The organism is Wolbachia endosymbiont (group B) of Protocalliphora azurea (assembly GCF_947251865.1).
Lineage (GTDB): Bacteria > Pseudomonadota > Alphaproteobacteria > Rickettsiales > Anaplasmataceae > Wolbachia.
Window position 1 is genome coordinate 115,343 of sequence record NZ_OX366394.1, and the last position, 57,671, is coordinate 173,013.

The 57,671-nt window shown below is 34.3% G+C and carries 57 protein-coding genes, 5 tRNA genes and 2 pseudogenes (2 of these 64 running past the window's edge); 20 read left to right on the plus strand and 44 right to left on the minus strand.

Features of this window, described 5'->3' with window-relative positions:
• The 14 genes and pseudogenes from leuS to OPR35_RS00570 all read right to left on the minus strand — a co-directional run.
• Positions 1-331, minus strand: partial view of a leucine--tRNA ligase gene (gene leuS / locus OPR35_RS00505; RefSeq protein WP_265024871.1) — the beginning only. 2,129 nt of this gene lie to the left of the window's left edge; the window shows 331 of its 2,460 coding nt (coding positions 1-331); the start codon lies at positions 329-331; its stop codon lies beyond the left edge, outside the window.
• Positions 332-335: 4 nt separating this feature from the next.
• Positions 336-926: a murein hydrolase activator EnvC family protein gene (locus tag OPR35_RS00510; RefSeq protein ID WP_007302156.1), complete on the minus strand. Its 591-nt coding sequence runs from the start codon at positions 924-926 to the stop codon at positions 336-338.
• A 52-nt stretch (positions 927-978) separates the two neighbouring features.
• Positions 979-1,305, minus strand: a complete 327-nt coding sequence (locus OPR35_RS00515; protein WP_012481900.1) for a MerR family transcriptional regulator — start codon at positions 1,303-1,305, stop codon at positions 979-981.
• Positions 1,302-1,601 carry an integration host factor subunit alpha gene (locus OPR35_RS00520; RefSeq protein WP_007302154.1) on the minus strand — a complete coding sequence of 100 codons (300 nt, stop codon included), beginning with the start codon at positions 1,599-1,601 and terminating at the stop codon, positions 1,302-1,304. Before OPR35_RS00520 ends, OPR35_RS00515 begins: the two co-directional genes overlap by 4 nt.
• 38 nt (positions 1,602-1,639) lie before the next feature.
• Positions 1,640-2,836, minus strand: a complete 1,197-nt coding sequence (locus OPR35_RS00525) for an MFS transporter (RefSeq protein ID WP_052264710.1) — start codon at positions 2,834-2,836, stop codon at positions 1,640-1,642.
• Between the two features lie 622 nt (positions 2,837-3,458).
• Positions 3,459-4,461, minus strand: a protein-coding gene (locus tag OPR35_RS00530; protein ID WP_230608967.1) for an IS630 family transposase whose coding sequence is annotated in 2 segments (ribosomal slippage) — positions 3,459-3,950 and positions 3,952-4,461 — 1,002 coding nt in all. Because the reading frame shifts where the segments join, the coding sequence is not laid out codon by codon here.
• Positions 4,462-5,035: 574 nt separating this feature from the next.
• Positions 5,036-6,970 carry an excinuclease ABC subunit UvrB gene (gene uvrB, locus OPR35_RS00535; protein WP_265024872.1) on the minus strand — a complete coding sequence of 645 codons (1,935 nt, stop codon included), beginning with the start codon at positions 6,968-6,970 and terminating at the stop codon, positions 5,036-5,038.
• 85 nt (positions 6,971-7,055) lie between these two features.
• Complete coding sequence (locus tag OPR35_RS00540) at positions 7,056-7,817, minus strand: cytochrome c1 (protein ID WP_265024873.1); 762 nt, start codon at positions 7,815-7,817, stop codon at positions 7,056-7,058.
• Complete coding sequence (locus OPR35_RS00545) at positions 7,817-9,043, minus strand: cytochrome b (RefSeq protein ID WP_010402967.1); 1,227 nt, start codon at positions 9,041-9,043, stop codon at positions 7,817-7,819. The genes OPR35_RS00540 and OPR35_RS00545 overlap by 1 nt, the downstream gene beginning before the upstream one ends.
• A 122-nt stretch (positions 9,044-9,165) precedes the next feature.
• Entirely contained in the window at positions 9,166-10,347 is a 1,182-nt protein-coding gene (locus OPR35_RS00550) for an ankyrin repeat domain-containing protein (RefSeq protein ID WP_213863805.1), read from the minus strand.
• Between the two features lie 257 nt (positions 10,348-10,604).
• Entirely contained in the window at positions 10,605-11,774 is a 1,170-nt protein-coding gene (locus OPR35_RS00555) for an ankyrin repeat domain-containing protein (protein ID WP_214303204.1), read from the minus strand.
• Positions 11,775-12,031: 257 nt separating this feature from the next.
• Positions 12,032-13,087 carry an ankyrin repeat domain-containing protein gene (locus OPR35_RS00560; RefSeq protein WP_007302147.1) on the minus strand — a complete coding sequence of 352 codons (1,056 nt, stop codon included), beginning with the start codon at positions 13,085-13,087 and terminating at the stop codon, positions 12,032-12,034.
• A 247-nt stretch (positions 13,088-13,334) separates the two neighbouring features.
• A pseudogene (locus OPR35_RS00565) lies at positions 13,335-14,418 on the minus strand (ankyrin repeat domain-containing protein).
• Between the two features lie 90 nt (positions 14,419-14,508).
• Positions 14,509-14,760, minus strand: a complete 252-nt coding sequence (locus OPR35_RS00570) for a J domain-containing protein (protein ID WP_230440382.1) — start codon at positions 14,758-14,760, stop codon at positions 14,509-14,511.
• Positions 14,761-14,929: 169 nt separating this feature from the next.
• On the opposite strand from OPR35_RS00570, the gene OPR35_RS00575 reads away from it, so the two are divergent.
• Together OPR35_RS00575 and hisS are read left to right on the plus strand one after the other, a co-directional pair.
• Positions 14,930-15,502, plus strand: coding sequence for a NifU family protein (locus OPR35_RS00575; RefSeq protein WP_006015115.1), 573 nt, complete (start codon positions 14,930-14,932; stop codon positions 15,500-15,502).
• Positions 15,499-16,722, plus strand: a complete 1,224-nt coding sequence (gene hisS, locus OPR35_RS00580) for a histidine--tRNA ligase (protein WP_007302144.1) — start codon at positions 15,499-15,501, stop codon at positions 16,720-16,722. The genes OPR35_RS00575 and hisS overlap by 4 nt, the downstream gene beginning before the upstream one ends.
• On the opposite strand, the gene surE is transcribed toward hisS, so the two are convergent.
• Positions 16,719-17,489 carry a 5'/3'-nucleotidase SurE gene (gene surE, locus OPR35_RS00585; protein WP_017532209.1) on the minus strand — a complete coding sequence of 257 codons (771 nt, stop codon included), beginning with the start codon at positions 17,487-17,489 and terminating at the stop codon, positions 16,719-16,721. The genes hisS and surE overlap by 4 nt on opposite strands.
• A 198-nt stretch (positions 17,490-17,687) precedes the next feature.
• The gene (locus OPR35_RS00590; RefSeq protein WP_017532208.1) at positions 17,688-19,127 is read right to left on the minus strand and encodes a hypothetical protein; all 1,440 of its coding nucleotides are present in this window, start codon (positions 19,125-19,127) and stop codon (positions 17,688-17,690) included.
• 138 nt (positions 19,128-19,265) lie between these two features.
• Here OPR35_RS00590 and OPR35_RS00595 point away from each other — a divergent pair, with 138 nt between their 5' ends.
• A complete protein-coding gene (locus OPR35_RS00595) occupies positions 19,266-20,540 on the plus strand; it encodes an APC family permease (protein WP_012481896.1) in 1,275 nt (424 codons plus the stop codon).
• A 70-nt stretch (positions 20,541-20,610) separates the two neighbouring features.
• Positions 20,611-21,897: an APC family permease gene (locus tag OPR35_RS00600; RefSeq protein WP_007302140.1), complete on the plus strand. Its 1,287-nt coding sequence runs from the start codon at positions 20,611-20,613 to the stop codon at positions 21,895-21,897.
• A 28-nt stretch (positions 21,898-21,925) separates the two neighbouring features.
• Here the strand turns inward: OPR35_RS00600 and OPR35_RS00605 are convergent, their stop codons facing one another.
• Positions 21,926-22,351, minus strand: coding sequence for a hypothetical protein (locus OPR35_RS00605; RefSeq protein WP_007302139.1), 426 nt, complete (start codon positions 22,349-22,351; stop codon positions 21,926-21,928).
• A gap of 138 nt (positions 22,352-22,489) precedes the next feature.
• On the opposite strand from OPR35_RS00605, the gene OPR35_RS00610 reads away from it, so the two are divergent.
• Positions 22,490-23,512, plus strand: coding sequence for an aspartate-semialdehyde dehydrogenase (locus tag OPR35_RS00610; protein WP_052264832.1), 1,023 nt, complete (start codon positions 22,490-22,492; stop codon positions 23,510-23,512).
• Position 23,513: 1 nt separating this feature from the next.
• Here OPR35_RS00610 and OPR35_RS00615 read toward each other — a convergent pair whose 3' ends face one another.
• Positions 23,514-24,590 carry a 5-(carboxyamino)imidazole ribonucleotide synthase gene (locus tag OPR35_RS00615; RefSeq protein ID WP_029237555.1) on the minus strand — a complete coding sequence of 359 codons (1,077 nt, stop codon included), beginning with the start codon at positions 24,588-24,590 and terminating at the stop codon, positions 23,514-23,516.
• A gap of 106 nt (positions 24,591-24,696) precedes the next feature.
• On the opposite strand from OPR35_RS00615, the gene apaG reads away from it, so the two are divergent.
• Positions 24,697-25,101: a Co2+/Mg2+ efflux protein ApaG gene (apaG, locus tag OPR35_RS00620; RefSeq protein WP_012481895.1), complete on the plus strand. Its 405-nt coding sequence runs from the start codon at positions 24,697-24,699 to the stop codon at positions 25,099-25,101.
• A 202-nt stretch (positions 25,102-25,303) separates the two neighbouring features.
• Here the strand turns inward: apaG and OPR35_RS00625 are convergent, their stop codons facing one another.
• A complete protein-coding gene (locus OPR35_RS00625; RefSeq protein ID WP_019078664.1) occupies positions 25,304-26,902 on the minus strand; it encodes an ABC transporter permease in 1,599 nt (532 codons plus the stop codon).
• 130 nt (positions 26,903-27,032) lie between these two features.
• Here OPR35_RS00625 and trhO point away from each other — a divergent pair, with 130 nt between their 5' ends.
• Positions 27,033-27,878: an oxygen-dependent tRNA uridine(34) hydroxylase TrhO gene (gene trhO, locus OPR35_RS00630; RefSeq protein ID WP_012481894.1), complete on the plus strand. Its 846-nt coding sequence runs from the start codon at positions 27,033-27,035 to the stop codon at positions 27,876-27,878.
• Here trhO and OPR35_RS00635 read toward each other — a convergent pair.
• Positions 27,875-28,255, minus strand: coding sequence for a hypothetical protein (locus OPR35_RS00635; protein ID WP_019236728.1), 381 nt, complete (start codon positions 28,253-28,255; stop codon positions 27,875-27,877). The genes trhO and OPR35_RS00635 overlap by 4 nt on opposite strands.
• 138 nt (positions 28,256-28,393) lie before the next feature.
• Between OPR35_RS00635 and OPR35_RS00640 the strand changes: the two genes are divergently transcribed.
• Both OPR35_RS00640 and OPR35_RS00645 read left to right on the plus strand, forming a co-directional pair.
• A complete protein-coding gene (locus OPR35_RS00640; RefSeq protein WP_019236727.1) occupies positions 28,394-28,552 on the plus strand; it encodes a type II toxin-antitoxin system RelE family toxin in 159 nt (52 codons plus the stop codon).
• Positions 28,553-28,853: 301 nt separating this feature from the next.
• Positions 28,854-29,856 (plus strand): IS630 family transposase gene (locus OPR35_RS00645; RefSeq protein WP_230608967.1). Its coding sequence is split into 2 segments (ribosomal slippage): positions 28,854-29,363 and positions 29,365-29,856, totalling 1,002 coding nucleotides; the frame shifts between segments, so codons are not numbered across the junction.
• A gap of 86 nt (positions 29,857-29,942) precedes the next feature.
• On the opposite strand, the gene OPR35_RS00650 is transcribed toward OPR35_RS00645, so the two are convergent.
• The 7 genes from OPR35_RS00650 to OPR35_RS00680 form a co-directional block, all read right to left on the minus strand.
• Positions 29,943-30,245 (minus strand): type II toxin-antitoxin system RelE family toxin, encoded by a 303-nt coding sequence (locus tag OPR35_RS00650; protein ID WP_230440381.1) that lies wholly within the window; start codon positions 30,243-30,245, stop codon positions 29,943-29,945.
• Entirely contained in the window at positions 30,208-30,417 is a 210-nt protein-coding gene (locus OPR35_RS00655) for a DUF6290 family protein (protein ID WP_007302130.1), read from the minus strand. Before OPR35_RS00655 ends, OPR35_RS00650 begins: the two co-directional genes overlap by 38 nt.
• Before the next feature lie 354 nt (positions 30,418-30,771).
• A tRNA-Ser gene (locus tag OPR35_RS00660) sits at positions 30,772-30,858 on the minus strand.
• 31 nt (positions 30,859-30,889) lie between these two features.
• The gene (locus OPR35_RS00665) at positions 30,890-31,678 is read right to left on the minus strand and encodes a DUF2163 domain-containing protein (RefSeq protein ID WP_265024874.1); all 789 of its coding nucleotides are present in this window, start codon (positions 31,676-31,678) and stop codon (positions 30,890-30,892) included.
• A gap of 37 nt (positions 31,679-31,715) precedes the next feature.
• Positions 31,716-31,958 carry a type II toxin-antitoxin system RelE/ParE family toxin gene (locus tag OPR35_RS00670; protein WP_230608979.1) on the minus strand — a complete coding sequence of 81 codons (243 nt, stop codon included), beginning with the start codon at positions 31,956-31,958 and terminating at the stop codon, positions 31,716-31,718.
• 32 nt (positions 31,959-31,990) lie between these two features.
• Positions 31,991-32,215, minus strand: a complete 225-nt coding sequence (locus OPR35_RS00675) for a ParD-like family protein (RefSeq protein ID WP_226079579.1) — start codon at positions 32,213-32,215, stop codon at positions 31,991-31,993.
• A gap of 119 nt (positions 32,216-32,334) precedes the next feature.
• Positions 32,335-34,377 carry a WD0745 family porin gene (locus OPR35_RS00680; RefSeq protein ID WP_265024875.1) on the minus strand — a complete coding sequence of 681 codons (2,043 nt, stop codon included), beginning with the start codon at positions 34,375-34,377 and terminating at the stop codon, positions 32,335-32,337.
• A 331-nt stretch (positions 34,378-34,708) separates the two neighbouring features.
• Here OPR35_RS00680 and OPR35_RS00685 point away from each other — a divergent pair, with 331 nt between their 5' ends.
• Positions 34,709-36,022 carry a lipase family protein gene (locus tag OPR35_RS00685; protein WP_265024876.1) on the plus strand — a complete coding sequence of 438 codons (1,314 nt, stop codon included), beginning with the start codon at positions 34,709-34,711 and terminating at the stop codon, positions 36,020-36,022.
• A gap of 42 nt (positions 36,023-36,064) precedes the next feature.
• Here the strand turns inward: OPR35_RS00685 and OPR35_RS00690 are convergent, their stop codons facing one another.
• The 5 genes from OPR35_RS00690 to OPR35_RS00710 form a co-directional block, all read right to left on the minus strand.
• Entirely contained in the window at positions 36,065-36,892 is an 828-nt protein-coding gene (locus OPR35_RS00690; protein ID WP_019236725.1) for a 3'-5' exonuclease, read from the minus strand.
• Complete coding sequence (era, locus tag OPR35_RS00695) at positions 36,885-37,769, minus strand: GTPase Era (RefSeq protein WP_052264868.1); 885 nt, start codon at positions 37,767-37,769, stop codon at positions 36,885-36,887. Before era ends, OPR35_RS00690 begins: the two co-directional genes overlap by 8 nt.
• 44 nt (positions 37,770-37,813) lie before the next feature.
• Positions 37,814-38,278 carry a hypothetical protein gene (locus tag OPR35_RS00700; protein WP_265024877.1) on the minus strand — a complete coding sequence of 155 codons (465 nt, stop codon included), beginning with the start codon at positions 38,276-38,278 and terminating at the stop codon, positions 37,814-37,816.
• A 206-nt stretch (positions 38,279-38,484) separates the two neighbouring features.
• Positions 38,485-38,940, minus strand: a complete 456-nt coding sequence (locus OPR35_RS00705; protein WP_265024878.1) for a hypothetical protein — start codon at positions 38,938-38,940, stop codon at positions 38,485-38,487.
• Positions 38,941-39,043: 103 nt separating this feature from the next.
• Positions 39,044-39,116, minus strand: a tRNA-Gly gene (locus OPR35_RS00710).
• A gap of 150 nt (positions 39,117-39,266) precedes the next feature.
• Here OPR35_RS00710 and OPR35_RS00715 point away from each other — a divergent pair.
• The 4 genes from OPR35_RS00715 to OPR35_RS00730 all read left to right on the plus strand — a co-directional run bounded on the left by OPR35_RS00715 (position 39,267) and on the right by OPR35_RS00730 (position 41,225).
• The gene (locus OPR35_RS00715; protein ID WP_264684927.1) at positions 39,267-39,887 is read left to right on the plus strand and encodes a ribonuclease D; all 621 of its coding nucleotides are present in this window, start codon (positions 39,267-39,269) and stop codon (positions 39,885-39,887) included.
• Between the two features lie 79 nt (positions 39,888-39,966).
• Positions 39,967-40,293: a thioredoxin gene (gene trxA / locus OPR35_RS00720; RefSeq protein WP_007302120.1), complete on the plus strand. Its 327-nt coding sequence runs from the start codon at positions 39,967-39,969 to the stop codon at positions 40,291-40,293.
• 39 nt (positions 40,294-40,332) lie between these two features.
• Positions 40,333-40,409 (plus strand) — tRNA-Ile (locus OPR35_RS00725).
• Positions 40,410-40,970: 561 nt separating this feature from the next.
• A complete protein-coding gene (locus OPR35_RS00730; RefSeq protein WP_007302118.1) occupies positions 40,971-41,225 on the plus strand; it encodes a hypothetical protein in 255 nt (84 codons plus the stop codon).
• Between the two features lie 15 nt (positions 41,226-41,240).
• On the opposite strand, the gene OPR35_RS00735 is transcribed toward OPR35_RS00730, so the two are convergent.
• Positions 41,241-42,374 (minus strand): alpha/beta hydrolase family protein, encoded by a 1,134-nt coding sequence (locus OPR35_RS00735; RefSeq protein ID WP_264684928.1) that lies wholly within the window; start codon positions 42,372-42,374, stop codon positions 41,241-41,243.
• A 181-nt stretch (positions 42,375-42,555) separates the two neighbouring features.
• On the opposite strand from OPR35_RS00735, the gene OPR35_RS00740 reads away from it, so the two are divergent.
• Genes OPR35_RS00740 through OPR35_RS00755 form a run of 4 tightly spaced genes read left to right on the plus strand, consistent with a single transcriptional unit; the run spans position 42,556 to position 45,341 of the window.
• Positions 42,556-43,215: a CADD family putative folate metabolism protein gene (locus tag OPR35_RS00740; RefSeq protein WP_149168679.1), complete on the plus strand. Its 660-nt coding sequence runs from the start codon at positions 42,556-42,558 to the stop codon at positions 43,213-43,215.
• A 22-nt stretch (positions 43,216-43,237) separates the two neighbouring features.
• Positions 43,238-43,615 carry a dihydroneopterin aldolase gene (locus OPR35_RS00745; protein ID WP_007302114.1) on the plus strand — a complete coding sequence of 126 codons (378 nt, stop codon included), beginning with the start codon at positions 43,238-43,240 and terminating at the stop codon, positions 43,613-43,615.
• Complete coding sequence (gene folP / locus OPR35_RS00750) at positions 43,612-44,865, plus strand: dihydropteroate synthase (RefSeq protein ID WP_019236720.1); 1,254 nt, start codon at positions 43,612-43,614, stop codon at positions 44,863-44,865. The genes OPR35_RS00745 and folP overlap by 4 nt, the downstream gene beginning before the upstream one ends.
• On the plus strand, positions 44,862-45,341 hold the full coding sequence (locus tag OPR35_RS00755) for a dihydrofolate reductase (protein WP_019236719.1): 480 nt from the start codon (positions 44,862-44,864) through the stop codon (positions 45,339-45,341). Before folP ends, OPR35_RS00755 begins: the two co-directional genes overlap by 4 nt.
• Before the next feature lie 279 nt (positions 45,342-45,620).
• On the opposite strand, the pseudogene OPR35_RS07475 reads toward OPR35_RS00755, so the two are convergent.
• Both OPR35_RS07475 and OPR35_RS00770 read right to left on the minus strand, forming a co-directional pair.
• A pseudogene (locus OPR35_RS07475) lies at positions 45,621-46,524 on the minus strand (alpha/beta hydrolase family protein).
• A 525-nt stretch (positions 46,525-47,049) separates the two neighbouring features.
• On the minus strand, positions 47,050-48,306 hold the full coding sequence (locus tag OPR35_RS00770; RefSeq protein ID WP_052264778.1) for an iron-containing alcohol dehydrogenase: 1,257 nt from the start codon (positions 48,304-48,306) through the stop codon (positions 47,050-47,052).
• A gap of 42 nt (positions 48,307-48,348) precedes the next feature.
• On the opposite strand from OPR35_RS00770, the gene dapE reads away from it, so the two are divergent.
• Together dapE and OPR35_RS00780 are read left to right on the plus strand one after the other, a co-directional pair.
• Positions 48,349-49,545: a succinyl-diaminopimelate desuccinylase gene (gene dapE, locus OPR35_RS00775; protein ID WP_019236715.1), complete on the plus strand. Its 1,197-nt coding sequence runs from the start codon at positions 48,349-48,351 to the stop codon at positions 49,543-49,545.
• A 438-nt stretch (positions 49,546-49,983) separates the two neighbouring features.
• The gene (locus tag OPR35_RS00780) at positions 49,984-50,274 is read left to right on the plus strand and encodes a hypothetical protein (RefSeq protein ID WP_264376622.1); all 291 of its coding nucleotides are present in this window, start codon (positions 49,984-49,986) and stop codon (positions 50,272-50,274) included.
• Here the strand turns inward: OPR35_RS00780 and OPR35_RS00785 are convergent.
• The 9 genes from OPR35_RS00785 to dnaE form a co-directional block, all read right to left on the minus strand.
• Positions 50,271-50,633 (minus strand): hypothetical protein, encoded by a 363-nt coding sequence (locus OPR35_RS00785; RefSeq protein WP_236681805.1) that lies wholly within the window; start codon positions 50,631-50,633, stop codon positions 50,271-50,273. The genes OPR35_RS00780 and OPR35_RS00785 overlap by 4 nt on opposite strands.
• A gap of 204 nt (positions 50,634-50,837) precedes the next feature.
• A tRNA-Gln gene (locus OPR35_RS00790) sits at positions 50,838-50,909 on the minus strand.
• Complete coding sequence (gene cutA, locus OPR35_RS00795; RefSeq protein ID WP_082241857.1) at positions 50,900-51,235, minus strand: divalent-cation tolerance protein CutA; 336 nt, start codon at positions 51,233-51,235, stop codon at positions 50,900-50,902. Before cutA ends, OPR35_RS00790 begins: the two co-directional genes overlap by 10 nt.
• Before the next feature lie 639 nt (positions 51,236-51,874).
• Positions 51,875-51,946 (minus strand) — tRNA-Met (locus tag OPR35_RS00800).
• Positions 51,937-53,238, minus strand: a complete 1,302-nt coding sequence (purB, locus tag OPR35_RS00805) for an adenylosuccinate lyase (RefSeq protein ID WP_007302075.1) — start codon at positions 53,236-53,238, stop codon at positions 51,937-51,939. Before purB ends, OPR35_RS00800 begins: the two co-directional genes overlap by 10 nt.
• 130 nt (positions 53,239-53,368) lie before the next feature.
• Entirely contained in the window at positions 53,369-53,923 is a 555-nt protein-coding gene (rplI, locus tag OPR35_RS00810; RefSeq protein WP_007302077.1) for a 50S ribosomal protein L9, read from the minus strand.
• A gap of 3 nt (positions 53,924-53,926) precedes the next feature.
• Positions 53,927-54,205, minus strand: coding sequence for a 30S ribosomal protein S18 (rpsR, locus tag OPR35_RS00815; protein WP_015587948.1), 279 nt, complete (start codon positions 54,203-54,205; stop codon positions 53,927-53,929).
• The gene (gene rpsF / locus OPR35_RS00820; protein WP_052264806.1) at positions 54,205-54,978 is read right to left on the minus strand and encodes a 30S ribosomal protein S6; all 774 of its coding nucleotides are present in this window, start codon (positions 54,976-54,978) and stop codon (positions 54,205-54,207) included. The genes rpsR and rpsF overlap by 1 nt, the downstream gene beginning before the upstream one ends.
• 49 nt (positions 54,979-55,027) lie before the next feature.
• A protein-coding gene (gene dnaE, locus OPR35_RS00825) for a DNA polymerase III subunit alpha (protein WP_265024879.1) crosses the window boundary here: on the minus strand, positions 55,028-57,671 show its 3' portion. Its footprint extends 677 nt past the window's final position; only the last 2,644 of its 3,321 coding nucleotides appear in the window; the start codon falls outside the window, past its right edge; its stop codon occupies positions 55,028-55,030.

The following is a 57,671-nucleotide window of genomic DNA, read 5'->3' on the forward strand; positions in this document are numbered from 1 at the left end:
GACCTATAGATTTTAGCTGCGTGCGCATATTATCTATATTATCTTGTGTCCATGCTGCAGGGTTAATGTTATTGTCCCTTGCTGCATTTTCAGCTGGTAATCCAAACGCATCCCAGCCAATTGGGTGCAAAACCTCAAATCCACGAGCTCTCTTGTAACGTGCTATAACATCTCCTATTGCATAGTTACGCAGGTGCCCCATATGAATCTTACCAGATGGATATGGAAACATTTCCAACACGTAACATTTCTTCTTTTTACTATCTTTGCTTACAGAAAAATCCCACTTATTTTGGTAGAATTTTTCAACGTTTTTAAAATCATATTTCATAAATTCAATCACAGTTTATATGTACTAAAGGATCGACTGCTTGACCATTATGTCTTATTGTGAAACACATCTGCGGATCTTTATCTTGTGTGCTTGATTTACCTGCAGATCCAATTACTTGACCTTGTTTTACTTTATCACCAATTTCAACTTGTATGTTTTTTAAATAGGAGTACATAGTCATGTAATTATCTTTATGTTCCACTATAATTAAATTTCCGTACCACCTCAGGCCTTTGCCTACGTATATTACTTTGCCAGGTGCAGAAGCAATAACCTTTGTTCCACTTTGAGCAGTAATTTTTATGCCATCTTGACATATTTTATCAGAAGAGGTAACTGCACCTTTAACCGGTATTACAAATTTACACATGCTTTGTGCATTATTGTTATATACCTTATCTACAAAGGCTTTTCTACTTTCTTTTCGCAGCGAAGAATCAACATTTTCTTTAATCAAATGATACTCCCTTGTGTACTCTAGGTCTCTTTTCCCATAAAATTCTTCGCCTTTAAGTAGTACAGGTGCAGGTTTTTGCAGGCCACAGCTTATCAGTATTGCTGATAATATAAAGAACAAGGCTATACGACACATACACTTATCTCTAGATATATCAACTTTCACAAAACTTTATAGTGTTTTTCGTCTATTTATTACTTTCTTCATTTATTTTATCAGTCAAATAGTCTCTTAAATCGGTAAGTTCTTTCAACAAATTTCTTGAATAATGATCAATTCTTACATCGTTACCAAATTCCTTTTGTACTCCTTTTATTGTATATCCTTTGTCATATAGCATATATTTTATTTTCTTTATTGCCTCTATACACTTATGATCATATAGTCTTCTTCCCTTCCGTTTTATGGGTTTAATTTGATGGAATTGACTTTCCCAGAATCTTAAAACATGCTGCTCCAAATGTAGTTCTTCAGCTACTTCTCCAATTGTGTAAAATAATTTTTCCTTATTCATCGGTTGTTTATTAATTTCTTCATCATTTTTGAAGGTCTAAAAGAAATTGATTTTCTCGCTTTAATTACTACCCTTTCCGATGTCTTTGGTATATTTCCTGGTCTTTCTTTCTTGTTTTTAACCAAAAATGTTCCAAATGAAGATATTTTTACTATTCCATCCTTTGCTAAGCTCGTTTTTATCTCATCCAATATGTCATCTATTATTGCAATAGAGTCTTCTTTCGATAATCCAATTTCCTGGTTTATACATTCAGCTATTGTTGCCTTAGTTACTGTTGTGTCTTTTGTTGTCATAATTTATTACAGTATGTTAATATAATATAACAATCGACTCAAGATTCAGCTACTTTATTTTTATAGTATGTTTCTTTTGTAGCATAATTAAAAATACTAGCAAATGTTAACATTGCAAATATTGTGAAAAGCGCCATTTGATGATCTGAAAAAAGTGCTAAAATTGACACTAAAATTCCACTCATAACAAACATAAATCCATTGATAATGGATGATGATGTGCTAATATACTTCTGCTCAACAATCTCACTACCAACAGTAAAATTAAGCATATGTCCTCCTGCAAAAAAACCAAACATTAACATACAAAAGTATATAATATGAACTGTTAAATTACCGCATAGTAAAATAATAGCTGAAATACTTTGCAATGTGGCAAAAGCAGAGATTACGTGCCTTCTATTTTTAAATAGATTTGAGATTAGATCTGCAATTGGAGCACCAACTGCAAGACCAAGCCACAATATTGCAGTTGCCACACCTAACTCCATTGTATTGAGTTCTAAGTTGCTTAGTAACCTTGGTGCCCACAGCATATTAAGCGCTAAAAATGTTCCAAAAGTAATAGCACCCACTATTGAGGTTATCCAGATATCTCTTAATTTTAGCACTGTTAGTACAGAACATATTACTGTTTTTATAGAGCTCTTTATTGTGTATTCCCCCAAATTTTTTTTTGAAAGTCCTTTCGGATAAAAAAACATAAGTACGAATATTGATACGCCAAATAATATTACGCATACAATAAGATTTTTCCAATCTGCACCTTCGGCAAGCAAGCTAGAGAAGCACATTTGAATCATCAAAGCAGAAAGACTTGAAATTGTCTGCACTAGTGAGAACATCAGTCCAAATTGAGTAAGGGGAAAATATGTGCTACTTACATGAGCAGCGCCAACAAAACCAAACGATGCTCCAATTGCGATCAAAAATTGAGATAAAATTAAATGGGCAAAATTGTCACTCTTGATAAGGACAAAAAAACCAAAGAGCATGATTGACAACGAGAAAAAATAAATTTTTTTGCTGGAAAAAACATTAAACATTGCCCCACTAAAAAATTGTGAGATAGCAAAAGTCCAAGTATATGCTGAATTAGCTAGTGCAACTTGCGCAATCGTGAGCCCAAGTTCTTTTTCAAGATTCACACTTATAAAGGTGTAGATTATCTGCATATTGCTGAATATAACAATTAAGTTGCTGATCAGCCAAATGAACCAAGCTCTACTTTCCATAAGATTTTATAAGTAATCCATTAATAACAAGCCTCTTTTAGTCTCTGATTAATGTTAAAACAGTTGCAATTATAGATTATATAAAAGCTATGAAACAACAAATTTGTTGTGAGATTTTAATTGTTAGAATCTGTATATGATCTCAAAAAAAGAATAGATTTTTGCTTTTTATCCCCTGTTATAAAGGAGTATACAGCGTAGGGTGAAAGGCCTGGGTAAAGATGATATAATTCCAACAAGAGAGATACCCTTCAGATCATCTTCCATTGAATGTAATGGTTGATGTCACAGTTGAACAGCACAAGCAAAGACAATTAGAGTTATAAAATCTTGTTTAATACACATTAAAGTGGACCTATGTTTTGCCACTCAGAACCTGTCTTGAAAGGGAAAAAAGAAAAGAATAAGATGCAAAAAATAGGAAGGTGAGTTGTATCTAAGTGATATAAGTGACAAGGCCAAATGTTGCACAAGGGGCGATAACAATTATTAATGCAATAAAATATATAATGAGGGAGTTTAATATAGTTATGCAAGAGGCCTAATTTAAAATATTAACGTAAAAAATTGCTTCCATATATTTTAAATCTGATTATAATCACAGTTATACCAAATTCCATTACTAATCGAACAAATAAGAAACATTACAAACTCGTTTAATAGTAGTGCTGGAAATACTGACAATAAAATTACACAGAACATCTGCAAGTAAGCCTATGGTATCGTAGACTCTGTTACGTAAAGTATTGTATTTGATATATTGCCACAACCTCTCAACAGGATTCAGTTCCGGTGAATAAGGAGGCAAGTATATAATGGTAATGTTTTCCTGAAATTTCAAACTTTTTGATCTATGCCAACTTGCACAATCCATTACAAGAAAGGCTTTTTTCGTGCCTAAATCTTTCGACATCTGCTCCAGAAATATATTCATACAATCAGTGTTTACATATGGAGCAAGTAGGCTGATTTTCTTACCACTTCTTGGATTTACCGCACTGTAGATATAGAAATTTTGTCTACCAATTTTCATTTTAACCTGCGTTCTGACCCCTTTTTTAAACCATCCGTGTCCGATTTTTGAATGAGTTCCAAATCGTGATTCATCAAAAAAACACCTCTTTTTCAGGGTGGGAATTGACTATTTTATTGAAGTATTTTTTAAACTCTTCTTGCTTGTTTTTATCTTGTTTATGGTGCATTGGCCTCGGTGTTATATAAGAAAATTTCATCCTTTGTATCTCACGGTGCACTGTTGATTTGCTAATGTTTAGGCCAAATTCCTCTGAGATTTTTATCTGCACTTCCTTAATAGTAATATTTGGATTTCTTTCTACCCATATTTCAATTTGCTCACGTTGATTTTTCTTTAATTTGCTTTTTCTTCGCCGCTGAGACGGGGCAAATAATCTTTCTACTCTACCAAATTTTAGATGCTTTATCCATTCAGTCAAAGCAGTCCTTGAAATTTTACATATTCTTGCCACAGCGCTTATACTACTTTCTTTTCCTGCTATCACCGCTTGTAACTTTTTTGAAACATATGCGTTATTTCTGACCTTTTTTAACATTTCTTTCGCCAAATTTACAACTTTTTCGTCTAATAGTTTTGACCTTAATGCCATTTATACCTCTCTATTTTATCTACTTTATTATCACTTCTTTCCCATTATTGTCTATCTGTTCTTTGCATAGTGGGAATTGGTATTAGAGATATTTTAAGAGCTCAAAATCTATCTTTGTCTGCAGACTTTTCTATTAAATAATCAAACTAAGTAAAAAATGTAGCGTATCTTCTTCAGCGCATACACATATGCTTAATCTCTGTCGTATGTGCGCTGCACTTTTTTCTAATCTTTTTTACACAGGGGGATTTTATGTCCAGAATTCCAGATACTTGACCTTTACTTTAGCTAAAAAACAATAGGCGCCTATGGCTAATTAAAATAAAAATTTTTCTAATATATAGAAGAATTACAAAATCACTGTTTACTGAAACCGGGCCAAGGAAGCTGCTAATGTCACAGAATTTTAGGTAAACGTTGTTTGCTTGACGTATGAGTGTGCTCTCCTTACTTCAAGAACTCTTTAATATTTAACCACTTAAGTCCTTTCAAGATATGTTCTTAGATAATAGTTTTTCAAATCCTTGGTAAATCAAAGTCAGCTTAACTATTAATTATTTATCTTTTTTTCTAGTTATGTAACGGGTCTGTTATTAAATTTTTCAATAATACCTTTTATTTTCGCCGCCTCTTCAAACTCTAAATTTTCAGCATGCTTCAACATTTGCTTTTTCAAACTATTTAGATCATCCTTGCTAAAATTCTCAACTACCACTTTTTCCTGTAAAGTATTTGATATAGGCTTTATTATAGTTTTTGGTACAATATTATGCAGTGTATTATGCTCTGTCTGTTTCTTTCTTCTCCTTTCAGTTTCTTTCAGTGCACGATCCATAGAATTAGTAATTTTGTCTGCATATAAAATTACTCTGCCTTCAACATTTCGTGCAGCACGACCTATCGTTTGAATGAGCGAAGTCTCTGATCGTAAAAACCCTTCTTTGTCAGCATCTAAAATTGCAACCAATCCACACTCGGGAATATCAAGACCTTCCCGCAACAAGTTAACGCCAACAAGAACATCTATTTCTTTAGATCTTAATTTGCATATAATTTCAATTCTTTCCAGTGCACCAATATCTGAATGTAGGTAAGTTACTTTCATACTGAGCTCACTCATATGCTCAGCTAGCTTTTCAGCCATTTTTTTTGTCAATGTGGTAATTAGAATACAAAATCCTTTTTTTATTGTTACTTGCGCCTCGTGAATCACATCATCAACCTGACTCTCTGTTGGTTTTATGGTGCAGATGGGATCTGTCAGTCCTGTTGGGCGGATAACTTGCTCTATAAATGCGTGATTAGTCTTTTCTAATTCATATTTTCCTGGAGTAGCCGAAACGTAAATAGTCTGTGGCCGTATTGCCTCCCACTCTTCCAATTTTAATGGACGGTTATCAAAAGCAGAAGGTAGCCTAAAACCATAATCTATCAATTTCTTTTTACGTGCTTCATTACCGCTATACATTGCACCTATCTGGGGAACGGTTACATGGCTTTCATCAACAAATAAAATTACATCTTTAGGTAAATACTCAAACAATGTAGGCGGTGGATCTCCGGCTTTCATTCCGTAAAGATAACGCGAATAATTTTCAATACCTTTACACACTCCCGTTGCCATCATCATTTCAATATCAAAATTAGTACGCTGCTCAAGGCGTTTTGCTTCAACAATTTTGTTCTGTGAATAGTAATAATCCAGGCGTTCATGTAGTTCTTTTTTAATCAATTGAACTGCTTGCAAAAGAGTCTCACGTGATGTAGTGTAATAGCTATTTGGAAAAATGGTGACTGTATCTATGCATCTGATAATATTGCCGTTCATGGCATCAATCTCAGAAATTTCCTCTATTTCATCACCAAACAATGATAAACGCCAAGCTTTATTTTCATAATAGGCAGGAAATATATCAATAATATCGCCGCGCACTCTGAAATATCCTCGCTCAAATCTGACATCAGAACGTTTATATTGGAGATTAACTAAATTATTCAGAAAGTCATTAACATGAATCTTATCTCCAGCACTTAAAGTCAAGGTCATGCTGAGATAGCTCTCAGGCGAACCAAGACCATATATACAAGAAACACTCGCAACTACAATCGTGTCCCTACGCTCCAAAAGAGAGCATATAGCAGAATAGCGTAGCATATCAATTCTTTCATTTATTAAAGAGTCTTTTTCAATATAAGTGTCTGTTTGTGGTGAATAAGCCTCAGGCTGATAATAATCATAATAAGAAATGAAGTATCCAACAGCATTGTGAGGAAAAAATCCTCTCATCTCCTCGTAAAGCTGCGCCGCTAAAGTTTTATTATGTGCCATAATTAACGCAGGCCTGTTTGTTCTTGCAATAACATTTGCCATAGTAAAAGTTTTTCCAGAGCCAGTTACTCCAAGTAAAACCTGATCTCTTTTATTACTATTTAACCCTGCAACTAAGTTGTCTATTGCCTGTGGTTGATCTCCAGCTGGCTGAAAATGTGTAACTATTTGAAATTCCATACCTTTATATTTTCATAATGTATTTATTACTATACAATACATTTGCTAGTGTAAATAAGGTATGAAAGAATGAACATAAAAAACTCTATTTTTTCTTTTTATAGAGCCTGCTCCAAATCCTGTTGTTGGTTAATACAAAAAACACCGTCAAAATTATAAAATATGTCACTATTTTTAGCCCAAGTTTATGTCGGCGCTCCAGTTCTGGCTCTGCTGCCCATTGTAAGAAATTTACCACATCATATGCCATATTTTCAACTGTGGCTTGCCTTGTACCATCATATTCTACCATTCCTTCAGAAAGAGGTGGGGCCATAGCTAACCTACCTGTTGAAAAATATGGATTAAAATATAAACCATTCTCATCCTGCTCGCCGTTTTGATAGCCTATCAAAAGTGAATAGACGTAGTTTGCACCATCGTGCCTTGCTTTGACAATGAGTGATAAGTCTGGTGGAATTGCACCATTATTACTTGCTGCAGCTGCTTCTTTTGTATCAAAAGGTGCAATAAAATAATCCGAAGACACTCCCGGCCTATCAAACATTTCACCCAAATCATTTGGACCATCTTTCACTTGATAAGAGGCTGCAATTTGTTTTACGTCCTCTTCAGAAAAACCAACATCTTGCAAATTACGAAACGCTATTCTATTCATTGAATGGCAAGCAGCACAGACTTCCTTGTATACTTTATAGCCACGCTGAATTGACTCTCTATCGAAAGATCCGGTAATTCCATTAAAACTCCAGTCAATTTTCTTATTTGGTAAAGGTTTAAACTCCTCTGCAGATAGAGAATTAGCGAAAAATAATACACAAAACACAGCAACTTTAACCAATAGCATCACTTCATCTCCGGCACGGAATCGCTTATTGTTTTTGGTAATTTTTTTGGTTTCTCATACTTACTAAGTAAAGGTAAAATTATCACAAAATATGAAAAATAATAAAGAGTTGAAAGCCTACTTAAAGTAATGTAAGGCTCCTTAACTTCTTGTCCCCCAAGCCAGGCAAGAAATGCAAAATTTATTGCAAAAACCCAAAAAAATTTCTTAAATAATGGACGGTAGGAACCACTTTTAACCTTTGATTTATCAAGCCAAGGCAAAAGAAACCACACTAAAATAGATCCAAACATGGTAAGTACACCAATAAGTTTATTTGGAATTGAACGCAGCATCGCATAAAAAGGTAAGAAATACCACTCTGGCACTATATGTACTGGAGTTACCATAGGATCAGCCTCTATATAATTATCAGGATGCCCAAGATAATTAGGGGCATAAAAAACAAATGCAAATAAAATTATAAAAAATAAACCAAAAGTTATGCAGTCCTTTGCTATATAGTAAGGATAAAAAGGAATGGTATCCTTATCTGACCTGACTTCTATTCCACTTGGATTATTAGAGCCAAACCTATGCAGAGCAACAACATGCAACATAGCTAAAGCGATAATAATGAAAGGCATAAGATAATGCAGCGCAAAAAAACGATTAAGCGTTGGATTATCAACAGAGAAGCCTCCCCATAGCCATATAACTATTTTATCACCAATTAAAGGTATAGCCGAGAATAAATTAGTTATAACTGTTGCACCCCAAAAACTCATTTGTCCCCATGGAAGAACATATCCCATAAAGGCAGTTGCCATCATTGCAAAAAATATAAATATGCCAATAAACCATACCATTTCTCGCGGTCTCTTATAAGATCCGTAATATAATCCACGCATGATATGAACATAGACCACCATAAAGAAGAGCGACGCCCCAACAGCATGAGTATAACGTATCAGCCATCCATAACTTACGTCACGCATTATACGCTCCACACTATTAAATGCATGATCAACATGCGGAGTGTAGTGCATGGCAAGAAATATACCTGTTATTATTTGTAAAATCAGCGCTATACCAGCTAAAGAACCAAAATTCCAAGCATAATTTAAATTTTTTGGTACTTGATAAGAAGCAGTATGTTTTAGAAAAGAAAATATAGGCAGTCTGTACTCTATCCAACCTAATATACCTTTTTCTTCTATTATTTCTTTTTTGCTATCATCTTCCATAACTTAAAACTTTGTCATCTTAACTCATTGTATTGTAACAATTTAACGCTAATAAACAATAAAAAGTTTAAGTTTAAAGAGTAGATTTCACAAAAACAAGCACTCAAATTTGAGTGCTTGTTTTAAAGGGACTTTTGATGACATACACCTTTAGATATTGTTGAATTGCTTAATGAACTTCGAGGACATTGATAAAGTTTTTCACAATTACTAAGTGCCATCTTGACATTTCTTTCTATAGCACTAACCTTTCTTTCTTTAATTTGCTCCAATGTCAAAAGCGAATTATCCAGTGGCATTGAATATCTTTCCCCTGTGAATTTACTGATTGCTATAGCAGTTAGCAGAATTGCTCCATTACAATCAACTTGTGAAGAACCAATTGAGCTTCCAGTTGAATGTGCAATAGATTGCTGTGCAGGAGGTAAAGCAGGGGCACTCTGAAATAAGCTACTGAGTGCAGCAGTTGTTGAAGTTCCCATCCAACTAAATACACTATTAATAAAAGAAGAAGGTCTTACTGCACTACTTGGTGCAAGAGTAGTATCACCTGGGTTTACATTGGCACTCTCTGCTTCTGCAACAATCTCTTTTATCGTTTTACCGGGATAAAATAACTTAACATAATCTGATGGTGTCTCGTTCCTTATATCCTTAACATTATCAATATCAGCACCACTATCGTATAACAGCTTCATTATTTTTGGACGTTTTAAACTAATAGCCAAATATATAGGTGTGTGCCCCCGTCTGTTTTGAACATTGACGTCAGCATGATATTCAATAAGAAGCTCTACTATTTTTTGGTAATCTTTCTGAATGGCAATATGTAGACACGAATCTTGTGAAGAATCATTAAAATCAAATTTGCCATCTGGACTAGCACCATGTTTAAGTAGGACCTCTACTTTTTCCGAACTATTTTTATCTATAGCCCAGCCTATAAGAGTACGTTTTTCACCAGCATATGAAAAATAACCACTAATGCTAGCCTTTTTATCGATTAGAAGCTCTATCATTTTTTTGGTGCCCTTTGTAACAGCATAGTATATAGGAGGCACACGAAAAAAGTCCTCAATATTAACATCTGCACCATTCTCAATTAAAAACCTCATCATTTCTAAATCTTGTTTACTAACAGCAATCGATAAAGGTGAGTTACCATTTCTATCTTTAGAGTTAATAACATTAGTAGTATGTGTCTTTCCTTCTCTAATATACTCCTCAGCTTTTTGAAAATCACGTTCCTTTACTGCAGAACGTAACCCATCTCTCCATTTTTCAACTTCTGTTTTTGTAACCATAACCCTCCTAAAGGATAAAATTTTTGCCCTTATACCACATAATTTGGGAATATGCTAGTGAAATTTATATGTAAAATTAAAAAAAATTTACAACGTAAGAGATTGTTATTTGATCACGTGCTACATTTAGTTTTTGTACAAAACACCATAAGCCTCCTTAGTTTGCTTAAATTGCTTAGCAGCTTATTCTCAACATATAAGAGCTTTAACTTAAAGAGGATTATACGAAAATAAGCACTCAAGCTTGAGTGCTTATTTTAACTGATTAAAAGGGACTTTTGATGTATACCTTTAGATATCGTTAAATTGCTTAATGAACTTTCAGGACATTGATAAAGTTTTTTAAACTTACTAAGTGCTGTCTCGAAGTTTTTTTCTATAGTGTTAAGCTTTCTTTCTCTAATTTCTTCTATTGTGAGAAGTGAATTGTCCAGTGTCCTTGAATATTTTTTTCCTGTGAACTTACTCATTGCTGCAGCAGTTAGTAGAATTATTCCATTACAATCAACTTGTGAAGAACTAATTGGGCTACGATCTAAGTGGTCAACAGATTGCTGTGCAGGAAGTAAAGTAGGAGCACTGCTGAATAAGCCATTGAGTGTGGCAGTGGTTACCCAACTAAATATACTATTAATAGAAGAAGAAGGTTTTACTGCACCGCTTGTGATGCTGCTAGCTTCTTTAAAATCTGCTCTGGTAGGAGTGGAGGAAGAGTTCACTGTGCTACTTGCCAAGTTTTTGGTATTACTAACTTCCAATTCTATCTTAATTGCTTTGGTAGGGGATAATTGAAGACTCGCTGCACTACTTACAAAATCTGTGCTGTCGTTAGCGTCTTTAATACCTGCTTTTATAGAAGTTAATTTTGCTTCACAGTCAGCTTCAGTAGAACTGCTCAATACAGATTCTATTTTTTGAATTTCACTACTACTACATTCATCTTTTCTAGCATTTCCAACAACATCTAATGCTGTTTTGCCATACTGACTTTGAATACTAGCATCAGCACCCTTGCAGAGTAGGAGTTTTACCATATTTAAATGACAGTGGTCAGATGCTAAGTACAGAGGTGTAAAGCCTTTATAATTTGTAGCATTGATGTTAGCATCACGATCAAGTAAAAACTTTGCTATTTCTAGTTTATCATGTCTAGCAGCAATGTGCAAGGGAGTACTCAAATATCGATTACTAATAGTAGTATTAACATCAGCACCGCTGTTACATAAAAACTCTAATATCTTTAAATTACCCAAGAGAGTAGCATGATGTATAGGTTTCATATAGTATCTTTCATAATTCAAAACTTCATTTTTTATTTGTTCATACTCTATCTCTTTAATACATTCTTTAACTTTCTGAAAATCACCTCTGCTTATAGCAGAAACTAATTTTCTTCCTAAAATCTCAATTATTTTTTGTTTTTCCATCAAATACCTCCTAAAAGAGAATCTCCCGGGTTTATATCATGCAACTTAATATGTGCAAGCAAAATTTACAGAGAAAAATTTCAATAGTTAAAAATTAGGTCTTCAGCAACCTACCACGTTAACTTTTGTACAAAATATGCTGAGCTTCATTATTCAAATTTTTTTGCTCTTAATAAGAAGCAATCTGCTTTAGAAAAGGAAATAAGGGATAAGTTTTGTAAATAAGCACTCGAATTAGAGTGCTTAGTTTAACTGATTTAGAGGTGCTTTTGATGATGCACGCCTTTAGATATTGTGAAGTTGCTCAGTGAGCTTTCAGGATGCTGATGAAGCTTGTCACACTTGCTAAGTGCCATCTTGACATCTCTTTCTAGAGAATTAAGTTTTCTTTCTTTAACCTGTCTTATCGTTAAAAGTGAATCATCCAGTGGCATTGAATATCTTTTCCCTGTGAACTTACTTATTGCTACAGCAGTTAGCAGAATTATTCCATTACAATCAACTTGTGAAGAACCAATTGAGCTTCCAGTTGAATGTGCAATAGATTGCTGTGCAGGAGGTAAAGCAGGGGTACTTTGAAATAGGCTACTGAGTACAGCAGTAATTGAAGTTCTCACATAACTAAACATACTATTAATAAAAGAAGAAGGTTTTACTGCGCTGCTTAACGCATTTGTACTATTATCATGATAGCTAAAGTAATTCCTAGCTTCTATTACCTTAGGATTTGCTCTAGAAGCTAATGTCTGACAATTAACTTCTTTATCAGCACATTTTAATGTAGATATTATTTTTTGCCTTGTATTACTAGTACATATAGATTTTGGATCATCTCCAACAACATCTAGTGGTATTCTACCACCCGCATCTCTTATATAAATATTAGCATCATGCTTGATAAGAAGTTCCACCATTGCCACTTGGCAATGGAAAGACGCTAAGTGCAAAGGCACCTTACCCGTTATATCTTGCAAATTGATCTTAGCATAACGACTAAGTAGAAGCTGTCCTGCATCTTCTCTGCCATATTCAGCAGCAACGTGCAATGCAACTCTCAAGCTTTCACTACTAGCAGCATTAACATTGGCGCCGTTATTAACCAAAAACCTCAATATCTTTAAGCTATTTTCTTTCACAGCAAAACTTATAGGTTTCATACCGTATTTTTCACCAATAAAAATCTGCTTTCTTAGGTTCATGTACACTGCACTTCTGATACATATGTTAGCTTTTAGAAGACTATGCTCTTTTATGGCAATAAATAACTCATTTACAAAGTTCTCAGTTTTTATCCGTTTTTGCATCCCTTGCATCAAATATCTCCTAAAAGACAACGTTCCCGATTTTGTATCACACAATTTGATATATACAAGCAAAATTTACAGAGAAAAATTTCAATAGTTAAAAATTAGGTCTTCAGCAATCTATCACGTAACTTTTTTGCAAAATATTTTAAGCCCCTAATTCATAATTTTTATTACTTGATAATAAGCAATCTGCTTTAGAAGAGGAAATAAGGGATAAGTTTTGTAAATAAGCACTCGAATTAGAGAGCTTATTTTAACTGATTTGAAGGGACTTTTGATGCATACTTTTAGATATCGTTAAATTGCTTAATGAACTTTCAGGACATTGATAAAGTTTTTCACAACTACTAATTGCCGTCTCGAGTTTTTTTTTCTATAATATCAAGTTTTGTCAGAGGTGGATTGTCCAGTAGTCTTGAATACTTTTTCCCTGTGAACTTTTTGACCACTACATCAACTAGTAGAGCTGTTGCATTAAAATCAACTTGTGAAGAACCAATTGGGCTACCAGCTAAGTGATCAACAAATTGCTGTGCAGGAAGTAAAGTAGGAGCACTGCTGAATAAGCCATTGAGTGTGGCAGTGGTTACCCAACTAAATATACTATTAATAAAAGAAAAAGGTTTTACTGCACTGCTTGGTGCAGGATTTGGAGTATCACCAGCTTCCAATCCTATCTTAGTATTTGCCCTGGTGGAGGTTGAGAAAGGGTTTGCTATACTACTTGCTGCATCTGGAGTATCACCAGCTTCTAACTCTAATTTAGTATTTATTCTAGCAGAAAGTAATAGTTCTGTACAATTATTTTTATGAAATCTTAACACAGCTAAGAATATTTTTTCTATGTCACAGCCATCACTGCAAAGACTTTCATAACCAGGGATAACCTCAAATGCCGTTTTGCCATTTGCATTTTTAATATTAATAGTGTTATTATTGAGCAGAAGATTCGCGATATCTAATCGACAATAAAAAAAGGCTAAGTGTAAAGCTGTAAAACCTTGCATTACTTGGGAAGTGGTACTACTAGTACAATGATATATCATTTCTTTTATTTCTGCTTTTCTATTCATGGCAGTAACGTACGAGTAAGGAACAAGACATCCATCACTAACAGCATTAATATTAGCATTATTTTTAAGCAAAAACCGCACTATCTCTAAGCTACCTCTATAAACAGCAAGATGTATAGGTGCCATACCATCTTTTTTACCATTAATAATCTCTTTTTCTTTATTTATATATCTTGCCTTTTTAACATATCTTTTAACTTTATTAATATTAAGCTCATCTATAGCCGCAAATAAATTCTTTCTCAATCTCTCAAGTTTTTTCATCAAATACCTCCTAAAGAATAATGTTTCCGGTTTTATATCATGCAACTTAATATGTACAAGCAAAATTTACAGAGAAAACAATAGTTAAAATTAGGTCTTCATCAACCTATCACGTGCTGCGTTTAACTTTTGTGCAAAATATTCCGAGCCTCCCTTGTCTGGATGGACCAGTTTCATTAAATTTTGGTATGCCTTATTGATTTCATTTTGGCTTGCCTCGGAATTCAGCCCCAGTATTTTTAATGCTTCATCTTTGGACATATTATCACCAGTGTAATTTTTGGTGTAACTTTTACTGCTGTTAAATTCGTTCAAAAACTTACTTAATATAGAGTGCATCATAAAACTTATGTTATTTCTCTTTGCCAAAAAGAGAAAAAATACAACAACGCTAGGTAAAACAAACGTGATTATTGTGAATATCAAAAAAAGGAAGAAGATGAATGACATGTATATTTTTTTATCATTTTATGATTAAATAGTAACAATTATAATTGTCATGGTAAATAACATGTTTATCCAGATTGAAGAAACACCAAACCCAAACACGCTGAAATTTCTTCCTGGTTTTGAAATTCTGAGCGAAGGAGAAACAGCTGATTTTTCAAATGCAGATGAAATAAAGAACTCCAAACTAGCAGTAAATCTTTTTCAAATAGAACATGTTGTAAGAGTATTTTTTGGTCATGATTTTATTTCGGTAACAAAATCAGATAGAATGAATTGGGATATAGTAAAGGTGGAAATTTTAACTACAATTATGGATCACTTTACTTCTGGTGGAAAAGCATTTGATAAAGAAGGAGTAAGTGATAATAAAATGCTAGAGGAAGAATTCTTTAATGAAAATGATATAGAAATTGTAAATAGAATAAAAGAATTGATGGAAAGTTATATTAAACCTGCAGTTGCTCAAGATGGTGGTGATATCAAGTTCCGTGGCTATAAAGACGGAATAGTTTACGTTGAACTGCAAGGAGCTTGCTCTGGGTGCCCAAGTGCTGCAATTACCTTAAAACAAGGAGTGCAGAATATGCTAAGCTATCACATACCAGAAGTTTCAGGTATAGAGACTATGCTATGACTAATCAAACAGTTAGAGGAACAAAAGATCTCCTGTTTGATGAATGGTACAAGTTTAAACACATAGAGCAAACAGCAAGCAGAATCTCAAGTTTATACGGCTTTTTACCTGTTCAAACTCCGATATTTGAATACACAGAAGTCTTTACAAAGACTTTAGGTGATAGCTCAGATATTATCACTAAAGAGATGTATACTTTTATTGATAAAGGGGGAAAGAGCATAACTCTGCGTCCTGAGTTCACTGCAGCTATTGTTAGGTTACTCATTGAAAAAAAACTACAAGCGCCGATAAAATTATTTTCAATAGGGCCTGCATTTCGCTATGAAAGACCGCAAAAGGGAAGACAAAGGCAATTTCATCAGATAAATTTTGAGGTTTTTGGCATAGAAGATCCAAAAGCTGATATTGAATTGATATCACTCGCTCAGCACTTACTAACTGAATTTGGCATCAATAAAAATGTAAAGCTGGAAATCAACTCTCTGGGTGATAGTGAAACAATAACTCAGTATAGAGAAGCTTTGATATCGTATTTAAAAAAGTTTCAAAATGACCTATCAGAAGATAGTCAAAATAGATTGATTAAAAACCCACTCAGAATATTAGACTCTAAGGATAAGACAGATAAAGAAATAATCTCTGACGCACCAAAAATCAGTGATTATTATACAAAAGAATCTTCATATTTCTTTGACCAGGTGTTAAATGGACTGCAAGCTCTTGGCATACCTTACACTGTAAATAGCAAATTAGTTCGAGGTCTAGACTATTATTGTCACACAGTATTTGAATTTGTCACAGAAGATTTAGGTGCACAAGGAGCAGTTTTTGCCGGTGGAAGATACGATAATCTAGTATCTTCAGTAGGTGGAAAACACACTCCAGCAATAGGATTTGCAGGGGGGATTGAGCGTATAATGGAATTAATCAACTATGCTGAAAAAAAAGAGAGGCCTATTTATATAATTCCAATCGGTGGAGAAGCTGAAGAACATGCTCTAACACTTGCAAGTGAATTACGCAGAAATGGTTTATATGTGATTTACGAATATAGTGGAACTCTAAAAACCCGAATGAAAAAAGCAAATCAAGCAAATGCAAAAGTTGTATTAATCTTTGGTGATGAAGAGCTAAGCAGTAAAACTTTAAAAATTAAAAATATGGACACGGGTGAAGAAAAAATGATTGCTCGCGATAAAACCGTAGAAAATATCTAATCAGAAGCAATAGGAGTGTTAGCTATAGAAGAAAATTCCTCTGCACAAGAATTTTTCATAGCATTTAATATATCATAATCTGTAAAATCTAATTTTATCGGTGTAATAGTAATAAAACCTCCTTTTATTTTATCTACACTACCACTGCCTGAGTGTTCCCGAGACCAATTTAAGCTCAAAGAACCATTTAAGTTTTCAGTAAAAGTTAAATCACCATCAATGTTATATTCACCTTGTTCAGCAAATTCGACCCCTTTCACTTTTTTTGTAGCAGGAAAATTTATACTCATCACTATATCTTTAGGCCAACCAACTTTCATTAGCTTGGCAATAACCTTTGGTGCAAAAATCTTTGTATTGTTCCAGTCTATTTTATCATGATAAACTTGGCTCAGCGCAATAGAAGGTATAGATCTTGCAGCACCTTCCATTGCAGCACCGATTGTGCCTGAATAACAAATATCATCGCCGACATTTGATCCAATATTTACTCCAGATAATATTAAGTCTGGTTTTTTATTCATAATTTTATTTAACGCGATAATGACACAATCTGCGGGAGTACCAGACACACTAAACTCCCTTTCACTATGTTGACTTATTTTAATAAATTGCTTTACTGGATAGTCAAGAGACCTTGCAGCTCCACTCCTATCAGTATCTGGTGCTACTATCCATACTTCCGATGCAAAATTGTGTGCAATTTCTTTAAGTAATCTTATTCCTTCACTCTCAAAACCATCATCATTTGTTATCAATATTATCATATATAATACTCACCTATCAAAGTATACTGATGAGGTTTCTTTTCATAACCATAGCAAAGAACCTGCTACGAATCAATAAGGAAAAATTAGAGGGTGACCAGGTTGCCATCGTTTAGTTTGCTGTGAGTTAATCGTAAATACCAATTTTTAGCTTCACACCTAACTCACAATCAAAGTTTAGTAAACTCTAGAGGCGTGCTAAGCAGCAGAAAACCTTGCTATATTTCCCAAAAATGCTTTCACTCTTTCAAGGCAAGTGGATGGTTCTGCAGGTATTGCTACTTCATCTATCTTACCATATATTGCTGCATCTACGACTTCACCTGTTATTAATTCCCTTAGCTTTTGTTTTATCTGTCCTCTACGAATATGTTCTCCATAGTCATTATAAAACTTCACATATAACTCTTTAAATACAAATTCTTTTATAGCACTTCTCATATGAGAAATTCCATCCTTTACTTCATCATTTGCATTGCTCAAATCCACTTCAGAACCTAGCGAATATAAGTCATCAAAATTTTCTTTTAAAATTTTTATTTTAAAGTAGTGCTTATCTACAGATCTCTCAAGAAATCTTTTAGTAGCATTACCGGCCAATTCTCCTATTATCTGAGGCTCTAGTTGAGCTGCAAAATTATTTTCTGCTTCAAGGCCACTTAATGCATAAATGATACGATTAAGCATTCCAGGACCACATTGGCGATTACTTTCCTCAAAACGAACCAGCAATATGGATTTCAACAGCTCTACATCTGCATTTTGCTTTGTTGCTGCAATTAAAACTAGATTTATGGCCTGTGTTAATGTCAGTCCGGTTTTGGAATCTACCCACCTTACCCATTCTCCTTCTCTATAATTATCTACCTTCAAATAAGGCGCTATCAGTTCTTTCTGCTGATTTGTCAAACCGCCTATATAGTTTTTAAACTCTTCATCCAGCTCATTTGACGGAGTCCCATATTCTTCCTTTAATTTTTTGGCACACTCAATAACACTTTGCTCAAAACTTCTAGTATGAACATTCTGATTACCAGTACCTACATCACTTACATTAAACAAAAAGCTCATTTGCTTTACACTTAAACCCAGAGGCGAGAAGAGCTTTATTAATGGATACTTTATTAACTCAAGAAGCGCTACAGGGATCAATAATATAGTATTGATAAGCACTAAACATATTCTAAGACCGAGCGCTCTACTCTCTGATAACATTCTACTAAGTTCTGATATCTTTGATGCACAATACAAAAATGGTAATTGAATGTAGTATATTGAGTATATAGAAAAAAATAAAATCTTATCTTTTAACCCTACTGTTGGATCATTATATACTTCAGAAAAAATGTTATCATCACTATTTTCATTTTTGAAAGACTGATAGCTGCTTGTAATTTTTTCTGTAAAAATAGAACAGAGCTTATGCAGTCCGTAGCATGAAACGCCAACAGCTAAAAAAATTGCAAGTGTTCCAAAAAATGCTAATACTTCACTTGAAGTTTTGGCAAGAAGGAATGCATAAAGCGCATTAATAAAGATATCAAATAAATATTCAAATAAAAAAATTGCTCCAATAGCGGAAACAAACAATAAAATACCCCCACAAATAATCAAAAAATCTTTTAACCTTGGATTCATACCCCGCCTCTTAATAATCTATTAATATACTTTTTATTATATGCTTAAATTAAAAAAATGCAAATTTTGTAAAGACCAATTGAAATTTCTGAGCTTCAACTATATTGTTAATTATTCAGATAAAAATTAAACATTGTCGTGTCAAATAAAATAGGCTTTTTTGCTATTTTTGCCTTGGTGATTAGTAGCCAAATTGGCTCTGGAATTTTTATGCTCCCAATCAGCCTTGCACCATACGGCGCTTATAGCCTCATAAGCTGGGTTATATCAGGATTTGGTGCTATATCTCTTGCTTTAGTTTTTGCTTCACTCTGCGCAAAATTTCCAGAAACGGGTGGTCCTCATATTTATGTGAAACATGCCTTTGGCTCTACAGCAGCTTTTTTTGTTGGCTGGACATATTGGGTAAGCTCGTGGGTAAGCTCAACAGCTGTGACAATTGCAAGTATCGGTTATTTAGCCCCGCTTTTTCATAATGATATACAAGATATACGTTTGCTTTTAGAAATAACATTAATTTTAGCTATCATGCTAATAAACTTAAGAGGGGTAACTACTGCTGGGCATGTTGAGCTTCTTCTGACCATTGTTAAAATTATCGCACTTCTTGCAATACCCATAGCAGGATTATTTTTCTTTGATAGAAATAATTTTGTTGTAAGTGAGGAAGTATCAAACTTTACGATGTCTCAAGTCCTTGCGCGCTCTACACTCCTTACTCTATGGTGTTTTATTGGACTTGAATCAGCAACGGCACCTGCAGGATCTGTCAATAATCCCTCTAAAACAATACCAAGGGCTATAGTGCTTGGAACAGTCTGTGTTGCTGTGATATATTTCATCAATAGTCTTTCAATTATGGGATTGATAAGTGGTAATGAACTAGCTAGTTCAAAAGCACCATATGTTGATGCGATAAAAATTATGCTTCCAGGTAATTGGCATTTAATTGTTTCTGTTGTTGCCTTTATCGTTTCTGTAAGTAATTTAAATGCTTGGTTTTTAGCTGATGGACAGGTCACCTTAGGCCTTGCAAAAGACAAGTTAATGCCGCAATTTTTTGGCAAAAAAAATAAGCATGATGCTCCATTATGGGGAATAATACTCAGTACTTTGGGGGTGTTAGTTTTACTTATCCTAACGTCAAACAAAAGTTTTGCTGAGCAAGTAACTTCAATAATTGATATCTCTGTGGTGTCATTTTTGTTTATCTACTTAGCATGTAGCCTTGCTTTTCTCAAAGTTAATATACAAGACAAAAGCTACTGCAAATTTTTAATTGGAGGTGTGGCTGTATCTTTTTGCTGTTGGGTAATATACGAGACTTCTATAAAAACATTGTTAATATCAAGTCTATTCCCTTTAAGCGGAACACTTATTTATCTACTTTGGTATCATAAACTAAAAACTTAACTTAAATTTTTTATTTGCTAAAATTCTTAAGCTATACTACTGGCTTACATTAATAGAATTAAGAGGTATTGTGTCAAATAAAATAGGTTTTTGGGCTGTTTTTGCTTTAGTCATTAGTAGTCAGATCGGCTCTGGGGTTTTTATGCTTCCAATTAGCCTTGCTCCATATGGCGCTTATAGCCTTATAAGTTGGATGATATCAGGAGCTGGTGCTGTGTCTCTTGCGCTAGTTTTTGCTACGCTATGTGCAAAGTTTCCAGAAACAGGAGGTCCTCACGTTTATGTGAAACATACTTTTGGTTCTACCGCAGCGTTCTTTGTTGGTTGGACATATTGGGTAATCTCATGGGTTAGTACAACAGCTTTAATAGTTGTGGGTGTTGGCTATCTTACACCATTTTTCCATGAAGATATCAAAAGTATGCGTTTATTTTTAGAGCTGTTGTTATTTACAATCATTACATTAATAAATTTAAGGGGAATAGCTACTGCAGGGCACGTTGAGTTTCTGCTCACGGTTGTGAAGGTTGCTGTATTGCTTGCAATACCTGTAGCAGCGTTGTTTTTTTTCGATAGAAATAATTTTATCATAAGTGAAGAAATATTAAGTCTTACAACATCGCAAATTCTTGCCCGCTCTACACTCCTTACTTTATGGTGTTTTATTGGACTTGAATTGGCAACAGCACCTGCAGGGTCAGTTGATAATCCAGCTAAAACTATACCAAAAGCTGTGGTGCTTGGCACAGTTTGTGTTGCTGTTATATATTTTATCAACAATTTTGCAATTATGGGATTGATCAATGGCAACAATTTAGCAAGTTCAAGAGCACCATATGTTGATGCGATAAAAATTATGTTTTCTGGTAATTGGCATTTAATTGTTTCTATAGTTGCATTCATTTTTTGTGTTGGCAGTCTAAACGCTTGGGTTTTATCTAGTGGACAAGTTGCTTTTGGTCTTGCAGAAGATAGACTAATGCCAAAATTCTTTGCTAAAAGGAACAAGCATGGCTCTCCTTTTTGGGGAATAACAGTTAGTTCAATTGGAACTGCAATTTTACTAATTCTCACTTCAAACAACAATTTTGCCCAGCAGATTACGTCGATTATTGACTTTTCTGTAATTTCATTTTTGTTCGTTTATCTTGCGTGCTGTTTTGCCTTTCTAAAGGTTATTATACAGGAGAGGAGTTGTTATAAGCTTTTAATTGGTAGCATAGCAACAACCTTTTGTTGTTGGGTGATATTAGAAACCCCTGTAGGTACTCTGCTGATTTCGAGCCTGTTCACTGCAAGTGGCATACCCATTTATTTATTTTGGTACTGCAAAACTTCTGTGCAACAAATTCAGTAGTGAGAGATACACTTTAAATGGTTAATATTTATGGGCCAAGATTTTTTTTCTCTTTATCTACTTGTTCAATATTACCATTCTCAAGTTTGCTACCTACTTCTTCTGTGCGTTTATTATCTATGTAGATCTCATTTTTTGCTTTATTAGAAAGACCTATTTGCGATTGCAGTTTTTTATACTCTTCTTTTTCAGGCGTGAAAATTTTCACTAAAAATCTTCCTATTATTGGTATTGAACTTAAAAAATCTCTTAATCCAAAAGATTCTTGCTTCTTGTTTGAAAGATGCTGGTCTATCTTAGAAATTTTCACACCATACTTTTTATCATCAAAATTTATCGCTGGCTTGCTTTTTTTCGAAAGAACATTTTGAATCTCTAATCTATTGACTTTTTCAGGCTTTTGAAATGCAGATACTGCAGGTTTGACCTTAGTGTCATCATGTTTTTTACTCATTTCATTCTACCATGCAATATTATTAGTGTCTTATAATTATAACTAAATTATGGTTAATTGCAAGGTAAAAATATTAAAGTAATTGTAAATTTTATCAGTAAAAATATAATATAGCTTTAAAATCAGAGGTTTATTTATATGGGATGTAAGATTGCAGTTATTGGAGCAACAGGAAGAGTAGGATATGAGGTATTGACCATGCTTGCTGAGTTTCAAAAAGAGGGAAAATTTTCGATAGATTCTGTTGTTGCTTTTGCATCGAAAAAATCAAAGGGAAAAAAGGTAAGTTTCGGCGATGAAGAATTAACTGTCTTAGACCTTGAGAACTACGATTTTGTTGGAATTAATATAGCAATTTTCTGTGCTGGGTCTCATGTTTCCGAGAGATACGTACCGATTGCAACTGAAGCTGGATGTATTGTCGTAGATAATACCTCTCGTTTTAGGATGAAAGAAGGCGTGCCACTAGTTATTCCAGAGATCAACAAAGATAAAATTACGGAGTATAAAAACCATAACATAATATCTAATCCAAACTGTACTACAATACAAATGTTGCTGGCATTACATTTATTACACCAAAAAGCAAAAATAAAGAGAATCGTTGCTTCAACTTATCAATCAACTTCTGGTGTAGGTAAAGCAGCAATGGATGAGCTTTACAATCAGACAAAAAAAATCTTTATGAATGAAGCTAAAAAACCTGAAATATTTCCTAAGCAAATAGCATTTAATTGCATTCCTCATATAGGAGAGTTCATGGAAGATGGTTCTACAAAAGAGGAGTGGAAAATGCAAGAGGAGGCAAAAAAAATTTTAGAAGAGGATATAAAAGTAACTGCAACTTGTGTCCGAGTACCTGTTCTTGTTGGTCATGCTATAGCAGTAAATGTAGAATTTGATCAGCATATAACTGAAGAAGAAGCTCGTGAAATGCTCAGTGAAGACGATGGAGTTTTAGTGCAAGATAAGCGCGAAGATGGTGGATATATGACTCAGATTGATGTTGTGCAAGAGAATGCCGTATACATATCGCGTATTAGACAAGACGATACCGTTAAACACGGATTAAATATGTGGATAGTAGCTGATAATCTACGCAAAGGTGCAGCACTAAATATAGTGCAGATCTTGGAGATCTTGATCAAAGAGCATTTATAGCTCAATAGCTTAAATCTATATTGACATGTCCCATTTTACGCTTGTCCCTAACCTCTTTTTTCCCATATATGGTTAAACTAGCTTTTTCGTTGCTCAAATATTTGTGAGAATTATATATATCATTACCTATTATATTTTTTGTCATGCAAGGAAAGCGTAATACTACTTCCTGCATAGATAGCCCGCATATTATCCTAACTAGCTGCTCGAATTGACTAACGTTGCATGCATCCAAGCTCCAGTGGCAAGAATTGTGGGGTCTTGGGGCCAGTTCATTAACTAGTAATTCATGATTTTGAGTGATGAAAAATTCAATAGCTAGAATTCCTACTACATCAAGTGCAGTTGCTATTTTCTCTGCAGTTTTTTGTACCTCTTGGGCTAATTTATTATCTATTTTAGCTGGTGCTATTGAAGTATTAAGTATTCCGTCAACGTGGTGATTCTCTGCTATAGGAAAAAAAGCTACTTTACCGTTTTTATCTCTTGCAACGACTATTGAAACCTCTTTCAGTAAATCAACACTTGCTTCAAGAATGTACTCTTTATTCCAATCGAAGGAAGCAAATTGCTTCAGTTCAGAATCATTTTCAATCATATATTGTCCTTTTCCATCATAACCCATTTCTGTTGTTTTTAGCCTCACTGGATAGCTAAAAGTTTCACTACTTTCTAGTAGCTGATTATAATTTTGTATACTTTTGTAATCAGCAGTTTTTATGCTTAAATCTCTAATAAAATCTTTCTCTCTCAGCCTATTTTGCGAAATGTGTAACGCCTTTTTACCTGGATAAAAATCTGTATGCTGCGACACAATATCAATTGCACTACATGGAATATTTTCAGACTCAATAGTGACTAAATCCACACTCTGTGCAAAAGATTCAAGTGCCCTCTTATCACAGAAGTCTGCTATTGTTAAATCATCAGCAACAGAACAAGCTGGATCGTTTTTAGCACTGGCAAAAATATGCGTTTTGTGCCCAAGTTTTATTGCAGCGATAGCAGTCATTTTACCTAATTGCCCACTTCCTATTATTCCTATCACTTTTTTATCCAGTGGATCTGTTTTGTTCATCATGTAGATTAATATTTCCTAGTTAGAGTACGATAATATGCTTGGAAAATCTATGAAAAAAGTGTATAATTGAAGTGTGTTAAACTTTTATCATGAACACTTTACGATGACCATGAAATACACACTTATTACTAATTCTGTTGAAGTTACAGTTTTGCCAATTTACATTGAAGAGCAATCCATTCCTTATGAAAATTGTTACGTATGGATGTATAATGTTAAGATAAAAAACAAAAGCTCATCAACCATTCAATTATTAAGTCGCTATTGGCAAATAATAGATCATAAGGGGAAAATAAATGAAATTGCCGGAGTTGGTGTTATTGGAGAACAACCTGTAATAAAATCTGGAGAGGTATTCAAATATACAAGTGGAACATACTTAAATACACCATCAGGAATAATGCAGGGTAAATATGAATTTCTGAACGAAGAGAGCATAAAAACCTTTGATGTTATGGTACCACCCTTTTCCTTAGATAGTCCATACGTTAACACTAGACCTCATTGATCATCAAGATAGTGTATTTGTTTAAGTGCATCTGAAACCAGTGCTTCTTGTTTTGTCATTTGAGCTTCCATAATGTCATCCGAGTAGCTGATACTGAGATCCAACTAAGTTGATAAACACGAAAGCACTGACCATTTGCTTCTATAGTTGTCTTTTTTCGTCTATCTTATTTTGTTACTCTGCTGAACAGATGCAAAATAGTTTATTTTTGATTCTTATCATCAAGTGTGAATAAGATTATTGTAGAGGTTAAACCTATAATAACTATCATTAACGAAAATGGGGCAGCTTCTCTGTAACGCTCATCGCTGACAAGTTCATATACTCTAGTTGATATAGTTTCAAAATTAAATGGTCTGATAATTAGTGTTGCCGTGAGTTCTTTTACCGTATCCATAAACACGAGCAGAAATCCCGATAGTATACTTTTCTTGATAAGGGGAATATGAATATTCAGGCACGTGGAAATAGGCCCATGACCCATAGTATATGCAGTCCATTCAATTTCATTTGGTGTTTTTTTGAGTCCCGACTCTATCGCCTTGAAAGATATAGCAAAAAAACGAAATAAATATGAGTAAACTAATGCGCCAATAGTTCCTACCAAGCTAATTTCTACAATATATTGAGTAATGAAAGAAGATATTCTGCTTAAAAACATTATTATGCTAATTGCAATAATTGCATTTGGAATTGCATATCCAAGAGAAATTAGACGTGCTATATTGCTTATTAGCTTATTTTTACGTGCTGTATATCCAATAATTATTGCAATGCTGATCGAGATTAGCGCGGTAATAAATGATAAACTAATACTGTTTGTTATTATATTGTAAAATCTTGCTTCGTATATGAAAAAGCCTTTCTCTATGCTCCAATATATAAGTGGAATCATTGGTAAAATAAAGCCTATTAATATCGGCAATAAACACATAAGATAAGAAAAGATCAACGATATAGAACCGTTTATACTACGTTTATTGTGATAATCTGCATTAGTATTGATTGAAGAGTAAGATATTTCTCTTTTTTGTAGTTTTTTCTCGATAACTATTAGTGTTGCAACGAAAATCAGTTCTGCAACTGCCAAAACAGTAGTTGAATATTTGTCATGCAGTAAAAACCAAGTACGGTATATTCCCGTCGTGAAAGTATCGATAGCAAGAAACTGTGGTGTGCCGAAATCTGTAATTACTTCCATTAGTACCAAGGATAACCCAGCTATAATTGATGGACGTATGGAGGGTATGATGACAGAAAACAGACTCTGTAATGAGGAGAACCCAAGTGTTGATGCAATAGTGACTGAGTTACTAACGCTCTTTAGACTTGAGCGGACCAACATATAAACGTATGGATATAGACTAAATCCCATTACTAATATTCCACCACCTAGGGATTTGATCTCGGGAAACCAATAGTCACCTTTGCCCAATTGAAAAGTATCTCTTAACAAGCTCTGAATCGGACCTGAAAACTCTAGCGTATTTACATAAACAAACGATACTATATATCCAGGAATTGATATCGGAAAGAATAAGGCAATCTCAAAAATTCTACTTCCGGGAAACGAAAAAAATGTAGTAAGCCAAGCTGGAATTACTCCAAATATAAAGGATATTAACCCTACTCCTACCATCAAAATCAACGTATTGAGTATATATTCAGGAAAAAGTCTACTAATTACCCATCCAGAGTTTGCTGATTCTGTAAATAGAATCGATATTAACGATAGTATAGGGCAGACAAATAATACACTTACTAAAAACAAGAATATATTTTTAAATACTCTCAGAAACATTAACTTGAATCTATATTTGATATTAAAATGTTATATGCAAAAACTAAAGATATCCAGTAATTAACAGCCGTCCTATTGAATATCTTCATAATTTTATATATTATGTTTTAAATCGATAAACTAATTAATTATGAGTTTTGTCATTGCAACTTTCTATCATTTTGTAAAACTCTCTAATTATTATGACATGAAAGATGAAATAAAAGTTGCATGCGACAATGTCGAATTAAAGGGTACTATACTCCTTGCAGAAGAGGGTATTAATGCAACCGTATCTGGTGAAAGAAACGCGATTGATAAAATATTCGATTTTCTACGTTCTGATTATAGACTAAGGGACCTTACATGGAAAGAGAGTGCAGCAGAATATCAACCATTTAGTAAGATGAAAGTGAGATTAAAAAGAGAAATTGTGAATCTTGGTGTAAGTAATCTCGATACTTCCGTTAGAGGTCAGTACATTGATCCAGATTATTGGGATGATTTTATCTCTCAACCTGATGTTTTAGTGATAGACACACGAAATGATTACGAAGTAAAACTAGGCAAGTTTAAAAATGCAATCAATCCACATACTCAGCGTTTTCGAGATTTTCCTCAGTGGGCAGAGTCTTTCTCTGAGAGTAAAGATCTGAAAGTGGCTATGTACTGCACTGGTGGAATCAGATGCGAGAAATCTACAGCATATATGAAAAGCCTTGGATTTAACGATGTTTATCACCTTAAAGGCGGTATTCTTTCCTACCTTGAAAAAACTCACAACAAAAGTGGTAATTGGGAAGGCGAGTGTTTTGTTTTTGATGATAGAATTGCTGTTGATCACTCACTCGCCCCAAGTGATAAAATAAAATGCATATTCTGCTCAAGTAAAGTTTCAACTGATGAGCTGAAATCAGTTCCACGTGGCCAGGTAGTTTGCTCTGATTGTAAATCTTTAAGTATTGAAAGAAAGCTAGAATTCAATACGAACCTCTAAGAAAATCTGCTTATTGCACACTTACTAACCTCAATTTTATCAAGACATTTACCTACGACATAGCCCGCTCCAGCTCCAAGTAACGCACCAACTATAGCAAATGCAATCAACACTACACCAGAACCGCCAATAAGAGCTAAAGTTTCTTGCCATAAACAACATGCTGCAACTAGACCAGCAGCTAAACCAATTCCTGCACCTCTGCACCTAAGTTTCATGTTATTAACACTAGTATAATGACTTCCAAAACCAAATTCTTTGATATCTTTTCTTTTTTCTATAAAATTGATAAGCTCCTGTATTTCTTCGTTATTTGTGTTGCTACGCAAATCATATAAATTTATAACGCCATCCTTTACATATTTTTCAAAATTCATTTTATTTTTCCATACTATTAGAATATATTTTTATTACACTTAATGTCTTAATAGTTGGTAAATTCCCATATAAGAATAAGTAGATAATCTTACCACTATAGGTGGGACTAAAGCGCGATAAGATTAAATTCCTGAAAAATGTTGGTAAGAAGAGCTTTTCCAAAAACAATAAAGTTAAGAGTTGAAGAGATAGTAAAAGAGCGACTTACAGTTAATCCAATTGATTTTGGTGAATCGTTTTGTTACAAACTCAAAGGATACAGAAGACTGAGAACTGGCGATTATCGTATCATGTAAATGCTGCAAAGTATGAAGTGTTTCAATAAAACACAGAAAAGACATTTATGAATCCTAGATTAATATCCTTCCAGTATTAACTTACTGTAACCTTTCCGGTTGATCCACTGCGATTCTTTGCAACGTTTATCTCTAATCCGTTATTAGCATCGATTTTATAGTCTGTAGAATAGTAAAATTATAGGGGTATAGTCAAAAAATGAGTTATTTTTGAGCTGATACCAATTCCCACTATGCAAAGAACAGATAGACAATAATGGGAAAGAAGTGATAATAAAGTAGATAAAATAGAGAGGTATAAATGGCATTAAGGTCAAAACTATTAGACGAAAAAGTTGTAAATTTGGCGAAAGAAATGTTAAAAAAGGTCAGAAATAACGCATATGTTTCAAAAAAGTTACAAGCGGTGATAGCAGGAAAAGAAAGTAGTATAAGCGCTGTGGCAAGAATATGTAAAATTTCAAGGACTGCTTTGACTGAATGGATAAAGCATCTAAAATTTGGTAGAGTAGAAAGATTATTTGCCCCGTCTCAGCGGCGAAGAAAAAGCAAATTAAAGAAAAATCAACGTGAGCAAATTGAAATATGGGTAGAAAGAAATCCAAATATTACTATTAAGGAAGTGCAGATAAAAATCTCAGAGGAATTTGGCCTAAACATTAGCAAATCAACAGTGCACCGTGAGATACAAAGGATGAAATTTTCTTATATAACACCGAGGCCAATGCACCATAAACAAGATAAAAACAAGCAAGAAGAGTTTAAAAAATACTTCAATAAAATAGTCAATTCCCACCCTGAAAAAGAGGTGTTTTTTTGATGAATCACGATTTGGAACTCATTCAAAAATCGGACACGGATGGTTTAAAAAAGGGGTCAGAACGCAGGTTAAAATGAAAATTGGTAGACAAAATTTCTATATCTACAGTGCGGTAAATCCAAGAAGTGGTAAGAAAATCAGCCTACTTGCTCCATATGTAAACACTGATTGTATGAATATATTTCTGGAGCAGATGTCGAAAGATTTAGGCACGAAAAAAGCCTTTCTTGTAATGGATTGTGCAAGTTGGCATAGATCAAAAAGTTTGAAATTTCAGGAAAACATTACCATTATATACTTGCCTCCTTATTCACCGGAACTGAATCCTGTTGAGAGGTTGTGGCAATATATCAAATACAATACTTTACGTAACAGAGTCTACGATACCATAGGCTTACTTGCAGATGTTCTGTGTAATTTTATTGTCAGTATTTCCAGCACTACTATTAAACGAGTTTGTAATGTTTCTTATTTGTTCGATTAGTAATGGAATTTGGTATGAGCAAAGCCACCTAAGGTGAAGAGGAAAGAGGTCTGTATAATGAAATATACAATGCTTATAGGAAGGTTCTAACTTTTATAGATGTATTCTCTATGCTCTATTGCAGTAATTATTACTGTACGTTCTAATTTACTTATCCTATAAACCAAACGATAATCACCAGATCGTATTCTACGATGTCCTTTGAACTCACCGAGCAAGGGATCTCCTGCCTTCTCAGGAGAAAGTGTAAGACGCTCTTTTACGATTTCTTTTACCCTTGACCATATTGTCTTTGGAAGATTTTGAATGTCTTTGTGAACTACATTTTCCTCATAGCAGATTAAATACTTATCACCAGTTGATGTCTTCATGCCTGATGAATTTTGCATTTCGAGTGTCACGTTGAATAGCAAGTTTGGCTATTGCCATATCTTCTTCATTTTCAATTGCTTCTTGTATAAACTGCTCTGCTAGCTCTTGAGCTGATTGATTCTTTACTTTAGCTAAACGAGTAAGGTTTTTTAAAACTTTTTCACTAATGTTAATACTTGAATCAGCCATAAGTTTTACCGAAATCTACTGCATAATTATACAACATTTTCCTAAAATTTTCAATAAAGAATTGTATTGACGGATTATGGTAGATTGAGTATATACTAGTATTAGATTTTAGGGAGAAATGACACAGACGTATTGCAAGACATCATTAGGAATAAGGAAGGTATGCTGGCTACTGGATGTATTTCTATGATAACAACTACTCTTCATCATCAAAAATCAAGAAGGCTCTGCAACTTGATAACTCTATTCTTTTATTGACGTAGATGACTCTGAAAAATTGCGGAGCTGAAGTGCTATGGTTATTACGGTTTAAGAACAAAACGGAAAATCCTATGTTACACTAGAAATAATGTGCGGAAAAGGGGGGATTCGAACCCCCGACATATTTTCATATGTGCACGCTTTCCAAGCGTGTGCTTTAGACCGCTCAGCCACCTTTCCATACTTATTCATAATATTAAAAATTATGCTGCTAAACAACTGGTATATATGGTTCGCCACGGAAATTCACAGTATTGTTAAACTTGTTTTTGCACGTTAAAAACGCTTTATCACAACCTGCAAGTATCGAATATTTATCTCCGGTAGAAATTTGATATGGAGGAGAAGCAAATAATGTAACTACTTTATTTTTGTATTCTTTAACTACAACTTCAAATGTTGCTGAACTAAACACTCCGTGCTTATAATATCCATCGCTTTCGATTAAATTAGTGTCTTCAAATCTTCTTTCATCTATCACTTTAGTAATTGTGCTCATTCTACTAAACTTTTTAGCATCAGCTTTACATCTATCATCGCAAAATTGTGCCCTGCATACAGGAGAATATAGCTCTGTTATGCTTCTCTCAAGCTTTGTCGCAAGACCTCTAATTTCAGCGATAAACCTCCCACTATTTAATGTTACTTTACCAAAAGTTCCTGCATGCAAATTCATAATTCCCTGACTCAAATCTTTATAATTCACAAGAAATATTTCAATATTTGCAAAGTCATACCTTCCTGATAAAACATCTTTTTCTTTAATATCAGCACTATTTAATACTCCTTCAATTTCTAAATTATCAGTTCTCAAATCGCTATTTAATATTATACTGCTGGCTATAAAACCGCTTGAAGATTTATAGAATACATTATTGAGATTTAAATCTTCATCATAGTCAGTAAATCCCATTACTTCTCCACTTACAAGTGTTAATTTCCAGCAAGTAGCGATGGTAAGTAATTCTCCAGCTAAATGGTTTTTTAATTTGGTTTGCATAGTTGCCTCTTATAAATAATGGCATACCTGCATTTAGCTACACTTGTTTTTTCAAATCTCTATAAAAATTTTCGTGTGGAGCAAATGCAAGAAGTGTTAATATGTTATTTTGTTCGTTGTGAATATAGGCTAATAATGTCAGTTGATTAAAAATAGAGAATTTATACACGCGAACACCTGCAAGATCGCCTGACTTTAGCTCTCCAATATATGGGTTACCTTGAATTTGTTTGATGGCTTCTTCAAGTTTGGGTAGTTGATTATTGTGCAGCTTCTTCATTGACCGCTTAAAAGTGTTGGTGAGAAGAATCTTCAAAATTTTGTGGACTTATACTCCTCAACATTACCTGACTTGATATCCTCAATGCCTGAAAGGATTTCTTTGATGATGTTATAGCTGAGCTCAGGGTTATCTTCAACAATCTGACCAATCTTAGCCCAATGCTCGATTTGTTGCGGTACAGAACGATTTTGCAATATGGAATGAGACTGCACTATTTTCTCGAACTCCCCATCAAGATTTACTGTTATACTCATTAGATTATTACTTCCTAGTTTTAGCTATTATATCATATATTGGAAATTTTTTCAACATTTTGAAAGTGCATAGTGAAAACACACACCACATTCAAGCTGTGGTGTGTATTATTAAATAACTAGAAAGAAAACTTCACACCAGTGAGGAGAAGAACTCCTTTGTTAGAAGGTATCTTATCCTTATTTTTATCTTCCAGTGCACCTTTTTCATCAGTTGTAAAGTAGTGAAGAGCTGCATAAGGAACAAATTTGCTTTTATTGCAAGAAGATAGATCATACTGAACACCAAGTGCAACATCATGAAGCATATCTTTATCACTCATTCTGCTACCAAAGTATGTCACGCTTGTGTAGATGTTATCATATTGATAACCAGCACCTGCAGTCCAATACATGGTATTGTTATCATTAAATTGCTTTAAGCCATTTTTTCTAGCAATATCAGTAGTCTCTTTATATTCTTTTGAAGCAAGGTCGAGTTCCTTGATACTCTTAGGTTGACCAGATTTGCCTAAATATGCAAAAGAAGCAGCGAATTTTACACTTTGATCTTCATCAATCTTATAATCAGCGCTTGCACCCAAATTAATGCCTGCCAGATTATTGTATTCTATGAACTCGTTATAAAGGTGCTTATCTTTACTCGGTTGCTTTGAAAACCCATATTCACCAACTACGGAAGTTTTAACTTTTACATTATGTTTACTAAAGTCATATTCATATGATGCACCAGCGCTTATTATATGCTGGTAATCTGGTCCAACATGTCTTAACGTTTCCTCATTCTTTACCCCTGTTACCTTATTACTTGAATCTTTGAGGAAATCTGGAGCTATTTCTTTTACAACGGATAAACCACTATCGTAGCGAGGTGAGTAGCTAATACCAAATCTTGCACCCATATAATTTGGTGAGTAGTAAGCAGCTCTAAACGGCAATGTGGTCATAACCTCTTTGTTGTATTTTCCTGCCATACGGAAGGAGAGTTTTTCGCTCTCGCTCGAGAAGCTTTCAGTGTAAAGACGTGGTGTTACGTAAAATGGGAAGTTTGCAGCACTTCCTTCTAAGTTTACTTTTCTGAACCAGTCACTATCTGCAGCTCCATCAACAGTTGCAATTCTTGTTGCATCAAGTCTCATCAGAGACTCAGGACCAAACTGATAACCAAGTTTCAGATCACCATATTTTGAATTCAAAAACACATGTGCACTTCTACCTCTTGCAGCATTCACGCCTTGTGAAGCTCCTTTACCTTCAGTAACTGGAACATGGAATTGTACATCGGCACCATAACGAAGACCAATATCCTCATTTTTATTTTCAGCTCTTAAGTGCAATATTGCATCTGAAATCATGCCCATGTTTTCACTGTAATCACCAATATTCCCTATCCCTTTAGGAAATATTGGATTTGCTCCTTTTATACTATCTGGAGTATTGTTAAAATAATCTGTAGATTTACCTGGCATAACATTATAATGGTTATAGCCACTTAGCCCATGGTTACCATAACCTTGAGAATCAACAACGCCACCGAAAGTTATTCTTAAACCATCCCCTTGATTGGTATTGATAATATCAACCCCACCAACTGAAACAACAGGACTTGCCTTACCTTTTTCCTCTGTATTGCTGTTAACAACTTTTACATCCTTTTTTATATCTTTAGCTTCAATTTTAGCATTCTTAGTTTTAGAACCCTTAATTTTTGACTTTTCTACATTAGAATTTTTAGTGCTTAGAGCTTTCGCCTTTGAATCCTCTATAAGCTTTGCTTTTTTCTCTTTTGCTAGCCTAATTTCATCTTTTTTCTTTTGTTTTGCTACTAATTTTAACTCTTCTTTTTTCTTCTTTTGTTCAGCTGCTAATTTTAACTCCTCTTTTTTCTTCTGCTCAGCTGCTAATCTTAGTTCTTCTTTTTTCTTAAGCTCCTCGGCTTTTTTTCTTGGATCAGCATTACATATCCTGTCCATTTTTTCTTTTAGTTTCTTATTTGACGTCTTCATCACTTCCATCTTTCCAGAAGTTTTGATTGACTCGTTACTCTCTTGCTTTTTTACTTCCTTCATACTCTCGTCAGAAAAGTCAGCAGCAAAGCCACTGAAAGAACATAAAGTCAATAGAGAAGCTAGAGCAGTTCTAGTATAAATAGATTTTTTCATGAAGTGCCCCCAAAAAATTTTAAAATCATAACATAAATAGTATAAAGGTGTTGAAAATCCAACTTAAAGCAACCTTATAGCGAAAATAAAGGTAAAATGCAATACTTTAAAAGCAACTTTCTTAATACGCTCAACGTGTATATTAACCAAAATTTAGTACAGAGGTTTGCTTGTTAGTGTATTATAACTCTATACTTATTCTATGGAAGTAAAATTTACTCAAAGTAAAAGCATAAAAAGATTAAATTATTAATATAAATTGTTGACAATAATATTAATTTGTATTATAGTTGGTAGATTATTGTTTTATTTTTGATAGATTGGGGTACTTATGGATTTTAGTTTTTTACGCAATTGGTTTAGCACTACAGGTGCTGCTACAGGCTCAGAGCCAGGTAATACTGAACAGCCAGACTCTATTTCAGTAGATGATGGCAAATACGAGATGAAAGAATATGACGATGAATTTGAGATCATTGAAGATTATGAATTTATAAATCGTGCTGATCCAAATGAGCCATGTTCTTTACCTTCTGACTATAAAATAGATGAAAGTATTGTAAAAATTGCAGGATTTGATAGAGAGAAATTATTAGAAATGGGTAATTTCTGCAAGATAAGCTATGGCGATGATGATGGTAAATTAAGTAAAAAAAGATGTAACAACCTAGCTCAAAGAGTATACAAAACTGAATTTGAAATTGTAGAAGATTTTGAAATTGTTCCATCTACTGAAAAAATGTATAAAACTAGAGCTGAACTCATCAGCGAAGGTTATGAAATTATTCCATTTGGTAATAGCTTTGAAAAAGATGCTGGTCACGTTTTTATAAAAGGTAAAGAAATAACAATAGCCTACCATGGTACTCGTCTGAGCCAGAGTTTTAATGATGGAATTACTGATATAAATGTACTTTTTGCTACTTCGGAATTTTTACCTGAAGGTGGAAGAATTCATTGTGGTTTCTATAATTCATTTATGGATTCATGGCCTAATCTGTATGGCATTTTGAAATCTCATGCTGAAAAACAGGGATCAGAAATCAAGGATTTTAAAATTAATCTCACAGGTCACAGTATGGGAGGAGCTATTGCTAAGATAGCTGCTTTATGCCTCAATAAAACAGAAGGAGCTGAAGATGTTCATGTTGCAACTTTTGGTGATCCACGAGTTTTTGATCTTACTGCTAGTGAATTTTATAATGATGTTCTTCAAGAAAAAACCATTAGAGTAACTCAACATAGACAAGACCCAGTACCAGCGGTATCACCTGGTATTTGTGGTTATGCTCATGTAGGTGCACAATTGAGAATATCAGTACCTGAAGGATATTTTGTTCATCAAATGGATGGTTATCATGAAGCCATTAAAATAATGGATGAAAAAGATTTCCGATCGAACAATAACGTTTCTCTCTTTTATTACCCTTCGAGAATATTAAGTCGAATTAACTGTGCAGTTTTAGGTAATGCTCAATATTATGCTGCTAATTTAGGTAATTATATTCTTGGTGGACAAAATTTTTTCGAGAAAGTAAAAAAGGAATACCAAGATAAAAACTTAGAAAATTTTTCTAAGCTTGAACAAGCAGAAGTTAAGCAAAGGGCACATCAAAATGTCTTTTCTACTACAAGGAGTTTATAACTACTATACAGAGCAATCATTAGATTGCTCTGTAGCATCTATTCATTTAAATTCAATATAAAAATTTTCACCAGAAGTTATTTTCCATTCTTCTTTAAATTTCTTTAGGTGTTCTTTTTTTTCGCATTCTAAAAGCAGTTCTTCTATGCTCTTATTATAGCTTTCTGTAGTAATTCTTCCTTGATGATGCATAAACCTCAAATAAATCAAATAAGTGTTAATCACATCTGTTTCACAATAATCGCGAATCTCTTGTATTTTGCCACTATCATATAAGTCCATAACTTGTGAACCATCAACTCCAATCTTACCGGGAAGATTAAATGCTGCGCAAACTTCGTTCATCTTCATTCTTGCAGAAGCTCCAAAATCAGAGAGAGATTCAAGCAAATCACAATGCCAATCACTACTGTACCTCTGATTGTAACTATTCCACTTATCGCCAGCTTTGTGAAAATATTCTGCTTGAATGCCATGAACCATAGCACGGTACTTCAGTACCGGTATATCAAAAGTGCGTCCATTGAACGAAACTAGTCTTGGCTTTTTCTCTGATATGTAGTTAAAAAATCCCTTTACTAGCTCTTTTTCATTGGAGTTTACTGTGCCTCCAGATCTTATTTCTTGTAGTGTGAACATTTCATAACCGCTCTGGCGTGTTATATTACAAAGTAAAAAACTAATGACTACAACAAGGTGGAAGGGCTGACGCAGAAAAGAGTTTTGCCCGTTTGTTATTTCAAGATGATATTTTGTTAATGCGTTCCTCTTTTCTTCTACACTGCTATCATCACTAATATTTAGTAAATTCTTGCAGGAATTTACATCTGGTATAGTTTCAATATCAAATACCAACAAAGAATTAAGCATTACTTATATATTCCTCAGGGCGATCAGTCCAAGGTCGCACTTTTACGAACAAAAAGAGATGAACTTTACACTCAAATAACTTTTCCAATTCTGTACGTGCCTCGATATTAATTTTTTTTATGCTACTGCCGTCTTTTCCTAGCACTATTTTCTTATGATTATCTTTCAATACAAATATGATCTGTTTTATGACTAAACTCTTATCTTTTTTTTCCTCAAATTGTTCAGTTATAACAGCTGTAGAGTATGGCAATTCTTCACGTAGGTTCAAGAATAACTTTTCTCTCGTAATTTCCGCTGATAAAAAATCAGCTGAGGAATCAGTTATTTGATCTTTTTCATAAAACCAAGGGCCTATCGGTGCAATTTCAGACAAGTAACTAGTCAGATCAGAAAGTCCATCATTCTTCAGTGCCGAGATCGTAAAAATTTTTTCAAACTTATAAAGCAAATTTAGGTGCTCATGTGCCATCTTGAGCTCTGATTTCTTTACTAAATCAGTTTTATTGATAACCAAAATGCATCTGCCTTTTGTGCGCTCCAGTCGTGCAAATATCGTTTTTATTCTTTCTATATTTTTTAGGTAATTGTTTACATCAACAAGCAACAAAGTAATGTCACTATCCTTAACTGCTCCCCATGCAGATTTGACTAAAGCTTTTTCAAGATTTGTTTCTGCTGAAAACACTCCTGGAGAGTCAGTAAAAACAATTTGCGCATTGTTGCATATAGCAACACCCCTTACCTGCGTCCTTGTTGTCTGCACTTTAGGGGTGACAATTGCAATTTTCTTGCCTACGATGCTGTTAATTAGCGTTGACTTTCCAGCATTTGGCAAACCAGCTATCGTTACAAATAAGCATTTTTGTTCTTTCACAAAGGAAATTATAAAGAAAACTAAATGCTAACGTCAATTGATTATTATATAGCTTTCTCTTCCCCTTTTGAAGAAAAACGCTCAACTATAGGTGATATAATATACTCATTCACTTTTTTAGCTATTGGTTCAATAATACCAAATGCTACAAGGAACCCTGCAATTACTGCTATGGGTGCTATTATTGCACCTGCTAAAGCTGCCGATCCCATTCCAAGCATTATACTTGGAGAAATAGCAGTTGCAGCTGCAGCAAGACCAACTCCAATTGCAGCACTTGCAACAAAGAAACGAGCATGAGTGCAAGCATGAGCATAAGAGAATTGGGATTGTGAGAGTCTCTCACCTGTACAAATGGCAAAGTGTAAGAGTGCAGGAACCGCAGCAACAATTCCACCCATCACCAAAGGTGATAGAGTTGTAAAACTGAGCGCTAAGCCTGTAAGTGCTCCTATTGTTGCTCCTATGCCTAAAACTATTAAACAGACTATAACATCATCTTTTTTCATATACCCCCCCTAAATAATAAATTTCTAAAAAACTTTTAGCTACTTTGAGTATAGCTGAACTAGTTGAATAGGGGAAGGAAATTTTTTATGTTAAAATTAAAGAGCGGGAGAAGGGCCTCGACCTCAACCTTGGCAAGGTTGCACCTTACGAACTTCCACAAGCCACTTATAGGCAAAATAAAAAGCAAAAACCTCGCTTAATTCACTTAAACTCCCTGTTCTTTTGAAGAAAAACGCTCAACTATAGGTGATATAATATACTCATTCACTTTTTTAGCTATTGGTTCAATAATACCAAATGCTACAAGGAACCCTGCAATTACTGCTATGGGTGCTATTATTGCACCTGCTAAAGCTGCCGATCCCATTCCAAGCATTATACTTGGAGAAATAGCAGTTGCAGCTGCAGCAAGACCAACTCCAATTGCAGCACTTGCAACAAAGAAACGAGCATGAGTGCAAGCATGAGCATAAGAGAATTGGGATTGTGAGAGTCTCTCACCTGTACAAAGGGCAAAGTGTAAGAGTGCAGGAACCGCAGCAACAATCCCACCCATTACCAATGGTGATAGAGTTGTAAAACTGAGCGCTAAGCCTGTAAGTGCTCCTATTGATGTAGCTATACCTAAGCGAAATAACATTTCTTTAGTATCGTTGTCCATATAACCTCCTTAATTAATTTTCTAAAAAACTTTTCTAGTATAGCTAAATTTCTTAGATAGATCAATTAATTTTTTTATGATTAAATGTGATTAAAACTCAAAGAGCGGGAGAAGGGGTTCGAACCCTCGACCTCAACCTTGGCAAGGTTGCGCTCTACCAACTGAGCCACTCCCGCAATGAAAATTTACTTATTCTTATTATAGGTGCATATCATAATTTGTAAACCCATGCATATGAAAAATATGGGAGCCAATCTTCTATGATCTTTTCGTATACTTAAAACTCATTTTTGATTATTGTATGTGTCATAAAACATATTAAATTTATGAGAATATTTGTATATAAAGACGACCTGCCAGCCAGTGCAATACCGAATGATATAAAATCTATAGCTGTTGATACAGAGGCAATGGGGCTACTGCATAGCAGAGATAGATTATGCCTTGTTCAGCTCTCTTTCAATGATGGCAACGCTCACTTAGTTCAATTCAAAAACGATTATACAGCTCCAAATTTGAGAAAAATATTAGAGGATAAAAATATAACCAAAATATTTCACTTTGCGCGATTTGATGTGAGTATAATACATTACTACCTTCAAACTTGGTCACTGCCTTGCTATTGCACGAAAATAGCCTCACGTTTAGTTCGCACCTACACAGATAATCATAGCTTAAAAGAGTTGTGCTTAGAACTACTTGATATAAAATTAAATAAGCAACAACAATCTTCTGATTGGGGAAATGAAAATTTAACAGACAAGCAAAAAAGTTATGCTGCATCTGATGTTTTATATCTCCATAAAATAAAGGAAAAGCTAGATTTAATGCTAGAACGTGAAAATAGAAAAGAATTAGCCGAAAAGTGCTTTGAATTTCTTCCTACTCGTATTGAGCTAGATTCAATGGGTTGGGGGAGTGTAGATATCTTTAATCATCATATGTAATCACTTCACTTGAATCCAGAAAAATTTAGTTGATCAGCTGTTAATTGATACGCTATATTTATAAAAATTTAGGTATTTTATGAGTGATGATATTAAAGCGGTAAATGATCAAAATTTCGAATCTGAAGTTGCTAACCACAAAGGATTTGTGCTGGTAGATTTTTGGGCAGAATGGTGTGGACCATGCAAAAGTCTGATGCCACGTATCGAGCAATTGGCTGAGGATAGAAAAGGCAAGATCAAGATCTGCAAGTTCGACATAGATGGAGAAACTGAGGTGCCAAGTAAGTATGGAGTTCAATCTATACCTACTTTAATCATATTTCAAGATGGTAAGGAAATTGCACGCAAAATTGGCGCAATAAATGATTTACACAGTTGGGTTGATAGTGAAATAAGCGAGTAGACAAATTTCCTTTTGCGTGTATTATAGGTGTTGATAAAAGGGATTGTAGCTCAGTCGGTTAGAGCAGTTCGCTCATAACGAATTGGTCGTAGGTTCGAGTCCTACCAATCCCACCACTATTGATACAATTGCAAGGCCTACTCTCTTAGATAAGCTTTTTGCCTTATTAAAGTACTTGGTTGTTAGTGTTTGAAAACTCCATGATATTAGATTTCTTGCATAACTGGAATTCAAAAGTTCCAGCGCGGTTTTCTTATTGGATCTCAGCTGGGATGACGCCTGGTTATGAAAGAAATCTATTGTCAAAAAAAATTACTTCCGCGTATTTTGAATCTGATTATAATGACAATTAGAGATATTTTAAGAGCTCAAATTTGTCTGCAGACTTTCAATTAATCTTTCAATAAAAAGCGTGCTCTTCAGCTTATATCTGTCGTGTGTGCGCTGCATTTTTTTCTAATCTTTTTATACAGGAGGATTTTATGTCCAGAATTCCAGATATTTGACCTTTACCTTAGCTAATAACAGGCGCCTGTGGTTTTTATAAAGAAAGTGTAGGAAATAACCAAAAACTTTTTCCAGGCATAAATTTGCCATGTATACCTAAAAAGTAATTATATTAGCATAATGTTCATACTTATATGCTAATATTAATATTATTAAAATTGAAGAATATTATGGAACAACAAGCATCAAACAAAGAGAAAGGGATTGAATTTAGATATAATCAATGTAATCAGAAATGCCATTCCTACAAAACAAAACGGACAGACCAAGAATGCCTAGATAAATGCTATGAGAAGTACGTTTCTAAACTTTATCCACAAATTAGTGAGAAATTATTAGCTAGTGAAAACAATCTCTATGATGAAAGCGAAAAATTATTGCTTATAGCAAATGAAATACACAATCAAGATGCAATGTTTTTTTAATCACAAAAGAAACACTTATTTCAATATTTGAAGAGATGTTAGCTTTTTAGATATATTCTGACTTATTGAATAATTCTTTAAATTGGTAAAATACTGTTTCTTTTCCTCTATTTCTTTTTCACTATTCTTTCCACATATCGCTTCTGTTTTTATCTCTGGTTGTTTCTCTTGATTGAGAGAGCCCTTCTTTTCAAAATAATTATCTGTGAATTCTAAAAAGAGTGAAATTAACTCAGGAAGAGTGTATTTATGTTCACTTGATGAGCACAATTCTGTAATCGGAGAAAAGTGAATATCATCTGCCTTAATAGGTAGTAACGATAGAAACTTATTCCAGCATTTTCTCATTACTCCAACTTCAGGTTCAAGATTTTTTATTTTAGCTAAATTAGTATTCTCCATGAAAAACTCTTTGTATTGCTCAAAACCTTCAAAAGTTTCTTTTTTTTGGTAGTTTTTTTTCCTATGACTTTTTTCTATGTCAGAAATTTTAGTACCTATATTTGCCTGCTTACTAATAAAGCCATCGTTCTCTAGATTAAAACAAATTGTGTATGGAGTAATATCGTTTACTATTGTATGTGGCTTAAAGTGCCAACCAAAGCATTTGAGTATGAATTTTATTATAGGAGGAAATAGCCATTTAGGTTTTGATATGTGTAGTAATTTCACTACAAGTTTTTTGAATGAGCTAAAGGATTTATTGATAACGCATCTTAAATGAACATTGTCATCTTTTTTAAACTTTTTATAAACCTCTGCAGCTATTGGTCCTCCAGCACAGCTTCCATACAGTACTATATTGTCTGGGTGAATGCCTTGCTTTAGAAGATCTGAAATGACTGCAATTCCTGCATTTACTCGATTTTGACCGTTTAAAGAATGACCTTTGCTTTTTCCAGAACCAGGAAAATTAATAAGGTGAACATCCATACCTGCTTCAGCTGCCCAATTCCATTCACTTTTGTCTTCATCTGGCTCTTTTTCAAAAGTATATGTAAGCCCTGGAAAGTAAACTATATGCTTTTTCTTTCTGCTATCTGCACTGCTCTTCGAGTTTGACATCACTATCTTTTGAATTCGCATTCCATTTTGAACTTCTACGAACTCTTCCCTAATTTTTATTGTATTTTCTTCTGTTACTTTCATTTTGCGTTTTTCACTATATTGATTTAATAATACATGAAATTTTAGAAAAAATCAATTTTTACTAAAAAATTAACTTATAGCGTATCTATCTTTATATTTATTGGAATTAAGGTAGTAATGGGAAATGTCTCTTGACATTTGATAAACCTAAACGTAGCCTAAAACAATTTAGTGTTTATTTATGACATTTGTTCAATCACTTAATAATCAATTAGATAGTTTACACTTATTAAAACACCCATTTTACGAGTCATGGAATGAAGGTAGCTTAAGCCTGCAGGCTCTTCAAACCTATGCTAAGGAATATTATCACCATGTTGCTGCTTTCCCTCGTTATATCAGCGGTATACATTCTTTATGCCCCAATCTAAAGATGCGGCAAGTTTTACTTGGTAATTTAATAGAGGAAGAACAAGGCGATGAGAATCACCCAGAATTATGGCAGCGTTTTGCTGAAGGGCTCGGAGTAGCAAGGGTTGATCTTCTTGAAGATGCACAGGTTAAGGAGACGCAAGAATTAGTTGACGGTTACTTTGACATTGTAAAATCAGATTTTGCAGCAGGTCTTGGAGCTCTGTACGCTTATGAACGTCAAACTCCAGAGGTTTCTAAATCTAAAATTGAAGGTCTAAAAAAACACTATTCAATAAATGATGAGCGTCCTCTCAAATTTTTTACTGTTCATATGGAAGCTGATGAGTGGCATTCTGAAGAATGTGCAAACCTTATTGCAGATTTAAACGAAGAAGAACAAGAGAAAGTTATGCAAGGCGCTGAAAAAGGAGCAAAACTCTTATGGGGTTTTCTTGATGGCATGATGAATGTTGATGTTTGTCATTAATTATAAGTAGATACTAAATTCAGTGGTAGCATGTAATCTTCTTATATCTGATTTACGGCTTTGGGTTCATTTGGGATGTAGTGCAGAAGAGAAGTTTTCTCCCCAATTGGTGAGTATTGACGTTGATTTCACTTTTAAATCTCCTCCTTCAGGGCTTACAACTGATCAACTTAAAGATACTATCTGCTATTTGGAAGTAGTGCAAAATATTCAATCTCTTGTTCAGGGCAAGCAATTTAATTTAATCGAGCATTTAACTCATGATATATACAGGATGATTAACGACCTTTTTATGCAAAAAGAGCATTCTGTCAGGGTGACTACTCACAAAATCGCACCACCAGTTCCTGGTGTGCATGGGGGCGTTTTTTTTACTTACTGTAATGAATTGCAAGAATGATCTATATTTCTATTGGATCAAATATAGGGAATCGCCTTTCCCATTTACAAAGAGCTACTGAGTTACTAAAGAAGCGCTATTTAAAAGACTTAAAGTCTTCGATCATTCTAGAAACTAAGGCTATTTTACCAAATGGTGCTCCACCTGATTGGAACAAGCCATTTCTCAATATGATTGTCTATGGAAGTTGTTCTTCTTCTCCTGAGGAGCTACTAAAAGGCTTAAAACAAATCGAATGTGATATTGGTCGTCCACAAGTCTACGAAAAATGGGCACCTCGTGTTATTGATTTAGATATTTTGTTATGGGATGATCTAACGCTTGATACACCTGATCTTAAAATTCCTCACCCAGAATTGGTAAACAGGCCATTTTTGATCCACTTGATGGCAATGGTTAACAAAACATTTGCTTTCAATGTTCAAGACTGTTTTTCAAAGAGTTTTACGATTTCACCAAAGCTTATGGGTATTGTCAACATTACCCCTGATTCATTTTCAGATGGTGGTCTTTATTATGATGCGAATCGAGCAACCAAGCAGGCATTGCAGCTGGTATCAGATGGTGCAAGCATAGTTGATCTTGGAGCTCAATCAACAAGGCCTGGAGCTTCAATAAAGACGCCAGAGGAAGAGTATGAACGTCTAAAACCAGTACTTGATAATCTTAGCGACTATATGAAAAATGGTGATATTGAAGTCAGCATTGATAGTTTTTGGCCAGACGTTATTTTAAACGTTTTGAAGCACTACAATATTGCCTGGGTAAATGATCAGAAGGGAGATCTGAGTAGTAATACCTTAAAAGAAGTTGCTAGCAGTGGGTGTAGTGTCGTTATTATGCATTCACTTTCGATACCACCACATAAGGACAATATTATTCCACATGATATTGACCCAATTGATATCATAAATAATTGGGCAGAGGAGAGCATTAATAGGTTACTTGCCCTTGGTTTTGATGAAAGTTCAATAATTATTGATCCTGGTATTGGTTTTGGCAAATCTATGTATCAGAATATTCAGATTTTACGCAGTATAGAAACTTTACAAAATTTTGGCTGCAAGGTTTTAGTTGGCCATTCCAGAAAGTCATTTATTTCCTCTTTTTCCATAGAATCTCCCTCTAATAGAGATTTAGAAACAATTGCTATATCTGCTATACTGCAAAATAAGGTTGATTTCCTTAGAGTGCATAATGTACGCGACCACATGAGATTTTTTGTAGCCCAAGCTGTCTTAAAGGGATGAAGATTATTGGAATTATGGCTGTTGACCCTAATGGGGTAATTGGAATAAATAATGATTTGCCCTGGCGTTATCCAAGTGAGTTTAAACATTTTTGTCAAGTAACCGACAAGCAAGTTATTGTGATGGGAAGAAAGACATTTGAAACCGTGCCTCAGAGTATACTAAAGAATCGTACACCTATTGTTTTCTCCCGTAACAAGTGTTTTAATAGAGGCCCAAAATGTACTGTTGTCTCTTCCATGAAAGAATTTCTGTCAATTCAAAGTAGTTCTCAAGTCTTTGTGATTGGTGGGGCACAAATAGCACACCTTTTTTTAGAGCATAACCTAATCTCAGAATTTATTATGACTGAAATGCATAAAACTTATAAAGGTGATACGTATTTCAATTTAGCACTCCTTGATCAGTGGAATAAAACTATTCTCACTAAAACTAAAGACTATACTATATGCAATTGTGTCCGTTCAGCAGAGTAGTAAAATAAGGTAGGCGAGAAAAGACAACTATCAGTGCATGACACTGGCTCCTTTATGATGGTCAGTGCCCAGAAACTGGCATCCAGTTAAATTTATGGATCTCAGTGTTAGCTACTTAAATAACAGGGGAGAGCTACTAAATGACATCTTCAATTTCTGTACAGCTACATCGCAAGAAAGGAAGCACTGGCTTTCACATTAGCAAATTCCCTGAATAGATGAATACAATTTAATGCATAATGAAGTGTGACCTTAGCCAAAAAAAAAGCAGCAAAAAAGTTAACGCGTTCTAGACGTAACTTTACTAAGTACCATTTCTCTTAATTCTTCAGTCAGTGTGCCACTATCCAAAACACTGTTATGAGGATCATCTCCATATATAAACAGATCATCACGAATCTTAATCGGATTACCATTTAATAATTGATCACCTCTTATCGCATTTACCAATTGTGCAGGCAGTGGTATTAATGTGTCTCTTGCGTGATTAATAATTACTATTGGCGTTTTTTCATTTTGTGACTTTTGCAAATTATCTGCTATATCAAAGTCTAAAGCGAAGGCTTTTAGTATTCTTTTTAGTAGGAATAAAGGCAGTATACTCAAAATTTTCGTTTGAGGCATTGGAAAATGCTCTATTGCTGTATGAAAAGAACTAAAAGTGCTAGTGAAGACGATTCCTCCAAGTTTAACATCTCTATTCGCAAAATGCCTTGATACTTCCGATGCAACTGCTCCTCCAAAAGAATGACCGAAAAGTATAATATTTTCGGGTTTTACACCTTGATATATTAGTTGATCAATTTGCTCTATTGAAGACTTGAATAACTTTTGATCCTTATTTAGAAACGGAATCATGAGTAGGAATATAGATAAAAAAACACAAGCTGAAGCTGATAAGACTGCCAATCCAGCTGTTCTAGCTGTTATTGGATTAGTGAGCAGTATGACAGTAGGTGGCAATATTGATGCTAGTAAGCATACGAAGCTGGTTAAGGCATAAGTTACTATAATTTTGAAATGCAGCCGGGTATTTGTGTGCATGAGTGTGAAAATTAGGTATATCATGGTGGTGCATGAGCTCAGATTGCATATCTTTACAGAATGTAGTTGCATTTTTATAATTATCCCCTAACCCATGAAAGAATATAAGATGTATTTCTTTTTCTTTAGTGTTAGGCATTATTTTCACTATTAAATATTTTCAATTATATACTATTCTTATAATTTTGTTGAGCTTTTTCTATGTTAACTAGTGAACCGGCAATCTTAAAATGCTTGCAAGATCTACTTACATCAAGGTGCATGAGTTTTTTTTGTATCCGTTCATCAGAGTAGTAAAATAAGAAAAAGAGAAAAGACAACTAAATGAATTTCATCCGAGTAGCTGACACTGACATCTATATAAAGACAATCTAATGCACTCATTTAAAGTGAAGTTTTCTGGATCCCAGTGTCTAGGCACTGGGATGACAAGAAAAGAGTTGACTTGAATGACACCGAATAGGTACTGGGACAGAGGCTACTTGAATAATATTTCACCATGTCATTCCAGCACTTGATGCTGGAATCCAGAAGTTTTTTGAGCACAAAAGTCATGCTAAGTTTTTGTTGTTAAGAAAGGCTGGATAGCTACTTGAATGACACCATTTGTTACTGTGTTTTTGTCTATCTTATTTTGCTACCCTACTGAACGAATACACAAAATCTAACTTTTTTCTATACAACCAGCTAGGTCAAGAAAGGTGAATCTATCTCTTGTTGCAAATGTAAGATTGACTACCTTGCAATATTGCTCTTTGTTCCAATTAAGATGCTCCGGTAAGTACGGAATTGATAGATCTTCAAATACTTTCTGCAGGTGTTTTGCAGATAGTAAATTTTGCTTAATTAAACTAGAAATATTACTCCATTCTTTGTAAATAATCTCTTGAATTTTTTGCTGCATAATTTGCTTCTGCTTTAGAATTTTTATAAATTCGGTATTACCAAAGCACTGAGTTATATGTTTTACATCTAAAGTGATCGGTTTGGTAATCGGGTTTTGTATTGACAATATCTCCTCTTGCAAGTTAGCCATAGTAATCGTCGTAACAGCAATTTTTTCGCCATGTAACGAGGAGGAATAATCTTTTGTTACCGTCTCCATTGCATGAGCTATCATATGTTCTCCTTGGCTTGCAGAGTAGCTGCCTTTTGACATCACCATTCCAAGTCCTGAAATCAATAAGGCTTCCATAAGTAATAAAACTACTCTTTTATCTTTTTTAGCAAGTGCCAAGTGTTCTCTGAGCAAAATTTCCTCCAGATTGCGAACAAGTTTAAAGGGGAGTTCATTATATTCTGTGCCAAGTAATAGATGAGATAATAGCCAATCGGCTTGTACTGTTGAACGGCAGATGAAATCTGCAAATCCACTTAATGTGAGGCGTGGTGGTGCGTTGGCAATTATATCGTTATCAATGTATATTGCCTTTGGAAGATGTGCTCCGAACGATTTTTTATATCCATCAACTAATATTGAAGCGTTTGCAGAGCTATACCCATTCATGGAAGCGGCTGTTGGGAACGATATATAATCTTTTTTCTCGAGGTAGCTTGCATATTTGCAGATATCATTAACAGTGCCACTACCAAATGCAACCATTAAGTCACTATCTTTTGCTTTATTTCTAACTAGGTTTACAGTTTGGAGGGAAGCAGCGCTGTTCAGTCTATTTGGTGTCATCCAAGTAGCGTGACACTGCGATCCATCATAGTCACGCGCTGGAATGACAGTTGTGGCTGGAATAATTAAATGAGAAACTTTATTAAGTATGTTTTTGTTTAAAAGTTTTGCTGTATTTTCATCTGCAATCAGAAAAATGTCATTTCCATATTGTCTACATATTTCATAGATATTATCAGCAACTTCCCTAATAAGAACTTGTTCTGTGTGCTGTAATATTTGTTTTAAATATCGCATAGAATGTTTACAATACGGTAATGTTAGTATTTCAAGATTGATATGAAGATTGACCCTGTAGAACTAACTAAGAAATTAATTTCTTTTAAAAGTATAACACCAAAAGACGATGGGGCAATAGAGCATATAGCAGCCATTCTCAAGAAAAGTGGTTTTGAATGTGAGATTTTAGAGTTTGGTGATAAAGTTAAAAATCTTTATGCGAAATATATAAATGGAGTACCAAACTTGTGTTTTGCTGGACATGTTGATGTTGTACCACCAGGTGAGTTAAAAGATTGGATATCTGATCCATTTAAGCCAGAAGTTAGAAATGGAATGCTATACGGAAGAGGAGCAGCTGATATGAAAGGCGGAGTAGCTGCATTTATTGCTGCTATCGTAGATTCAGTTGCAGGTAAGTTTCGATTCAGTGGTTCAATCAGTGCATTGATTACCGGTGCTGAAGAAAGCACGGAAGAACATGGAACAAAGGCCGTTTTGGAATGGATGAAAAGTAAGCAAAAAAAGATAGATTTTTGTATAGTTGGAGAACCAACGAGTAGTGAGAAATTAGGTGATACCATAAAAATAGGTAGAAGAGGTTCTGCAACATTTAAATTGATTTGCCATGGTAAACAAGGGCACGTTGCCTACCCAGATCTAGCAGATAATCCAATATATAAAATGGTATCGATACTAAGTAAGATAAAAGATACCACTTTTGATACTGGTAATAAATACTTTCAGCCTTCACATTGCGAAATTACTACTATCGACGTTGGAAATAATACTAATAATCTAATACCTAGTTCAATAGCAGCAGGTTTTAATGTTCGATATAACAATACACAAACACCGGACGTTTTATATAAGATGATTGATGCAATATGCACCAATGTGACTAACGATTATAAACTGTCTATGCAGAGCAGCAGGGACGTTTTTCTCTCTACTCCTGATAGAAATACTGATATTATGCTTGATGCGATAAATAAAATTACCGGTATTGATGCTGTGCTGAGTACAAATGGTGGCACATCTGATGCTGCGTTTATTAAAGATATTTGTCCAGTAATTGAATTTGGTATGATCAACAAAACCGCACATCAGGTAAATGAATGCGTATCAATAGACGATATACATAAATTAACAGCTATATATAAGGAGTTTATAAAAAATTATTTTTACCCCACTAATAAAATATTAAACCAAATCAATGTAATTGGTAATACGCCTGATGGTCCATTATTAGCTTGAGGTGCAGTTGCATAGAGAAGAAACTTACTAGACACATTTTACCAACCCCTTATTATAATATTAAGGGTATTTTTGACTCAAAACTTGTCTTTGATCTGTGCGAGCTTAATAACAAAAATTCAGTAGAAAGCTTATTGGCGAAAATTATCTGTTCAGCAGAGTGACAAAATAAGATAGACAAAAAGGGTGTAAGAACAAATAGTGTCATGCAACACTGGCTTTTGTACACAAAACGTTGTAAAGCGCTTTTGTCAACCTGGATCCCAGCTCGGATAACAAGAAAAGAAGCACTGGTTTCACATAGATCTGAACAGATATAATTTCTTAAACATTTATAGCTCACATAAAACCCGGTCTGACTGTCATAAAGGCTACTCATTGCAGCAGACAACTTTCGCACTACTTCAAATTCTAATTTTCAACTTAAAGAGGTACGTAATGTCAAATAACTTCAATTTCAAAGAATTTTTTCACCATCACGAAGCAAATAGCACTTTAGATGATATACAAAGGTACTGCATACTGTGGCAATCAGTGATATCACAGGCAATGATTGATGCAGCAAGTAACTGTAAAAAAACAGAAAGCTTGTTAGAGAAACGTAAAGCAATTTCCTGGCTATCAGACTTCAGTCAAGATTTTGTTGAAACATGTATACTGGCTGATTGCGATCCATTATACGTAAAAAACAAAATACAGCCAATTCTAAAAAAGATAAAGCCCTTTTAATGAGGTTTACCCCTCTCACCAAGAAAAATATCATTTAATCTTTTTTCTATAGCTTCATCTATATCTTGGATTAATAGCTGCTTTATCATATTCACTTTCCGTTCTGCCTCTTGAAGATTATTGTTACCGTAACTGTTCTTATTACTATAACCATAACTACTGCCATTTGGTTTATTACTCATTTTTCTTCTTGTGCTGAGTATCTGAACTATCTTCTCCTTGAAAAAAGACTTCCAGCCTGTGCCAGAAAATAATTTGTAGAGAAAATGCGGAGTAAGAAACGCTACTAATATTCTAATAGAAACTCCATAACCCAAATCATCTCTATTTTCATAATACCATTTTAAATATTGATACAAATGGTAAAATGCATTTTTGAAAGAGCTAAACTCTACAGCATACCAAAAGCCACTGGTGAGAAACATGAGCATAATGCTCGATGTATAAAGATACAGAGTGAAAAGAAATAGCTTGACAACTATATCTTTCAAGCTGCCCAGTATATAATTAAATAACCTTAATTTATAAAAAAGTGATATCATTTCACGCACACTTTAATAAAGCTGGGGTGGAAGGATTCGAACCTTCGCGTGGCGGTATCAAAAACCGCTGCCTTACCACTTGGCTACACCCCAATATTGTTTATATCAATAACATTATTAACCCAATTAGTAAAAGATTTATTCGCTTTTCCTATGGGTATTATCACAACGGCTGGTTGATCATAAGAATGCATTGCCTCGATTTTTTCTACAATCTTATCAGTCTGATCATTCCTGCTCTTCATAATTGCCACTATTTCACAATTACTATTAATTTTACCTTCCCATAAATACAGAGAATTTACTTCGGGAAATATATTTACACATGCAATTAACTTCTCGTTTAACAATTCTTCAGAAATAGTCTTAGCCTCTTTCAGGTTTGAAAAAGTTATATAGACTAAAACTAAGTTGCTCATTAATCGCTACATAAATGCATTTTTACTATACTCTACTTAGATTTATTCATCAAGAGAAAATAGGAGAGACCTCTTCAGTGCTTGACACATAGAAATTGAAGATGTCATTTAGTAGCTCTCCCCTTGTCATCCCAGTAGTTCTCCTCTTGTCATGCAAGTAGCTATCCAGCCTTTCTTAACAACAAAAACTTAGCATGACTTTTGTGCTCAAAAAACTTCTGGATTCCAGCATCAAGTGCTGGAATGACATGGTGAAATATTATTCAAGTAGCCTCTGTCCCAGTGCCTATTCGGTGTCATTCAAGTCAACTCTTTTCTTGTCATCCCAGTGCCTAGACACTGGGATCCAGAAAACTTCACTTTAAATGAGTGCATTAGATTGTCTTTATATAGATGTCAGTGTCAGCTACTCGGATGAAATTCATTTAGTTGTCTTTTCTCATCTACCTTACCACTTTCTTGAACGGATACCATTAGCCATTCCCCTGAATAGATACAACAAATGTTGTATCTTTATCACTTCACATACATTATTCCATATACTATATGAACAACTGAAAAAAGACTTCAGTTAATTGACAATGAATCACGTTATTTTGTCAAATGCGCTGCTATCGCCAAACCATAGCTTAGCTTGAGTGGCTGAGGAGGGATTTGAACCCCCGACCAAGAGATTATGATCCTCCTGCTCTACCACTGAGCTACTCAGCCTCATTAAAAACCTTGCTATATATATGATCTACATGCTTCGTATAATACTTCAAATCAAACAAAGATTCAAGTTTTTTAGAGTTAATAACTTCAAGTAAGGATTTATCTTGTTTCAGTTCGGCCAGAAAATCACTATTGTTTTGTTTCACTTTCATTGCATTGCTCTGAACAATTTTATACGCCTCTTCCCTCGCCAAACCACTATTTACCAACTCGAGTAATACTCGTTGTGAAAAAACCAAGCCTTTTGAAGAATTTAAGTTCTTTTCAATATTTTCCTTATTGATCACCAATTTATCTATCAAATCTGTTAATCGTACTAAAGCAAAATCCATTGCTATACAAGCATCAGGAGCAATGCACCTTTCCACAGACGAGTGCGATATATCTCGTTCGTGCCATAATGCAACATTTTCTAATGCAGGAAAAACGTAGCTGCGTACTAAGCGTGAGAGCCCAGTCAAATTCTCACTTAAAATAGGATTACACTTATGCGGCATAGCAGAACTTCCCTTCTGTCCAGTGGAAAAATATTCAGAGATTTCGCCGACTTCAGTTCTTTGCAAATGACGAATCTCAATTGCAATATTTTCTATTGAGCTTGCAATTACTCCCAAAATTGAAAAGAACATGGCATGTCTATCACGAGGGATGACTTGAGACGATATGGTTTCAGGTATGAGTCCCATTTCTTTCGCTACATACTCTTCAACAAATGGATTAATATTTGTAAAATTACCTACTGCACCTGATATTTTACAAATTGAGATCTCTTTTTGCGCGCTAATTAATCTCTGATAATTGCGTTTAAATTCAGCATAAAATCTAGCAAATTTTAATCCAAGAGTTATTGGTTCTGCATGCATTCCATGACTGCGCCCAACACAAACAATATCTTTATAGTCCTCAGCTTTTTTTTTCAATACTATAAGTAAATTTTTTAGATTCTTGAGTAAAATATCACATGACTCTTTCAACTGCACTGCAAAGCATGTATCTAAAACATCAGAACTTGTCATTCCGTAATGGAGATAACGAACATCAACTCCCGCTTTTTCAGCAATATATGTCAAAAAGGCTATAACATCATGTTTTACAATGGATTCAATTTCGTTAATACGCTCAATATCAAATTCAATAGCACCAGAGAGCTTTTCAGCAACATCATTTGGAATAACTTTTAATTTTGCTTGAGCTTCACATGCTAATTTTTCTATTTTGAGCCATATGTTGAACTTATTTTTTTCTTCCCAAATAGAAGAGATTTCTTTGCGGCTATAGCGTGGAATCATTTTTGATTTATTCCAATAATGGTGTCATTCCAGTGTCATGCACTGGAATGACATGAGGGGAGCACTGGGATGATACCAGCCTAGCAATGGAAGACATTTCTTTACGACTATAACAAGGGATCATCTTTGATCAGCTATCATCAGCATCAGCAGCTTCTTTACTCGCATCTTGCTCTGCCTCTTGTTGCTCAGATTTCTGATTTTGCAACTTTGCTTGCCTTAATTCATGTGCATCTTTCTCAGATCTGACAACGTATATAGTAATTGGCACTATCACTTTACTATGTAATTCTATATTCACTTGATACTCGCCCAAATTTTTGATGCTTATTCCACCCAAAGATAAACTATGATGACTTATATCATATCCTTCTTGTAATAAAGTTTTTGCAATTTCACGTGTGGTTACAGAGCCAAAAATCTTTCCATCCTCTGAAGCTTGCTTTATTAATATAATAAATTTATCATGCAGTGATGATGCAAGCACTTTTGCTGCATTTAATTTTTTGGTATTTTCTTCTTCCAATAATAAACGCTGTTCCTCTAACTTTATTAAATTTTCCTTAGTGGCTTTCATCGCCTTTTTTTGTGGAAAAAGAAAATTACGTGCATAACCTGGCTTAACTTTGACAACTTCACCAAGCTTACCTAAAGTTGTTATATTTTCCTTTAAAATTATTAACATAAATTACCTAACTTTTTTAGTACAGTAAGGAGCAAGAGCTAAAAAGCGTGCTCTTATAATTGCTAAGCGCAACTTTCTTTGTTTTCTTGCGCACACACCTGTTAACCTTCTAGGTAATATTCTACCATAGTCAGAGGTGAATTTGGACAATAAATCTATATTCTTATAGTCTATGTCCTCATCTTTAGATGCAGCAAGAGGACAGACCTTAGGACGCCTAAAGCCAGTTCTGTTATTTACAGACACGTAAGAATTATTAAAACTATTTCGTCTTTTCATCATTATGCACTTTTCTCCTCAATTTGTTTATCCATCATGTAAGATTTACCTTTAAAAAACTCATTAACCCGTACAGACAAGTGGCGAATAATATTCTCATTCAGTTTTACTCTACGCTCAAATTCATCCATAATGCTTGAAGTAAAACTTATACACATCATACAGTAATGACCACTTTTCATCTTATTTATTGGGTATGCAAAATCCAATAGACCCCAATATTCATATTTTATCAATCCTGAAGCTTCAATATTTTTCAAAAGCACTTCCAGCGTTTTATTCAATTGATTTGAGTCTACTATTTTAAAACTTTTTAAAACCTCTTGAAGGGGCTTTATTAGATGTTGTGAAATATTTTCCTTAAAAGCATTTACTACATTATAGATAAATGCACTTTTAGTGTTAGCTCCTGGAAGGTCCATAAAATTTTGTTTTATTCCCGTATCACTTAGTTCATTTTTCAATTCTTTATCGATTCTTGACTTTATTTCTTTTAAATTTGAAAAATCTTCTTCCAATTCAACCCACAAAATTTTTGTCAGAGTTTCCAAAAAATCAGAGTAAACAATCAGACTTTTTTTAATGCTTTCGGTACTTGCCTCTAGCTCTTGTTTTATAACTGTGCTATGTTCTCTTTCTATGAGACCTTTAACCTCCTGAGAAATAACATCTGCTTTAATATTTTTCAACAAAATAGCCAATTCTTGGACCATTTCTTCTACTTCTTGCTGCAATAAGTTCGGTTGTGCTATAAAAGTAAATTCATAGAGATTCACTATATCTTCCTTTAATATCAATTAAACACTTTAATTATATAAAACTTTTTTATATAAGCAAGTTATTTGTATTAATTTCTACGTCTTCAATCCAACTTAAGTGAGATATTTCATAAATAGCTTTGGGGGTGATTGAATATGTACCTGGCAACAAGATGCTGACTTTATGTTTTTCGAGAAGAAACTTTAGCATTATTTTGGTTTTGCCTCCATTTTTCAACACTGCATTCAACTCCTCAGCAACTTTTTGCGAGTCTGAACATACAGCAGTTAAAACTAATCCTTTCATTAGAGAAGTAACCTTTTCTGTAAATTCAGATATGTCCTTTCCTGATAGTCTCGTTGTGTTTTCTGAAATTTCAAGATCAATTATCACAAATGCTCCAGGTGAAAATAGATTCCTTTTTTCTTCTATTATTTCATTATTGTAGAATGCTATTTCAGAAACATTGTGGGGATCAGAAAGTGTTAGTATAACAAATCTTCCACGTTCTGAGGTTCTCATACGCACATTTAATATTACACCAGCAGTTTTTATCGTTTTACTCTCTCCGATAAACCCAATATTTAATTTTTTCAAGAGAGTTCTAAACTTTTCAAGTGGATGATTAGTTAAGTAAAATCCCAATGAAAATAACTCATGCTCTAATTTTTCCTCTTCATTAAAATCTTCCACGTTCTCAAGTTTTGGCTTCAGAATATCAAGATTACCAAATAAAGCAGCTTGATTTGACTGCCTATTTTTATTTGCAAAGTAAATCAATGTGTCTATTGACTCGTATAACTGCTTTCTATTTTTGTGCACACTATCGAATGTTCCAGATTTAATTAAACTTTCTAATGCCCTTTTATTTATTATATGCCCCAAATTTTGAATGAATTCCCATATGTCCTTATAAGAACTTGAGCGTGCATTTACTATTCCTTCTGCTATAGCAAAACCAACATTACGCAAAGCAGCAATTCCGTAGCGTATGTGCTCACCCTCTATTGAAAATTCAGCCTTAGATTTGCTGATATCAGGCGAAAGAACAGCAACTCCACTGAATTTTGCAGCATGATAAAACAAATTCAGTTTGTCTCTATCATCAATGTTGAGATTCATCAAGGCCGTAAAAAATTCTAGCGGGTAGTTAGCCTTAAGGTAAGCTGTTTGGTAAGATATAATCGCATATGCTGCAGCGTGGGATTTATTAAATCCATAACCAGCAAATTTTGCAACAAGATCAAAAATATAACTTGCCCTGTCGTAATCAACACCGTTTTTTGTTGCTCCTTGAACAAAAAGTTCACGTTGTTTATCCATCTCTGCCTTAATTTTCTTACCCATGGCACGTCTGAGTAAATCCGCCTCTGCTAAGCTATATCCAGAGAGAATACGCGCTATTTCCATTACCTGTTCTTGGTAGATTATTACTCCGAATGTTTCTTTTAACACCTCCTCAAGCAATGGATGAATGTAATCTGGCTTTTCAAGTCCATGCTTTCTTGCAACATAAGTTGGAATGTTATCCATAGGCCCTGGGCGATAAAGAGAAATTAAAGCGATGATATCTTCAATGCAGTCTGGCTTTAGTTTTATTAAAGCTTCTCTCATTCCCGAACTTTCAAGCTGAAACACTCCGATTGAATCACCTCTTGAGAGCATTTCATAGGTTCTTTGATCAATCAAAGAAACTGAGGAAATATCAAATTTTTTTTTATCACGATTAATTAAACGACATACATGATCTATTAGTGTTAGCGTACCAAGTCCAAGAAAATCAAATTTTATTAACCCAGCTTTCTCTACATATTTCATGCTGTATTGAGTGATTGGCAGAGCCGAATTTGGATCATAATAGACGGGAACAAAATTTTCTAATTTTTGATCGCATATTACAATTCCAGCAGCATGAGTTGAAACGTGACGATATATTCCTTCGAGCTTTAGAGATATATCAAGAAGTTTGGCAATTACTTCATCACTATCCCTTTCTTTCTGAAGATTTTGATCAAACTCTATCGCTTGCGATAAAGTTACAGGATTTACTGGATTAAATGGAACCATTTTAGATATTTTATCCACTTGAGAGTAAGGCATTTGCAATACTCTACCAACATCACGCAATACTGCCCTTGCTTGCAATTTTCCAAAAGTGATTATTTGAGCAACATAACCGTACTTTTTCTGAACATAATCAATAACCAGGTCCCTTTTCTCTTGGCAGAAATCGATATCAAAGTCAGGCATTGATATACGATCAGGGTTTAAAAATCTTTCAAAGATCAGACCAAATTTTATTGGATCAAGATCTGTAATCTGCAAGCTCCAAGCAACAATTGATCCAGCACCAGAACCTCTTCCCGGTCCAACTGGAATGCCATTTGCTTTGCTCCAACGAATAAAATCAGAAACTATCAAAAAGTAGCCAGCGTAGTTCATCGAAGTTATTACGCTTAGTTCGTAATTCAGCCGATCGTAGTATTGTTTAAGGTTTATGTCTGTTTCATTTGCAATGCGGAATTCTAATCCTGCAACTGCCTGCTCCCTCAGTTCTTCATTCTCAGTTTTATTTTCTCGACAAGGAAATTTAGGCAAGATAGGCTGCCTGCTTCTTGGCATGTAAGAGCACCGCTTAGCTATCACTAAAGTGTTATAAATTGCTTCGGGAATGTCGCTGAACAGTTCCTCCATTTCTTCCAAAGATTTG

Excerpts from the sequence above, each read along its gene's own strand:
- OPR35_RS00510 (WP_007302156.1), bottom strand. The coding sequence starts at position 926 with ATGTGTCGTATAGCCTTGTTCTTTATATTATCAGCAATACTGATAAGC.
- OPR35_RS00515 (WP_012481900.1), bottom strand. The coding sequence starts at position 1,305 with ATGAATAAGGAAAAATTATTTTACACAATTGGAGAAGTAGCTGAAGAA.
- OPR35_RS00520 (WP_007302154.1), bottom strand. The coding sequence starts at position 1,601 with ATGACAACAAAAGACACAACAGTAACTAAGGCAACAATAGCTGAATGT.
- OPR35_RS00525 (WP_052264710.1), bottom strand. The coding sequence starts at position 2,836 with ATGGAAAGTAGAGCTTGGTTCATTTGGCTGATCAGCAACTTAATTGTT.
- uvrB (WP_265024872.1), bottom strand. The coding sequence starts at position 6,970 with ATGGAATTTCAAATAGTTACACATTTTCAGCCAGCTGGAGATCAACCA.
- OPR35_RS00540 (WP_265024873.1), bottom strand. The coding sequence starts at position 7,817 with ATGCTATTGGTTAAAGTTGCTGTGTTTTGTGTATTATTTTTCGCTAAT.
- OPR35_RS00545 (WP_010402967.1), bottom strand. The coding sequence starts at position 9,043 with ATGGAAGATGATAGCAAAAAAGAAATAATAGAAGAAAAAGGTATATTA.
- OPR35_RS00550 (WP_213863805.1), bottom strand. The coding sequence starts at position 10,347 with ATGGTTACAAAAACAGAAGTTGAAAAATGGAGAGATGGGTTACGTTCT.
- OPR35_RS00555 (WP_214303204.1), bottom strand. The coding sequence starts at position 11,774 with ATGGAAAAACAAAAAATAATTGAGATTTTAGGAAGAAAATTAGTTTCT.
- OPR35_RS00560 (WP_007302147.1), bottom strand. The coding sequence starts at position 13,087 with ATGCAAGGGATGCAAAAACGGATAAAAACTGAGAACTTTGTAAATGAG.
- OPR35_RS00570 (WP_230440382.1), bottom strand. The coding sequence starts at position 14,760 with ATGATGCACTCTATATTAAGTAAGTTTTTGAACGAATTTAACAGCAGT.
- OPR35_RS00575 (WP_006015115.1), top strand. The coding sequence starts at position 14,930 with ATGTTTATCCAGATTGAAGAAACACCAAACCCAAACACGCTGAAATTT.
- hisS (WP_007302144.1), top strand. The coding sequence starts at position 15,499 with ATGACTAATCAAACAGTTAGAGGAACAAAAGATCTCCTGTTTGATGAA.
- surE (WP_017532209.1), bottom strand. The coding sequence starts at position 17,489 with ATGATAATATTGATAACAAATGATGATGGTTTTGAGAGTGAAGGAATA.
- OPR35_RS00590 (WP_017532208.1), bottom strand. The coding sequence starts at position 19,127 with ATGAATCCAAGGTTAAAAGATTTTTTGATTATTTGTGGGGGTATTTTA.
- OPR35_RS00605 (WP_007302139.1), bottom strand. The coding sequence starts at position 22,351 with ATGAGTAAAAAACATGATGACACTAAGGTCAAACCTGCAGTATCTGCA.
- OPR35_RS00610 (WP_052264832.1), top strand. The coding sequence starts at position 22,490 with ATGGGATGTAAGATTGCAGTTATTGGAGCAACAGGAAGAGTAGGATAT.
- OPR35_RS00615 (WP_029237555.1), bottom strand. The coding sequence starts at position 24,590 with ATGAACAAAACAGATCCACTGGATAAAAAAGTGATAGGAATAATAGGA.
- apaG (WP_012481895.1), top strand. The coding sequence starts at position 24,697 with ATGACCATGAAATACACACTTATTACTAATTCTGTTGAAGTTACAGTT.
- OPR35_RS00625 (WP_019078664.1), bottom strand. The coding sequence starts at position 26,902 with ATGTTTCTGAGAGTATTTAAAAATATATTCTTGTTTTTAGTAAGTGTA.
- trhO (WP_012481894.1), top strand. The coding sequence starts at position 27,033 with ATGAGTTTTGTCATTGCAACTTTCTATCATTTTGTAAAACTCTCTAAT.
- OPR35_RS00635 (WP_019236728.1), bottom strand. The coding sequence starts at position 28,255 with ATGAATTTTGAAAAATATGTAAAGGATGGCGTTATAAATTTATATGAT.
- OPR35_RS00640 (WP_019236727.1), top strand. The coding sequence starts at position 28,394 with ATGTTGGTAAGAAGAGCTTTTCCAAAAACAATAAAGTTAAGAGTTGAA.
- OPR35_RS00650 (WP_230440381.1), bottom strand. The coding sequence starts at position 30,245 with ATGCAAAATTCATCAGGCATGAAGACATCAACTGGTGATAAGTATTTA.
- OPR35_RS00655 (WP_007302130.1), bottom strand. The coding sequence starts at position 30,417 with ATGGCTGATTCAAGTATTAACATTAGTGAAAAAGTTTTAAAAAACCTT.
- OPR35_RS00665 (WP_265024874.1), bottom strand. The coding sequence starts at position 31,678 with ATGCAAACCAAATTAAAAAACCATTTAGCTGGAGAATTACTTACCATC.
- OPR35_RS00670 (WP_230608979.1), bottom strand. The coding sequence starts at position 31,958 with ATGAAGAAGCTGCACAATAATCAACTACCCAAACTTGAAGAAGCCATC.
- OPR35_RS00675 (WP_226079579.1), bottom strand. The coding sequence starts at position 32,215 with ATGAGTATAACAGTAAATCTTGATGGGGAGTTCGAGAAAATAGTGCAG.
- OPR35_RS00680 (WP_265024875.1), bottom strand. The coding sequence starts at position 34,377 with ATGAAAAAATCTATTTATACTAGAACTGCTCTAGCTTCTCTATTGACT.
- OPR35_RS00685 (WP_265024876.1), top strand. The coding sequence starts at position 34,709 with ATGGATTTTAGTTTTTTACGCAATTGGTTTAGCACTACAGGTGCTGCT.
- OPR35_RS00690 (WP_019236725.1), bottom strand. The coding sequence starts at position 36,892 with ATGCTTAATTCTTTGTTGGTATTTGATATTGAAACTATACCAGATGTA.
- OPR35_RS00700 (WP_265024877.1), bottom strand. The coding sequence starts at position 38,278 with ATGAAAAAAGATGATGTTATAGTCTGTTTAATAGTTTTAGGCATAGGA.
- OPR35_RS00705 (WP_265024878.1), bottom strand. The coding sequence starts at position 38,940 with ATGGACAACGATACTAAAGAAATGTTATTTCGCTTAGGTATAGCTACA.
- OPR35_RS00715 (WP_264684927.1), top strand. The coding sequence starts at position 39,267 with ATGAGAATATTTGTATATAAAGACGACCTGCCAGCCAGTGCAATACCG.
- trxA (WP_007302120.1), top strand. The coding sequence starts at position 39,967 with ATGAGTGATGATATTAAAGCGGTAAATGATCAAAATTTCGAATCTGAA.
- OPR35_RS00730 (WP_007302118.1), top strand. The coding sequence starts at position 40,971 with ATGGAACAACAAGCATCAAACAAAGAGAAAGGGATTGAATTTAGATAT.
- OPR35_RS00735 (WP_264684928.1), bottom strand. The coding sequence starts at position 42,374 with ATGAAAGTAACAGAAGAAAATACAATAAAAATTAGGGAAGAGTTCGTA.
- OPR35_RS00740 (WP_149168679.1), top strand. The coding sequence starts at position 42,556 with ATGACATTTGTTCAATCACTTAATAATCAATTAGATAGTTTACACTTA.
- folP (WP_019236720.1), top strand. The coding sequence starts at position 43,612 with ATGATCTATATTTCTATTGGATCAAATATAGGGAATCGCCTTTCCCAT.
- OPR35_RS00755 (WP_019236719.1), top strand. The coding sequence starts at position 44,862 with ATGAAGATTATTGGAATTATGGCTGTTGACCCTAATGGGGTAATTGGA.
- OPR35_RS00770 (WP_052264778.1), bottom strand. The coding sequence starts at position 48,306 with ATGCGATATTTAAAACAAATATTACAGCACACAGAACAAGTTCTTATT.
- dapE (WP_019236715.1), top strand. The coding sequence starts at position 48,349 with ATGAAGATTGACCCTGTAGAACTAACTAAGAAATTAATTTCTTTTAAA.
- OPR35_RS00780 (WP_264376622.1), top strand. The coding sequence starts at position 49,984 with ATGTCAAATAACTTCAATTTCAAAGAATTTTTTCACCATCACGAAGCA.
- cutA (WP_082241857.1), bottom strand. The coding sequence starts at position 51,235 with ATGAGCAACTTAGTTTTAGTCTATATAACTTTTTCAAACCTGAAAGAG.
- purB (WP_007302075.1), bottom strand. The coding sequence starts at position 53,238 with ATGATTCCACGCTATAGCCGCAAAGAAATCTCTTCTATTTGGGAAGAA.
- rplI (WP_007302077.1), bottom strand. The coding sequence starts at position 53,923 with ATGTTAATAATTTTAAAGGAAAATATAACAACTTTAGGTAAGCTTGGT.
- rpsR (WP_015587948.1), bottom strand. The coding sequence starts at position 54,205 with ATGATGAAAAGACGAAATAGTTTTAATAATTCTTACGTGTCTGTAAAT.